Genomic DNA, 55,521 nt, shown 5'->3' on the forward strand with positions numbered 1-55,521 from the left:
GCCCCTCCCCGTCCCTCCCCGCCCCCGGCCCGACCCGGCGCTCACCGCCGCCGCGCCGACCCCCGGAAACCGTTTTGGCGTTCCCGCCCGGCATCCCATATGCTTCTCGACGTCCCCGAACGCCGGATGATCCGGCCGGAAGGGCCGCAAGCCCTCATCGTCTAGTGGCCCAGGACGCCGCCCTTTCAAGGCGGTAGCACGGGTTCGAATCCCGTTGGGGGTACGCAGTACCGTAGTAAGGTCCTGTGCGGAGCGATCCGCATGAGGTCCCGTGGAGCAGTTGGTTAGCTCGCCACCCTGTCAAGGTGGAGGTCGCGGGTTCAAGTCCCGTCGGGATCGCTCGTCTCGCAAGAGGCGGTGCAGTACGGCCAGGTAGCTCAGTTGGTACGAGCGTCCGCCTGAAAAGCGGAAGGTCGCCGGTTCGACCCCGGCCCTGGCCACATAGCCTGAACAGGCACGATGCCCTCGAAGCAGCTCGCTTCGGGGGCATTTTCGTGTCGTTTGACGCCAGCGGCACGGCGGACGGTCACCGCCCTCCCGCCGGAGCGAGTACTTGACGTACTTGACGTACTTGACAGCGGGACGCGATCCTGGTTCTCGGATGAGGAGGCTCCCAATGACAGCGGTCCACTACGAGAGCTACACCGAAGCCCGCGCACACTTGAAGGATCTGCTGGACGCAGCCGGACAGGGCCGGGTCGCGACCGTGCGCCGGGACACCGGGTACGCGGCGGTAGTCGACGCGGGGCGACTACGCCACGCACTCACGCTGCTGTGCCCGTCCAAGGCCGAGGTGGTCGCCGAGGGCGGCGGCTGGTCGGTGTTCTTCCCCGGCCTCCCGATCGCCGCGGACGGCGGCACGTTCGACGAGGCCATCGACGAAATGATCGACGCGCTCCGCGAGTACGCGGAGGACTGGCAGGACCGACTCCTGAGCGCTCCGAACCACCGTGACAACTGGGGCCTGGTCCAGCTGATCGGTCTCAGTGACGACGCGCAGCTCCGCGACTGGCTGCTCGGAGTCGCGAAGTGACCTGGCCTCAGCCGACCCGCGAACGACACGAGCAGTTCTGCAAGGTTGAAGGCTGGGACCGCGTACGTGACGCCCGCGGCCGCACCGGCACCCATCACATCACCTATGAGTTCGGGCTCCCCGATGGGCGGATCCTGCGTACTCGGGTATCGCATCCGGTCGACCGCACCGCGTACGGCGCGAGCATGTGGGCGCATGTCCTCCGCGATCAGCTCGACGTGACGGAGGATGTCTTCTGGCCGTGCGTCCTGGACGGCCAGCTCCCCGATCGAGGCGCGCCTGAGCCACCACGCGAGGCGCTTCCCGTGGATCTGGTCTTCATGCTGATCAACCGCGTCGGGCTCACCGAGGGCCAGGTCGCCGAGCTGGACAAGGCCCAGGCGATCGCGCGACTCCAGCAGTTCTGGACCGAGGGTCGCTGACTCCGGTTGCCGACTCGCCGCCTGGGTCGCTGTGTCTCTCAGTCGGCGAGTGGTACCTGCACTGGCTGGCCCAGGCCACCCGCGAGGCCCGCGGCCGCTGAGCCCCGCCCGCCCCGGGCGAGGCCGGCGGGGCGGGCAGGGCGGACGGGTCAGCCGACGGTGAAGTAGTAGGAGGTCATGCCCGTCCGGGCGCCGTCCTTGGTGACGCCCTGGACGTCCAGGGCGTACCAGCCGCTCGCGGGCGGGGTCCAGTCGATCTGCGCCTCGCCGCGGGGGCCGGCGGGCACGGTGACGGGCTGGCCCCAGTTGACGGAGTAGGTGTAGCTGACCAGGCCCTTGACCGTCGGGGTGAAGGCGAAGGTGCCGGGCACGCCCGCGCTGCCGCCGGTGCCGTTCTCGGGGTAGGTGGCCGAGGTGACGGTCGGGGCGGAGTCGGCGCCGTCGGCGCGCCACCAGTTCTGCTGGCTGACCCAGCCGTCGGCGCTGGTGGAGGTGACGAGCAGGCTGTCGCCGTCCGGGTCGTCCAGTGCGACCTTGAACTCGGCGATGCCGCTCGCGGAGGTCGGGACGACGGTGTCCGTCCAGTTCCGGCCGAGGTGCCGGACGCTGTAGCTGACCACGGGGCTGGCCGCCTGGAGGCCCGGGTCGGGGGTGATCTTGAAGGTCGCCTCCTTGCCGTACTGCGGCGAGTTGGAGACCTCGGTGACCGTCGGCGCGTTCCGCTTGACGGCGATGTAGTAGGTGGTGGGCCGGGAGGCGTTGAACGACCGGTCCAGGCTCTTCACCTGGAGGACCAGGTAGCCGGTGTCCTGCGGCGGGACGAGCTCGACCGTGGTCGGGCCGCCGAGGGAGTCGGCCCGGGCGAAGTAGGACGGGCTGGTGGTGTACGGGTCGTGGTACGTCGGGATGCCGTGGTCGCCGATCGTCGCGCCGCCCGCGATCGGGAACGTGCCCTCCCAGGTAAACGCGTACCCGGCGACGTCGTCCACGCCGTTGGCGCCGAGGGTGAGTTCGATCGGGGCGCCGCCCTGGTTCACCTGCCCGGAGGGGTAGTTGGACGAGCTGACGGTCGGTTCGGCGTCCGGGAAGGTGTCGTCGGTGACCACGTAGCAGGGCGCCGTCCAGTCCGAGGCGGCGCCGCTGTCCGGGTCCACGGTCCTGGCCTGCCAGGCGTAGGTCTCGCCGTCGCGCAGCGGGGCCCCGTAGCCGCCGAGGGTGGCGACCGCCTCGCTGCCCGCGTAGGCGTAGGGGCGCTCGGCGGTGACGAGCGCCGCGGGGTCGGACAGCGGCCAGGCCCGGTACTGCGCGGTGGCCCACATCGCGCCGGGGTCGGTGTTGCCCGGGATGCCCTCGACGGTGAGGCCGGCCCGCCCGGTGACGTACAGGGGCGCGGCCGGGTCGGTCGAGCAGGCCCGGTAGTCGTTGTACAGGTCGGTCGGCACGAGCGGGGCGCCGGTGGCCGCGTGCGCGGGCGCGACGACGGCGAGCAGCGCGAGGCCGGCGGCTGCGACCGGGGCGAAGGCCGCGCGGGCGCGGGCGGCCGTGGTTCTGTTCACGTGGTGTCCTCCCCTGGGGCCCTGCCGGTGGTGTTCGGGCGAGCACCACCCGGAGGGCGCGGGGAATGCTAGTGGACGCGAACGACCGGCCGCTCGGTTTAAATCGCAGCGGTGACGGGTGGTCACCGGACCGACCGGACAAGACCTAGCGGGACGTCTGCTCGATCAGGGCGGCGAGGCCGTCGAGGACCCGGGGGAGGCCGAACTCGTAGGCGTGGTCGGCGTTGTACGCGCCGCCCTGGGCCTGGCCGGCGGCGGCGCCGACGCGGGTGGCGACGGGATAGCGGGCGGGGTCGAGGACGCGGGCGAGGAGGTCGGCGTTGGCCTCCCACCACTGCTCGTCGTTCATGGCGCTGTCCTGCTGGGCGGCGCGTTCGTCGGCGGCCGTCCGGGCGCAGGTCTGGACGAAGCCGAGCAGGTGGGTGAGGGCGGCGTCGAGGCGGACGTCGTCGAGGCCGGTGCCTTCGAGGGCGCGGAGCTCGTACTCGTACTTGGCCATCAGGCCGGGGCCGAGCGGGGGGCGGGTGGTGGGGACGGCGGCGGTCCAGGGGTGGGCCGCGTAGAGGGCGCGGTTGTCGTCGGCGACGGCGGTGGCGCGGGCGCGCCAGCCCTGGTCGGCGGGGGTGCTGCGGGGCATCGCGGCGTAGAGGGTGTCGAGCATCAGGTCAAGGAGTTCGGCCTTGCCGGGGACGTAGGTGTAGAGGGCCATCGGGGAGAGGCCGAGCTCCTGGGCGACGCGGCGCATGGTGACGGCGTCCAGCCCTTCGGCGTCGGCGGTCCGGATCGCGACGGCGGCGATCTCGGCCGGCGAGTGGGCCTTCCGCGGTCCGCGGCGGCCCGCGGTCGGGGCGAGGGGGACGCCCCAGAGCAGGGCGAGGGTGTGCGCGGGGTCTCCGGCGCTGCTCCGGTTGCTGGCCATGCGCGGGATTCTCCCATGCAGAAATCTCCGTACCATGTATACTGTACGCCGTACAGAGATTCTGGTGCGACACGACCCGGGAGGACCCCGCCTTGAAGATCAACCGCTCCGCCGTGTCCCTGACCGTCGAGGACGTCGCGGCCTCCGCCGCCTTCTTCTCCGAGCACCTCGGCTTCCGGGAGGAGATGTCCGCCGACGGCTTCGTCTCGCTCGGCCACCCGGACGCCGGGATGAACGTGGTGCTGCTGCGCCGCGGCCTGGAGGTGCTGCCGGTCGGCTTCCGCGACCAGCACGCGGCCGGGCTGATCCTGGCCTTCACCGTGGACGACGCGGCCGGCACCGAGGCCCGGCTTAAGGAGGCCGGGGTCGAGATCACCATGCCGCTGCTGGACGAGCCGTGGGGCGAGCGGCTGTTCCAGGTCACCGACCCGAACGGGCTGGTGGTGCAGTTCGTCCAGTGGCTGACCCCCGAGGCCTGACGGGCACGGAGGCCTGACGGGCACGGAGGCCTGACGCACGACGCACGGTGCCCCCGGAGCGCGGTCCGCGAGGTCCGCTCCGGGGGCACCGTGGCATCCGCCGCGCGTCAGGCCTCCGCGCCCGTGCCCGCGCCCCCGCCCGCCGGGAGGGAGTCGGCGACCGCCCGCCGGGCGAACTCCACCAGGTGCGCGCGCAGGTCGGGCCGGGGGCCCGCGCCGAGGATCAGCCGGGACATCTGGGGCACCGCGCTGGGCCAGGCGGCCAGCGCGATCAGGCCGAGCAGGCAGGAGGCGACCTCCGGGGAGACCTCGGTGCCGAAGGTCTCGGCGAGCGCGGCGACCTTGCGCTCGTAGTGGGTGGCCCGGCGCTCCTCGTCGGGCAGGGCCTCGTCGCGGTAGTGCAGGCCCTCCCAGAGCGAGAGCCGGACCAGGACGGGGTTGGCCCGGTGGAAGTCGTAGACCCGGCCGACGTACTCGGCGGGGTCGTCGCCGGGGCGCAGCGGGACGGCTTCGGCGAGTTCGTCCAGGGCCTGGGAGACCACCTGGTCGAAGAGCTTCTGCTTGCTGCCGAAGTAGCCGTAGATGCGCTCCTTGTTGACGCCGGCCAGTTCCGCGATGCGGTCCACGCGGGCGCCCGCGATGCCGTGGGCGGCGAACTCCTCCCGGGCGGCGGCGAGGAGCCGCTGCTTGGTGGTGGCGGCGGTGGCGGTGGCGGTGGCGGCGGCCGGGTCCTGGGTCATGCGGCCAGCGTAGGGCGGAACGGGGCAGCTGCCAACCAACTGGATAGTTGACGTCCAACCAACCAGTTGGATACCTTCGAGCGACCGCACCGCACCGCCCTGCACCACACCGCACCCGCCCGCCCGACCGCCCCGACCGAACAGGACGTGCCCCGTGTCGATCGCCGCCCCCGAAGCCACCGCATCCGCCACCACCCCCGCCACCGCGTCCGCCGCCGCGCCGCCCGCCGCCCCCTCCGTGCACGTCCGCGCCCTGCTCACCTGGCTGGCCGTCTACCCGGCGATCACGCTGGCCCAGGTCCTGCTCGGCCCCCCGCTGGCGGGGCTGGCCGTGCCGCTGCGGGTGCTGGTGCTCACGGCGCTGGTCGTCCCGACCGCGGTCTACCTGCTGGTCCCGGGGCTGCTGCGGGCCCGGGCGGCACTGCTGCGTCCGCGCCGCCGGGGGCCGTCGGCGGAGCGGGTGGACGGCCACCCTTCCGGACGCGGGTCGCAGCCCCGCCCGGCCGGGCCCGGCCGGTAGCGTCGCGACCGCCCGAGGACGTCCGCGGGCGCGCCCACGAGCAGGAGGACCCGGTGTTCCGGATGCCCCGAGCCGCTGCCGCGGCCGCCGCGACGGCCCTGGTCGCCACCGTGCTGGGGGCGGCTCCGGCCGCCACCGCCGGTGCCCCGGCCGCCACCGCCGACACCCCGGACGGCGATCGACTGCAACGCCAATTCGCCTCCGCCGCAGCCGAGTTCGGCGTACCGGAGGACCTCCTGCTGGCGCTGGCCTACCAGCAGACCCGGTGGGAGTCGCACGGCGGCGCGCCCAGCACCACCGGCAACTACGGAGTGGCCGGGCTGACCCGGGTCGACCCGGCCGCCGTCCCGGCCGGTGCGGACGGCCCGCAGTTGCACACGCTGGACGCCGCCGCCGCGCTGGTCGGCCGCCCCGCCGGGGAGCTGGCGGCCGACCCGGCGCAGAACCTGCGCGGCGCCGCCGCGCTGCTGGCGCACTACCAGCGGGAGGCCGGCCGGGCGCCGGACGGCGACCCGGGCGCCTGGTACCCGGCGGTGGCCCGGTTCGGCGGGAACGCGCGCAGCCCGTTCGCCGACCGGGTGTTCGCGACCCTGCGCACCGGCGCCGAACGCACCACCGCCGACGGCCGCCACGTCCGCCTCGCCGCCTCCCCCGCCCTGCGCGTCGACCGGCCGGCCGAACCGCCCGCCGACACCACCGACACCGCCGAGCCCCGGGGCGCCGCGGCCGTCGCCGACTGCCCGGCCGGGCTGGACTGCGACTTCCGCCCGGCCGCGTACGCGCTGACCGACCCGAAGGACCCGACCTCGTACGGCAATTACACCGAGGCGAACCGTCCGGCCGACGGCCAGCGGATCCAGTACGTCGTGCTGCACGACACCGAGGGCGGCTACGACGGCTCGCTCGCCACCTTCCGCAACCCGAGCAGCCAGGCCAGCGCGCACTACCTGGTGCGCTCCTCGGACGGGCACGTGACGCAGCTGGTGGACAACGGGGACGTGGCCTGGCACGCCGGGAACAAGACCTTCAACATGCACGGCATCGGGATCGAGCACGAGGGCTACGCCTTCCCGAAGGACCGGCCGACCTGGTACTCGGAGCAGCTGTACCAGTCCTCCGCCGCGCTGGTGCGGCACCTGGCGGCGCGCTACGGCGTCCCGCTGGACCGGGAGCACGTCCTCGGGCACGACGACGTGCCGGGGCCGGTGCAGGCGAACGTCGCCGGGATGCACTGGGACCCGGGCACCTTCTGGGACTGGGCGCACTACCTGGAGCTGCTGGGCGCCCCGCTGCCCGGCCCGAGCGGGCCGCCCGCGGTCGGCGAGACGGTCGTGGTCTCCCCCGCGTTCGACACCAACCGCCCCCCGGTGAACGGAACTTCGGACCGTCCGGAGAACTTCGTCTACCTGCGCACCGGCCCGTCCCCGGACGCCCCGCTGCTGAACGGCGGCACCCGGGACGCCTCCGACTGGCGGGACAAGGCCGTCACCGGCGCCCGGTACGTGGTCGCGGAGGTCGCGGGCGACTGGACGGCGATCTGGTACGACGGGCAGAAGGCCTGGTTCGCGAACCCGGGCGGATCCGCCGCCGTCCGCGACACCCGCCCCGGCCGGACGGTGCTCACCCCGCGGCCCGGCGCGGCCGCGATCCCGGTGTACGGCCGCGCCTACCCGGAGGCCGCCGCGTACCGGGGCCACCCGTCGATCCCGGTGCAGCAGGTGGTGCCACTGTCGGCGACCGTCCCGGCCGGGCAGGCGTACCCGGCCGCGGACGCCGAGCCGGTGCGGGGCGACTTCTACTACGCGCGGAACATCGGCGGCGACGCGCCGGAGGACCGCACCCTGGTGGTCGGCTGCGACGCGTACTACCCGGTCCGCTACAACCACCGGCTGGCGTACCTCAAGTCGACCGACGTGCAGGGCGGTTCGGCGAAGCCGGTCTGCTGACGGGCGGACGGGCGGACGGACGGGCGGACGGACAGGCGGCCCGGTCACTTCCGGCGCAGCGCCTTGCGGGTGTTGCGCACCCGCCGGTGCAGCCGCTGGACGTTCGCCAGGGTGTGCACCCGGCCGGCGACGGTCAGCCGGTACTTGAGGCGCAGGAACGGCGGCAGCGCGTCGATCCGGTCGTCCCCTATCGCGCTGACCAGCCGGGTGACGTGCCGGTGGTAGGCGTAGCGGTAGGCGCGGTCGCCGTCGGGGACGGTCCAGAAGAACATCGGGACCTCCTCGACCAGGGTGTTGTGGTCGTAGGCCCGCAGGTGCTCGCGGAAGACCGGCTCGGGGCGGTCGAGCAGCCAGCCGCGGACGAGTTCGATGGAGCGGATCCGGTCGGCCAGGCCGCGCGGGTCGGTGCGGCGCTGGGTGATCGAGCGGTCGCCGTCCTCGCGGACCCGCCAGTGGTAGACCGGCTCGGACAGCACGTCGACGCTCTTCGCCAGGAAGTGGTGCGGGACGCTGACCGGGGCGTCCTCGTAGAGCATGCCCTCGGGGTAGTCCAGTCCGGCGGCGTCGTAGAAGGAGCGCCGGTAGACCTTGTTCCAGGCGGTGCGGTCGGTGACCAGCGAGGGCAGTTCGCTGACGTGGGTGCGCAGCCGGGTCTCGGCGAACGGGCGCTGGTGCACGTACGAGGGCCCCAGGCCGGTCGAGCGCAGCCGCAGCACGTTGCCGGTGGCGAAGTCGGAGCCGGTGCCGTCCAGGGTGTCGACCATCAGCCGGTAGGCGTGCGGCGGCACGACGTCGTCGCTGTCGACGAAGGCCAGGTACTCGGTGCCCGGGTCGAGGTGGCGCACTCCGGCGTTGCGGGCCGCGCCGAGGCCCTGGTTGCGCTGCCGGACCAGCCGGAACCGCGGGTCGCGCGCGGCGTACTCCTCGGCGACGGCGGCGCTGGCGTCGGTGGAGCCGTCGTCGACCATGACGCACTCCAGGTCGGCGAACGCCTGGGCGGCGATCGAGTCCAGGCAGGCGGCGAGGTAGCGCTCGACGTTGTACACCGGGACGACGACGGAGAGACGGGGTGCCATCGGCTGCGCGGCCTTTCGGGCTGGGCGCCCGGAATGGCTGGCGGAAGTGCCGCCGGGCGGGGACGCGCGCAGCGTATCCGGGCCGAACCACCTTGCGGGGAACGCCGGATGAAGCAGAGGTAGCGGAATTCCGTACTCCGGATCCACGGCGGACGGACGGAGGAGATCCGAGGAAACCCGAGGAGGCCCGCGGCGGGCGGAGTGCGGGCGGAGTGCGGGCGCGGGCGGAGTGCGGGCGCGGGCGCGGGCGCGGGAACAACCGAGCGCCGCTGCCCACCCCCGTGGGGCAACGGCGCCCGAGCATCCGGATGCCGATCCTGCCGACCTGGTCCACGGCGTGTCAACTATCGTGGATTCCCCGCTGCCGCCCGCACCCCGCGAATGACCGATCCCCACGTTTTCCGCACGGTTTCACCAACGATCGTGCAGAAGGGGACGGACGGGGGATACGCCCGGGGGTACGGAGCCTCTATGATCCGGCACATGCCCCAGGACACCCCCCGTGCCGGAGCCCCGGACTTCGCCAGCCGCTTCCGGCGCCTGATAGCGGTGATCTACCCCAAGGACCTCGGCCGTCCCTGGCGGGACAGCGAGATCGCCGAAGGCACCGGGCTGAGCGGCACCTACATCGGCAACCTGCGCAAGGGCACCCAGAAACCGAGCCTGGAGAACGCCGTCCGGATCGCGAAGTTCTTCGGCGTCCCGCTCGACTACTTCTCCGATTCGGAGACCGCCCGCGCGGTGGAGCAGGACCTGCGCAAGATCGAGGCGCTGCGGGACGCCCGGGTCGAGCGGATCGCGATGCGCGCGGCCGGGCTGCCCCCCGAGATGCAGGACGCCGCACTCACTATTGTGGAGCAGTTGCGGCGGGCCGTGGGCCTGACCGACGGGCAGCCGGACGAGGCCGGCCCGGCGACGTGACGGAGCGTCAGCAGGTGCCGCTGGGGAACTGGCGGCTGCCGGAGGAGGTCGACGTGCGCGGTGTGGGCAGCGGACTGGGGCGGACCCGGCGCCGGATGCGGGGAGTCGCGCGCGACCTGCGCCTGCCGCCCCTGAGCACCGTCGAGGAGCTCTGCGACGCGGTCTCCGCCCACCTGGGCCGGACCATCCGGATCGCCCCGCGCCGGATGCGGGTCGGCGAACCCTCCGGCTTCGTCGAACGGCTCCCCGCCGAGGACGTCGTCCACGTCGAGGAGGAGACCTCCGGCCTGCACCGGGCGCACATCGTCTGCCACGAGCTGGCCCACCTGCTCTGCGGCCACCTGCCCGTGCCCGCACCGCACGAACCGGACGCCGCACGGGTCGAACTGCCCACCATCGACCCGGAGATGGTCCGGCTGGTGCTCGGCCGCTCGCACTACGACGACGCCGCCGAGGAGGAGGCCGAGGTGCTCGGCGCCGAACTGATGCGCGTCCTGGTGCTCGCCCCCGGCGCCGGCACCACCTCGCAGCTCGCCCCCGCGCTGGAGCACCGCAAGGGACAGCATGTCTGAACTGCCGTACGACCTGGTCTACCTGGGCATCGGCGGCGCCGCCTGGCTGGTCGCCGCGCTGAAGCTGCGGGCCTGGCGGCGCGACCCGTCCTTCGGGCTGCTGGTGGTCGCCCTGGCGATCGCCTCCCCCGCCACCGCCTTCCTGCTCGCCTCCCCCGTGCTGTACCGGGCGATCGGGCACCTCACCGGCGTCGGCAACCTCGCCACCCTGTTCGTCTACCTCGGCATCGTCGGCTTCTCCGCGGCCGCCGTGGTCCTGGCCCTGGTCTGGACCCCGCCCGAGGAGCGCACCGGCAGCCGGGTCTGGGCCCCGCTGGACGAGCGGCTGCGGCAGCGGGTGCGCCGCCGCACCGCCGTCTTCGCCGCCCTCGTCCCCGTGCTGGCCGCCCTGTTCCTGGTCGGCGGCCCCTACCGGCCCGAGACCCCGCTCACCTTCGACACCACCTTCGCCCCGCGCACCGCCACCGCCCTGTTCCTCGCCCTCTACCAGGGCCTGTTCGCCTACGCGCTGGTCGACATCGGCCGGGTCTGCCTCGGCCACGCCGCCCGCCTCCCGCTCGGCCCGCTGCGCCGCGGCATCCGGCTGATCGCCCTCGGCGCGCTCACCGCCTGCGGCTACGTCCTGTGCAAGATCGCCGCGATCACGCTCGCCCACGCGGGCGTCGACGGCGCCGAGTGGCTCAGCACCGCCCTCGGCCCGGCCTTCGCCGCCCTCGGCGCGATCGGCATCACCTGCGGCTTCGCCGGGCCCGCCGCGGCCGCCTGGGCCGCCCGCCGCCGCGACTTCCGCGCCCTGCGCCCGCTCTGGGACCTCGTCTACCGGGCCGACCGCCGCCTCGCCCTGGAGGGCCCGCCCTCCCCCGCCTGGCGCGAGCGCCTCGCCCTGCGCGACCTCGAGTGGCGCACCACCCGGCGCGGGCTGGAGATCCGCGACGGCCAGCTGACCCTCCGTCCGTTCGTCGACCCCGGCGCCGTCCACGCCGCGCAGCGCCTGGCCGGGCGCGCCTCGCTCGCCCCCACCCACCGCGACGCCCTGGTGGTCGCCGCCGCGATGCGCTCCGCCGTCGCCGCCCTCGCCACCGGGGCCGTCCCCCGGCCGCGCGAGGAGCAGCCCGCCCTGCCCGGCCTGGACACCGCGCCCGACGAGGAGCGCGGCCACCTCGTCCTGGTCGCCGCCTACCTGCGCTCCCCGCTGCTGGACCGCGCGCTGGAACCCCGCACGTGAGCCCTCCGCCGCCGCCCCCGCGGGACGCCTTCGCCGCCCTCGTCCTGCACCGGCGCCCGCAGCGCGCCCGGGTCGGCCTGACGCTCGGCTTCGTCCGCACCTTCGCCGTCCCCGAGATCGCCGAAGTCCTCTCCGGCACCGGCAAGTTGGCGTCCGCGCCGAAGGCCCGGGCGAAAGCCACCGGCGCCATGATGTTCGCCCTGATCGGCCACGGCGTCGACAGCCCCGCCGGACGCGGGATCGTCGCCGAACTCGCCGCGATGCACCGACTCCCGGGCGTGGACGAGGAGTTGATGCGCTACGTGCTGGCCTGCTTCACCGTCTGCCCGGCCGAGCACGCCGCCGCCACCCCCGCCGAACGCGGAGCGGCCGCCGCCTTCGCCGCCGCACTCGCCGCGGCCCTCCGGCTCCCGCCGCTCCCCGGGCCCACCCTGGCCGAGACCGCCGTCTGGATGCGGGAGTTCGAAACCGCCAGGTTCGCCCCCAGCGAGGCCGGGCACCGACTCTGGCGGGCCGTCGCCCCGCTCTTCGCCGCCCGCCTCCCTGGCCCGCTCGCCCGCCACGCCCCCGCCTTCGGCGCCGCCCTCCTCGACCCCCCGTTGCGCACCGCCCTCGCCCTCCCCCGCCCCGCCCTGCCGCTGCGCGCCGCGGCCCGCCTCGCCTTCCACCTCACCCGCTGAAGAGGCCCGTCAGGGGTCGGGGAACGGCGGGTCCGAGCTGCTGGCGGCCGGAGCCCATCGGCGTGTCCGTGCTGCTCCGGGCCGTGTGAACAGAACCCGGAGCAACGGCGCGCAACAGCAGTGAACCGTCAGCAGACCCGGGCCCGCCGTTCCCCGTGCCCGCCGTTCCCCGGGCCCGCCGTTCCCCGGGCCCCTGAACGCGCGCCCTACCGGGCGCCGTGCACCCGGCGGTGGCTCCAGAGCAGCAGCCCGAGCAGGATCAGCCCGGAGAGCACCAGGCTCGCCCCGGTGGGCCAGCCCGCGAACGGCAGGGCGGGGAAGAGCACCGCGACCACGCCCGCACCGATCAGGCCGAGTCCGGCGAGGACGGAGCCCGCGATCCGCCAGCCCGAGGCGACGCTCGCCTCGACGCCCTGCATGGCCTTGGCCCGTACCGGTTCCACGAAGCGGGCGAAGGCCGGCACCGCGCGGGCGACGAGGACCAGGCCCGCCAGCAGGAGGAGCATGCCGGGGCCGGGCAGGATCAGCAGCACCACGCCCAGCGCGATGAGAGCCGTCCCGGCCACGCCGAAGGCCACCCGGGCCACCGGATGGACCGACGTGGGGTCCGCTTTGTACCCGGGACGCTGCTGCTCGCTCATCAGCCCACCCTAACCGGACGGCCCGCGGTTCCCGGCGTACCCGGCCCCACCGCTCCCACCGGCGCCCCCGCCCCCGCCCCCGCCCCCGCCGCGGCCCCGGCCGACGTCCTGGTCATGGTGCACGGCACCGGCTCGGGCGCCGAGGGCGCCTCCGGCCACCTGGTCGAGCACTTCAGCGCCGACCGCAAGGGCGTCCTGCCGGGCTTCGCGGGCTGCGGCGAGTCCGTCGACGACGGCGGCGGGCTGACGCCCGAGCTGACGCCCGAACTGCTCGCGGAGCAGATCGTCGCCGTGATCGAGGCCGAGGGGGGGCGAGCCGGTCGACCTGGTGGGCTCCTCGCCGGGCGCGGTGGTCGCCGCCACCATAGCCGCGCACCGCCCCGACCTGGTGCGCCGACTGGTCCCGACCGCGGGCCGGGCCCGGCCCGACCCCCCGTACCCGACCACCCGCATGACCACCCGCATGACCACCTGGGCCGGGCTCGCCGACGACCTGCGCCCGCTGCTGCCGCGGGTCACCGCCGAGACCCCGGTGACCGGCTGCACCAAGGACGGCACCGTCCGCTTCGCCCTCACCCGCGAGCTCGCCGACGCCGTCCCCGGCGCCCGCTTCGAGGCCCTGGAGAGCGGCCACGTGGTGGTCCACGAGCAGCCCGGGGCCTTCGTGGCGCTGGTCGCCGGGTTCACCGCCTGACCGCGGCCCGGCCGCCGCAACGGCCGGGGCGCTCCCCCGCAACCACCGGGGGAGCGCCCTGACGCTTGTTCACCTACCGGGTCACATGCCGTTCTTGCGGATCGGGGTGTACTCGGCCAGCTTGGACATCGGCACCTCGTGCGAGATGCAGCCCTGGCTTCCGGAGTCCTCCAGGATGATCGCCTTGGTGTGCGCGGCGTCCGCCCAGCCGCCGAACAGCACCACGTGCTGCTCGCTGCGGTTGTCGACCACCAGCGCATCGCCGGGCTGGAGGTCCTTGCGGGCGATGTGGTGGGCGATGCCGGACGCCTCGCTGATCAGCGGCCCGGTGGTGGTGCCGGGGCCGGACAGGCCCCAGGCGGCGGAGACGAAGCCGGAGCAGTCGACCCGGTAGCCGTTGGTGACGGCGCCCTGGCTGTAGCCGAGCTTGCGCTCGACCCGCTCCATCGCCCGCTCCACCATGGCCCGGCGCTCGTCCGACACCCCGTCCAGCTTGGGCCGGGCGAGCACGCCGCGGCCCTCGCCGTTGCGCGGGTGCCGGTGGTCGGACCAGGCGTCCCAGCTGTTGCCGTTGACGATCTTGGTCTTCCAGTCGCCGGTCGAGCGGTCCTTCAGCTTGGGGCCGTCGTGCTTGCCGCCCGGGCCGCTGATGACGCCCGTCCCGTCGTTGCCGCTGGTGTCGGTGCCGCCGGTGTGCGGCGAGGACGGCTGCCCGGCGTGGCCCCCGCCACCGCCGCCACCGCCGCCGGTGCCGCCGCCACCGCCCCTGCCGCCGCCCACGCCGTCGATGCCGGTGCCGGGCGACTTGGGGGAGGCGGGCTTGGCCTGCTCGTCGTGCTTGCGCTTGAGGTCCTCGGCGATCTTCCGCTCGACCGCCTCGTAGTCGGCGATCAGCTTCTTGATCTTCGCCGCGTCCTCGCCCAGCTCCTTGGTGAGCTTCTCCTTGGTCCTGGCCAGCGCCTCGGCCCGGGCGTTGATCTCGTGGACGTCCCGGGTGACCTCGGCGAGGATCTTCCCCGCGCCGAGGACGCCCATGATCCAGCCCGAGAACACGTCGGTCGCCGCCGCCTTGGCGACAGTTGCCTTGATGTGCCCGAGCTTGCCGGACATCTCTTCCATCCGCTGGTTGACCTGCTCGAAGTCCCGCTGGATCTTCAGCAGTTCACCCGGCTGGAAGCCGAACTGGTTCCCCGCCATCGCGGTGTTCCCCCTCTTTCTCGTCACCCCGACCGGGAGGTGCTACAGGACGTTGGCGAGCTGCTTGACGGAGTCGCCGAGCTGCCCGAGCTCGTCCGCGACGCCGTTCAGCTCGCGCACCCGGCCCTGCGCGTGCGCGATGAACGCGTCCGCGGCCGCGCCGTGCCAGGTCAGGCTGCCGAGCAGGCCGTTGACCTCGCGGCCGAGGCCGTCGACCTGCTTGCCGAGCTCGGCCAGCTCCTGGGCGATCTTGTTCAGCTCGGCGTCGGCGTCGCCGAACATCTTGCCGAGCGCCCAGTGCGCGATCTCGGCCGGAGCCATGACGATGTCCTCGGCGACCTTCGCCACGTCACCGACGAGGTGCTTGACGTCTCCGATCAGGTCCACGACCCGTCCCCCTGTTTCCCCGTGCGACTCTTCCCCGAAAGCCTGTTCCCCCCAGGCTAGTCAGTACCCGGCCCGGGCGAAACGGTCGGGTACCCGGTCGATTCCGCGCGGCGGGCCCGGCGGCGGCTGTTCGCGGTCGGCCCGCCGTGCCTGTGACACTGGACGTGCTCGAAAACCGAGGTGCGCCCCGGCCCCCACTTTTTGCAACCTAGAGGGATGCCCGCAGTGAGTTCTCCCGTAGCCCAGCAGCCCGCCCCCACGTTCGCGGAGCTGGCCGCCCGGCTGCCCGGCGTGATGCTGCGCGACGCGCAGCGGCTCGGCCGCCGCCTGGAGGGCACCCGCAAGGTCAGGTCGGCCGAGGGCCGGCAGAAGGTGCTGACCGAGCTGGCGTCCGACTTCGACCGCTCCGAGGCCCGGGTGGCCTCCCGCCGGGCGGCCGTGCCGGTGATCAGGTACCCGCAGGAGCTGCCGGTCGCGCAGAAGAAGGACGAGATCCTGGCCGCCGTCCGCGACCACCAGGTGGTGATCGTGGCGGGCGAGACCGGCTCCGGCAAGACCACCCAGATCCCGAAGATCTGCCTGGAGCTGGGCCGCGGCGTCCAGGGCCTGATCGGCCACACCCAGCCGCGCCGGATCGCCGCCCGCACGGTCGCCGAGCGGGTCGCCGAGGAGCTGGCCACCCCGCTGGGCGAGGCGGTCGGCTGGAAGGTCCGGTTCACCGACCAGGCGGGCCAGGACACCCTGGTGAAGCTGATGACGGACGGCATCCTGCTGGCCGAGATCCAGACCGACCGGGACCTGCGCCAGTACGACACCCTGATCATCGACGAGGCGCACGAGCGCAGCCTGAACATCGACTTCCTGCTCGGCTACCTCAAGCAGCTGCTGCCCCGCCGCCCCGACCTCAAGGTCGTCATCACCTCCGCGACCATCGACCCGGAGCGCTTCGCCGCGCACTTCGACGACGCCCCGATCATCGAGGTCTCCGGCCGCACCTACCCCGTCGAGGTCCGCTACCGCCCGCTCGTCGAGGACGGGGACCCGGAGGAGGACGACAACGACCGGGACCGCGACCGGGACCAGATCCAGGGCATCTGCGACGCCGTCGAGGAGCTCCAGGCCGAAGGGCCGGGCGACATCCTGGTGTTCCTCTCCGGCGAGCGCGAGATCCGCGACACCGCCGACGCGCTGACCAAGCTGAAACTGAGGTCCACCGAGGTCCTGCCGCTGTACGCCCGGCTCTCCTCGGCCGAGCAGCACCGGGTGTTCCAGCGCTCCTCGCAGCGCCGGGTGGTGCTGGCCACCAACGTCGCCGAGACCTCGCTGACCGTCCCCGGCATCAAGTACGTGATCGACCCGGGCACCGCCCGGATCTCCCGCTACAGCCACCGCACCAAGGTGCAGCGCCTGCCGATCGAGGCGGTCAGCCAGGCCAGCGCCAACCAGCGCAAGGGCCGCTGCGGCCGCACCTCGGACGGCATCTGCATCCGGCTGTACTCGGAGGAGGACTTCCTCTCCCGCCCCGAGTTCACCGACGCCGAGATCCTGCGCACCAACCTGGCCTCGGTGATCCTCCAGATGACGGCGGCGGGCCTGGGCGACATCGCCGCCTTCCCGTTCCTCGACCCGCCGGACTCCCGGAACATCAAGGACGGCGTCAACCTGCTGCACGAGCTGGGCGCCCTCGACCCGGACGAGAAGGACCACCGCAAGCGGCTGACCGAGCTGGGCCGCAAGCTCGCCCAGCTCCCGGTCGACCCGCGGATGGCCCGGATGGTGCTGGAGGCCGACCGCCTCGGCTGCGTCCGCGACGTGATGGTGATCGCCGCCGCGCTCTCCATCCAGGACCCGCGCGAGCGCCCCGCCGAGAAGCGCCAGGCCGCCGACGAGCGGCACCGCCGCTTCCAGTCGGAGACCTCCGACTTCCTGTCCTACCTGTCGATCTGGCGCTACGTGCGGGAGCAGCAGAAGGAGCTGTCCTCCTCGGCGTTCCGCCGGATGTGCAAGTCCGAGTTCCTCAACTACCTGCGGATACGGGAGTGGCAGGACGTCTACGTCCAGCTGCGCACCATCGCCAAGCAGCTCGGCGTCACCATCGACGAGCCGAACGACGACGCGGAGCCGGACGCGGACCGGATCCACCAGGCGCTGCTGTCCGGCCTGCTCTCCCACCTGGGCCTGTTCGACGTGGAGAAGCGCGAGTACGCGGGCGCCCGCGGGGCCCGGTTCGCGGTGTTCCCGGGCTCGGGGCTGTTCAAGAAGCCGCCGCGCTGGGTGATGTCGGCCGAGCTGGTGGAGACCTCCCGGCTGTGGGCGCGGATCAACGCGAAGATCGAGCCGGAGTGGGTGGAGCCGCTGGCGGCGCACCTGATCAAGCGCACGTACAGCGAGCCGCACTGGGAGAAGAAGGCCGGCGCGGTGCTGGCGTACGAGCGGGTGACGCTGTACGGGCTGCCGATCGTCGCGCAGCGCAAGGTCAACTACGGCCGGATCGACCCGGAGCTGTGCCGGGAGCTGTTCATCCGCACCGCGCTGGTGGAGGGCGACTGGGAGACCCACCACCGGTTCTTCGCGGAGAACCGCAAGCTGCTCGACGAGGTCGAGGAGCTGGAGAACCGGGCCCGCCGCCGGGACATCCTGGTGGACGACCAGACCCTGTTCGACTTCTACGACGCCCGGCTGCCCGAGGACGTGGTCTCCGGGCGGCACTTCGACGCCTGGTGGAAGAAGGCCCGCCGCGAGCAGCCCGACCTGCTCAACTTCGAGAAGTCGATGCTGATCAACGACTCGGCGGACGGCGTCACCGAGGCCGACTACCCGGACTTCTGGCAGCAGGGCAAGCTGCGCTTCCCGCTGACGTACCAGTTCGAGCCGGGCAGCGACGCGGACGGCGTGACGGTGCACATCCCGCTGGCGGTGCTGAACCAGGTGGTGTCGGAGGGCTTCGACTGGCAGATCCCGGGCCTGCGCGCCGAGTTGGTGACGGCCTGGATCCGCTCGCTGCCGAAGGCGGTGCGCCGCAACTTCGTCCCGGCGCCGGACTACGCCCGGGCGGCGATGCGCGAGCTGACCGACCGGCAGGAGCCCCTGCTGCCGACGCTGGAGCGGGTGCTGCACCGGATGTCGGGCCTGCCGATCCCGCCGGAGGCCTGGGACGAGGAGCGGATCCCGGACCACCTGAAGGTGACCTTCCGGGTGGTGGACGGCAAGCGGAAGCTCGCCGAGTCCAAGGACCTGGAGGAGCTGCGCCTGAAGCTCCAGCCGAAGCTGTCCGCGACGCTGTCCAGCGCCGCGTCCGGCCGCGGCATCGAGCGCACCGGCCTGACCGCCTGGCCGGACGACCTGCCGGTCCTGCAGCGCACCTTCGAGCAGCGCTCCAAGGGGCACTCGCTGCGCGCCTACCCGGCGCTGGTGGACGAGGGCGCGACGGTCGGCATCAAGCTGTTCGACACCCCGGAGGCCCAGCAGCGGGCGATGTGGGCGGGCACCCGCCGCCTGCTGATGCTGCGGGTCAACTCCCCGGCCAAGTCGATCCAGGGCCGGCTGGGCAACCAGGCCAAGCTCGCCCTGTCGTACAACCCGCACGGCTCGGTCCCGGCCCTGTTCGAGGACGTGGTGGCGGCGGCGACCGACCGCCTGATGACGCTGAACGGCGGGGTGGCCTGGGACGCGGAGGCGTTCGGCGCGCTGTACGACAAGGTCCGGGCGGACCTGTACGAGCTGTCGGCGGACACCACGCTGAAGACGGCCTCGGCGCTGATCGCCTTCCACAAGGCGTCGACCCGCCTGAAGTCGGTCTCCAGCCCGGTGCTGCTGTCCGCGGTGAACGACGTGCGGCTGCACCTGGCCTCGCTGGTGCACCCGGGCTTCGTGGCCGACACCGGCTGGTCGCGCCTGGGCGACCTGAAGCGCTACCTGCTGGCGGTGGACCGCCGCCTGGAGGCGCTGCCCAACCACCCGCAGCGCGACCTGCAGAACCTGCTGAAGGTGCAGGCGGTGCAGCAGGCGTACGGGGAGCTGCTGGCGAAGGTCCCGGCGGGCCGGGAGCCGTCGCCGGAGGTGCGGGCGGTGCGCTGGATGATCGAGGAGCTGCGGGTGAGCTTCTTCGCGCAGGGGCTGGGCACGCCGAGCCCGGTGTCGGAGAAGCGGATCCTCAAGGCGATGGAGGCCGCGGCGGCCACCCTCTGACGGCCTGGTCGGACCGGTTCCGGGGTGCTCCGGAGCCGGTTCGACCTGGGGGGTCGCGATGCAGTACAGTCTGTCTTGTCCGCAGGCGAGAGCAGGCGGGCAAGGATCAGAACACTGGTCCCGTGGAGCAGTTGGTTAGCTCGCCACCCTGTCAAGGTGGAGGTCGCGGGTTCAAGTCCCGTCGGGATCGCAGTAGCGTGAGGCCCGGAACCGTATGGTTCCGGGCCTTATCGCGTTTGCGGGGCGCCGCGCAAGATAACGCGGCTGTGATCACCGTCACTGAACGCCTTTTGAGATGCGACTTGGGGAGCATCGCCGCAAAGTACCCTGATTTAATATGTAAAATTGTACCGGCTTTCCCGGCAATCCCCCCCTCCCCGGTCACCCCAAAGGGAATCGCGCGTTCCGTGCCGCACCACCCGTCCGGACGGCCCCCGGGCACGACCGAGGGCCGCCCCCTTCCGACCCGGCGGAGTCGGAAGGGAACGGCCCTCAGGCTGTCGGCGGCACCCCGACCCGGCGGAGTCGGGGGGCTGCCCGGAAGAACGGGGGATCAGACCTCGGTGCGCTGGGCCGGAATACCGGCCAGCAGGGCACGCACCTCCGCCTCGCGGTAGCGGCGGTGGCCGCCGAGGGTCCGGATCGACGTGAGCTTGCCCGCCTTGGCCCAGCGGGTCACGGTCTTCGGGTCCACGCGGAACATGGTGGCGACCTCTGCCGGTGTCAGCAGGGGCTCGGCGTCAGGGGTACGAGCGGTCATGAGCGGCCTCCTCGGGAGAACCGAACCAGGGCGGTTCTATCCTTCAAATTCTGCACCTTGGCCCGCGATGCCCGAAATGGCACGGACGGGCCGAGTCGGTTATAGGACGAACGGCTTGTCCTGGTGTCTACAACTACACCATCCGTCCAGCCCCATCGGCCAAACCGTCAAAATTGACCCCTCACGGGTTCAAGAGCGACGGAAGGCCCCGGACCACCCCATAGCGGACAGTCACGCGGCGGTGACGTCCGGTCACGGTGCGACATGCCCGTACGGGCTTGGGCTGGTTGTCCCATTTTGGCATATAGGTCTGAGTTCGCGTCAACGGTGAGTAGTATCACGTTCCATGGGGATTGACCCGATCCGGGACCATGGTCCCGGAAACCACGGCAATGGTACGGACCATCCTCCCCCGTCGCACTGACATTCGGCCAGTGGCAATTTTCTGACGCCCCGTCGCCCCGCCCGCGCCCCCTCCAGCGCCCCTCCAGCGCCCCTCCCGCGCCCCGCCCCCGGCCGGTTCAGGACGCCTGCCGCAGCGCCAGCACCCGCCGCCAGCGCGCCGTGAGCCCCTCGTAGGCCCGCAGCGCCGCGTCGGTGTCCCCGGCCCGCAAGGAGCCCAGCCCGTCCGCCAGTTCGCCCACCGAGCGCTCCCGGGCCAGCTCCCGCGGGCCCAGCAGCCGGGCCAGGCCGCCGTAGTCCAGCTCCACCAGCGAGCGCGGGTGGAACTCCTCCAGCCACCGCCCGACCTCCTCCGCGCCGTCCCCCAGCACCCCGTCCGGCGCCCGCTCGCGCAGCAGCCGGTACGCCCGGGCCACCCGGCGGCGGGCCTGCACCATCGGCGTCAGGTAGAACAGCGCGGCCGGCTCCGGCCGCTCGCCCTCCCCCGAGGAGCCGTACTCGCCCTCCGGCACGTGCCGCCGGTCCTCCTCGCCGAACGGCAGGAACCAGCGCAGCGGCACCTCCCAGCGGCTGCTGGCGATCCACGGCCGGGCGTCCGGGTGGTCCTGCTGCCACTGCGCCCGGTCCGCCTCCGCGGCCGCCCGCAGGGCCGGCGGCAGCACGGTGTCCACCAGGTGCGCGGGCAGCGTCCGCTGCAGCTCCTGCAGGGCCAGCCAGCCCCGCAGCCGGGTCGTCCACGGGCAGACGTAGACCACCCCGTCCAGCATCCGCACGTACGCCCGCTCGTCCTCCTGCTCCGGCAGCGGACGGGGCGTCAGGGCCGCCAGGCCGGCCAGCGCGGCCCGCTGCTCGGCCAGCGCCGCCGCGGTCACCGGCTGCCCCGGCCCCTCCGCGTCGGGGCCGTGCTCGGCGGCGTACGCCTGCCAGCGGGCGCGGTCGGGCTCGGGGAAGGCGGCCAGCGGCTCGTAGACCCGCAGCTGCGCGGTGTACGGAGGAAGCACGGTCGTGCGCCAAGCGGTCACGCTCCGCATCGTCGCACGCGCCCGCAGGAACCGGCAGGGTGCCGTGCGAACGGCTTCGGTCGCCCAGGTTCCGGGGCCTCCGGGGGGCAGATTCGAAGGCGACCCCGGCACTAGGCTTCTGACCAGACGCCCGCACCACCGCCGCGGGCCATCCCTACTGGAGTCACCACAGTGACCGACGTACACACCACGCACCCCGCACCAGGCGTGCTGGGCCGAGTCTTCGGCACCGACCCGGACGGCGAGGGGCACGAGCAGGTCGTGCTCTGCCACGACCGCTCCTCCGGCCTCAAGGCGATCATCGCCATCCACTCCACCGCCCTCGGCCCGGCCCTGGGCGGCACCCGCTTCTTCCCGTACGCGACCGAGGAGGAGGCGCTGCAGGACGCGCTGAACCTCTCCCGCGGGATGAGCTACAAGAACGCCCTCGCCGGGCTCGACCTCGGCGGCGGCAAGGCCGTCATCATCGGCGACCCGGGCCGGGACAAGAGCGAGGCGCTGCTGCGCGCCTACGGGCGCTTCGTGCAGTCCCTGCGCGGCCGCTACGTCACCGCCTGCGACGTGGGCACCTACGTCCAGGACATGGACGTGGTGGCCCGGGAGACCGAGTTCGTCACCGGCCGCTCGCCCGAGCACGGCGGCGCCGGGGACTCCTCCGTCCTCACCGCCTTCGGCGTCTTCCAGGGCATGCGCGCCTCCGCCCGGGCCCGCTGGGGCCAGCCGACCCTGCGCGGGAAGCGGGTCGGCGTGGCCGGGGTCGGCAAGGTCGGCCACTACCTGGTCGGCCACCTGCTGGAGGACGGCGCGGCCGTGGTCGTCACGGACGTCTCCGAGGCCGCCGTGAACCGGGTCAGGGCCGCCCACCCGGAGGTCGAGGTGGTGGCCGACACCGCCGCCCTGCTGAACGCCTCGCTGGACGTCTACGCCCCGTGCGCGCTCGGCGGCGCGCTCACCGACGACACCGTCGCGGCGCTCGGCGCGGCCGGCACCGCGGTCGTCTGCGGAGCGGCCAACAACCAGCTCGCCCACCCCGGCGTCGAGAAGGACCTCGCCGACCGCGGCATCCTCTACGCCCCCGACTACCTGGTGAACTCCGGCGGCGTGATCCAGGTCGCCGACGAGATCGAGGGCTTCAACTTCGACCGGGCGAAGAACAAGGCGACGCGGATCTTCGACACCGCGCTGGAGATCTTCACCCGCGCCGCCGCCGACGGCGTGCCCCCGGCGGTGGCCGCCGACCGGCTCGCCGAGAAGCGGATGCGGGAGATCGGCGCGCTCCGCTCGGTGCTGCTCCCGGCGGCCCGCCGGAGCTGATCCGCGACCGCCCGTGCGCGCGGGGCCGGCACCGCCCGGCCCCGCGCATCACGATGTGGAACCGGATTCTCAGTCCGTCCCCCGATCGGGCGATGCCGCGCCCCCTTCGGGGGATAATCTCCGTAGGAACGACGGGTCCGGTCACGTGCCGGACAGCCTGCGAAAGCCCCGTAATTCCCCTCTGACCAGGGCGGACCTGACTCGGGGGGGTTCGGGTGCGCGCCACGTCACACGGGCGACGTACCGTCCGGCGGCGGAAACAGGTACCGTTAATGCTCCAAGGGACGGTTTCCCACTTCGGGCAGGCCGGACCTGATCATCAACACGTGTCAGACTCGGGGCCGTGAGCCCCACCGTTGAGGGGGTCGACCCATGGGGCGCGGCCGGGCCAAGGCCAAGCAGACGAAGGTCGCCCGCGAGCTGAAGTACAACAGCGGCGGGTTCGACGCTAACCGTCTGTCTCACGAGCTGGGTGTATCTCCGTCCACCGCGATCGAGCCTGAGCCGATCGAGGACGACGACGAGGACGACCCCTACGCGGCGTACGCGGACAGGTACAACGACGACGACGATGACGACGAGGACACCCCTCCGGCTCGTCGCCGCGCCTGACGTTCTCCGACCGGGCCGGTCCGAGCGCTCCCCGTGAGCGCCGGGCCGGTTTTCGGCGTCCCCGCGCGGGGCACCGACCGACCGGAGGCCGGACGACGAGGGGCCCCGCCGCGGTGCGACGGGGCCCCTCGTCGTGCCTCGCTCGGGGCCTAGAAGGCCTCGTAGGCGTTGTACAGCGCGGCGCCGCCCTCGTGCTCGTCGGTGCGCTCGACCACGTCGCCGAGCAGCCAGGCCTCCACGTCGCGGTCCTCCAGGACGGCGAGGACGGTGTCGACCGACTCCGGCGGGACGACGGCGACCATGCCGACGCCCATGTTCAGGGTCTTCTCGATCTCCAGGGTCTGCATCGCGCCGACCTCGGCGACCGTCCGGAAGACCGGCAGCGGCGACCAGGTGCCGCGGTCCAGGCGGGCGTGCAGGCCGTCCGGGATGACCCGGGCCAGGTTGGCGGCCAGGCCGCCGCCGGTGACGTGCGAGAAGGCGTGGACCTCGGTGGCGCGGGCCAGTGCCAGGCAGTCCAGCGAGTAGATCCTGGTCGGCTCCAGCAGCTCCTCGCCGAGGGTGCGGCCGAACTCCTCGACCCGGCGGTCCAGCGACCAGCCGGCCTGGTTCAGCAGCACGTGCCGGACCAGCGAGTAGCCGTTGGAGTGCAGGCCGGAGGCGGCCATCGCGATCACCACGTCGCCCGCCCGGACGCGGTCCGGGCCGAGCAGCTCGTCGGCCTCGACCACGCCGGTGCCCGCGCCCGCGACGTCGTAGTCGTCCGGCCCGAGCAGGCCCGGGTGCTCGGCGGTCTCGCCGCCGACCAGCGCGCAGCCGGCCAGCGTGCAGCCCTCGGCGATGCCCTTGACGATCGCGGCGACCCGCTCCGGGACGACCTTGCCGACGCAGATGTAGTCGGTCATGAACAGCGGCTCGGCGCCGCACACCACCAGGTCGTCGACGACCATGGCGACCAGGTCGTGGCCGATGGTGTCGTGCTTGTCCATGGCCTGGGCGATGGCCACCTTGGTGCCGACGCCGTCGGTGGCGGTGGCCAGCAGCGGGCGCTCGTAGCGCTTGAAGGCGGAGGCGTCGAACAGTCCGGCGAAGCCGCCGAGCCCGCCGACCACCTCGGGCCGGTTGCTCTTCTTCACCCACTGCTTCATCAGCTCGACGGCACGGTCGCCGGCCTCGATGTCGACACCCGCGGCGGCGTAGGTCGCCCCGGTCTCGTTGCTGGTCACTTGATGTGGCCCTTTCGAAGTGGTGGTACCGCCGCCCCCGGCGCCCGGGCCGGGGGCGGTGCGCACGGTTACGGGCGGCGCAGCGCGTCCGCCGCGCCGGCGCCACCCAGCAGCGACTGCACGCCGTCGAGGTCGCTGGTCTGCTTGCTCCCGCGGACGGGCTGCTTGGCCTGGCCGCCCGCGATCTCGGCCTCGAGCAGCAGCTTGCCGAGCAGCGCCGGGTCGGGCAGCTCCATCGGGTACTCGCCGTCGAAGCAGGCCCGGCAGAGCTGGTCCTTGGGCTGCTTGGTGGCCTCGATCATCCCGTCGATGGAGATGTAGGCCAGCGAGTCGGCGCCCAGCGAGCGGCCGATCTCGTCGACCGACAGGCCGTTGGCGATCAGCTCGGCGCGGGTGGCGAAGTCGATGCCGAAGAAGCACGGCCACTTCACCGGCGGCGAGGAGATCCGGATGTGGACCTCGGCCGCCCCGGCCTCGCGGAGCATCCGGACCAGCGCGCGCTGGGTGTTGCCGCGGACGATCGAGTCGTCCACGACCACCAGGCGCTTGCCCCGGATGACCTCCTTGAGCGGGTTCAGCTTGAGCCGGATGCCGAGCTGGCGGATGGTCTGGTTCGGCTGGATGAAGGTGCGGCCCACGTAGGCGTTCTTCACCAGGCCGGAGCCGAACGGGATGCCGCTGGCCTCGGCGTAGCCGATCGCGGCGGGGGTGCCGGACTCCGGGGTCGCTATCACCAGGTCGGCCTCGACCGGGGCCTCGGCGGCCAGCCTGCGGCCCATCTCCACCCGGGAGAGGTGCACGTTGCGGCCGGAGATGGTGGTGTCCGGGCGGGCCAGGTAGACGTACTCGAAGACGCAGCCCTTGGGCTTGGCCTCGGCGAAGCGCGAGGTGCGCATGCCGTTCTCGTCGATGGCGATCAGCTCGCCGGGCTCCACCTCGCGGATGAAGCTGGCGCCGACGATGTCGAGGGCAGAGGTCTCGGAGGCCACCACCCAGCCGCGCTCGATCCGGCCGAGCACCAGCGGGCGGATGCCCTGCGGGTCGCGGGCGGCGTAGAGCGTGTGCTCGTCCATGAAGACCAGCGAGAAGGCGCCCTTGACGTCCGGCAGGACCTTGCGGGCCGTCTCCTCTATGGTCAGGTCCGGGTGGCCGGCCAGCAGGGCGGTCAGCAGGTCGGTGTCGTTGGTGGCCGCGGTCCGGCCGGAGCGGGAGACGTGCTCCTCGCCCGGCAGTTCGGCGACCTTCGCCGCGAGTTCGGCGGTGTTGACCAGGTTTCCGTTGTGGCCGAGGGCCAGCGAGCCGTGGACGGTCGCGCGGAAGGTCGGCTGGGCGTTCTCCCAGACCGAGGACCCGGTGGTCGAGTAGCGGGCATGTCCGACGGCGATATGCCCGTGCAGCGACCCCAGGGAGGTCTCGTCGAAGACCTGGGAGACGAGTCCCATGTCCTTGAAGACGAGAATCTGGGAGCCGTTGCTCACTGCGATGCCCGCGGATTCCTGTCCGCGGTGCTGCAGGGCATAGAGGCCGAAGTACGTGAGCTTCGCGACCTCTTCGCCGGGAGCCCAGACACCGAAGACGCCGCAAGCGTCCTGGGGGCCCTTCTCGCCGGGGAGGAGGTCGTGGTTGAGTCGTCCGTCACCACGTGGCACGTCTCCGAGTCTAGGGCAGCCGGGGCGAACGGCCTGATGGCAGCCTCCTGGTACGCGCGTAGATACCGCCTCTTACCAGCTTTCCGCACCTCGGGGGGCCGCCTTCACGCCCTTGTCATCAGGCCTTCGCGCGCCGGACGGGCGGGCGAACGTGAGCCTGCTCACCCTGGGTGACCGGGGGCCCGGGGCGACCGCTCAGGCGGCGGGCAGCAGCAGCCGCCAGGACGCCGGGCGGACCGTCCAGGTGCGGTGCCGGACCGGGCCGACCGGGCAGCCGTCGGCCTCGTAGCCGAAGTCGCGCCCGACGACGGTGAGCAGGACGGCCCGGTGGCGCTGCGGGCGGCCGTCGAGGTCCAGGGCGAGCTCCATCGCGCCGTCGACCATCGCCACCCGCAGGTGGCGGACCCGCTGGTGGACGTCGACCAGCAGGCGGCCGTCGGCCTCGATCCGCAGTTCCTCCGGGTCGGTGGGGCTCGCCTGCTCGGCCGCAGCCAGTTTCGCCCATAGCGAACGCCAACCACCTGTCCGGCCCTGGCGCGGCCCGGTGAAGCGCACTTCGGCCAGCACCACGCCGCCGCCGTCGTCCAGCAGCAGGTCCAGCCGCCGGGCCGCGCCGCCCAGCACCGCCCGGGCCGCCGCGACCGGCTCGGCGGGCACCCCGAGCAGCCGGGCGGTGGCGGTGGCCACCGGACCGCCGACCGGGACGAGGCCCACCGGGCCGGCGTCCAGCTCGCGCTGCCGGTGCAGGGCCTGCAGCACCCGCTGCAACGCCTGGTCGGAGCCGATCACCACGGCCCGCCGCCGCCCCCGGTGGGCGAGCACCCGGTCCAGCTCGGACGGACTCTCCGGCAGGGCGACCTTCACGTCGGCGCCGCCGCACAGCACGTCCTTGGCGATCCGCACCGACTCGCCGTCGGCCTCCCGGGCCGACGGGTCGAGCAGCACCAGCAGCGGCTCGGGACCCCCGGTGTCGTCCGGGGGGCGGGATACGGGCGTGGACAGCGACGACACGACCGGTCCTTCCTCAGGTAATCTCTCGGTGCAAGAGCCCCTTGCGCCGTTGCGCCAGGGGCTTCGTCCATCTCGGGCCAGACTGCGGTCTACGCAGGATGCCCCAACCGGAAGGGGTGTACGCCTGTGCCGGCACTCGTGCTCGTTGGCGCCCAGTGGGGAGACGAGGGCAAGGGGAAGGCCACCGACCTCCTCGGCGGCTCCGTCGACTACGTCGTCCGCTACCAGGGCGGCAACAACGCCGGTCACACGGTGGTCATCGGCGACCAGAAGTACGCCCTGCACCTGCTGCCCTCCGGCATCCTCAGCCCCAACGTCGTGCCGGTGATCGGCAACGGCGTCGTGATCGACCCGGGCGTGCTGCTCTCCGAGCTCAAGGGCCTGGACGAGCGCGGCATCGACACCTCGAAGCTGCTGATCTCCGGCAACGCGCACCTGATCACCCCGTACCACCGGACGCTGGACAAGGTCACCGAGCGCTTCCTCGGCAAGCGCCGGATCGGCACCACCGGCCGCGGCATCGGCCCCGCCTACGCCGACAAGATCAACCGCGTCGGCATCCGGGTCCAGGACCTGTTCGACGAGTCGATCCTGCGCCAGAAGATCGAAGCCGCGCTGCACGACAAGAACCAGCTGCTGGTGAAGCTCTACAACCGGCGCGCGATCCCGGCCGAGCTGGTGCTCGAGGAGTACCTGGGCTACGCCGACAAGATCAAGCCGTACCTGGCCGACACCACCCTCGTCCTGGACGAGGCGCTGAAGGCGAACAAGGTCGTCCTGCTGGAGGGCGGCCAGGGCACCCTGCTGGACGTCGACCACGGCACGTACCCGTTCGTCACCTCGTCGAACCCGACCTCGGGCGGCGCCTGCACCGGCTCCGGCATCGGTCCGACCAAGATCGACCGGGTCATCGGCATCCTCAAGGCGTACACCACCCGCGTCGGCTCGGGCCCGTTCCCGACCGAGCTGCTGGACGCCGACGGCGACGCGCTGCGCCGGATCGGCGGCGAGCGCGGCGTCACCACCGGCCGCGACCGGCGCTGCGGCTGGTTCGACGCGGTGATCGCCCGCTACGCGACCCGGGTCAACGGCCTGACCGACTTCTTCCTCACCAAGCTGGACGTGCTGACCGGCTGGGAGCAGATCCCGGTCTGCGTCGCGTACGAGGTCGACGGGCAGCGGGTCGAGGAACTCCCGTACAACCAGTCGGACTTCCACCACGCGAAGCCGATCTACGAGAACCTGCCCGGCTGGAGCGAGGACATCTCGAAGGCGAAGACCTTCGCCGACCTGCCGAAGAACGCGCAGGCGTACGTGAAGGCGCTGGAGGAGATGTCCGGCGCCCCGATCTCGGCGATCGGCGTCGGCCCCGGCCGGACCGAGACCATCGAGATCAACTCCTTCCTGTAAGGCGCCCGCGAAAGGCCCGGCCCCCTCCCGAGGGGTGGCCGGGCCTTTCGCACACCCGGGACGGTTTGCACTAGTGCGAACCGGCCTTGCTACTGGTGCAATGCGGCCCTACGGTGGGGCGCATGACCGCGAAGCTGCCCGCACCCGTCGTCCTCACCGGCCGCCACGTCCGCCTGGAACCGCTGACCCGCGCCCACGTCCCCGACCTGTTCGCGGCCGGCGGCGGGGACGAGGAGGTGTGGCGGTGGATCCCCGTGCACACGCCGCGCACCGAGGCGGACATGGCGCAGGTCGTCGACGCCCGGCTCGCCGACCGGGCCTGCACGCCGTTCGCGGTGGTCGCCGCGGAGAGCGGGCGGGCGGTCGGGGTGAGCTGCTACTTCGACGCCAGCGCCGCGGAGGAGCAGCTGGAGATCGGCGGCACCTGGTACGGCCGCGCGGTGTGGCGGACGGCGGTCAACACCGAGGCCAAGCTGCTGCTGCTCGCGCACGCCTTCGAGGACCTCGGCATGGGCCGGGTCTGCTGGAAGACCGACCACCTCAACGAGCGCTCGCAGAACGCGATCCGGCGGCTCGGCGCCTCCTACGAGGGCACCTTCCGGCGCGCCAAGCGGCGGCCGGACGGCAGCTGGCGCGACAGCGTGTACTTCTCGATGCTGGCCGACGAGTGGCCCGCGGCCAGGGCCCGGCTCACCGAGCGGCTGGCGGCGGGCTGAACTCCCGCGCGGGGCGGGTCAGTAGATGGCGGCGGAGACGATCGCCGCCACGGCCAGGTTGGTGGAGGCGGTCACCCAGACCGCCGGGTGCGGCTCGGGGTCGACCAGCAGTTCGCCCAGCTTGCCCGGGGTGACCAGGTCCAGCACCCAGAACGACACGGCCATCAGCAGCAGGCCGAACAGGCCGAACACGGCGGCCGCGACCAGGCCCTTCACGAACTCCTGGTAGGTCGACATCACCGCGGTGAACACGATCGCGCCGATCGCCAGCAGCGCCGAGCTGAGCACCGCGGCCGCGTTGCGGTTGCGCTCGACCCAGATCTGGTGCCCCAGCCGGCCGGGCGTCAGCGCGTCCACCAGCAGCACCCCGAGCAGCAGCAGCACCAGGCCGACCGCTCCGTACGCCGCCGCGTACCCCAGCTGGTGAAGGATGTCGTCCATCCGCTCCGCCCCTCCTGCCCGTCCGCTCGCCGGCCCCGTGCCGAGGACCGGCACAACATAGCGCACGGGGCGGGCGCGGGCGGGGGCCGTGCCTCAGTCGTTGTGCTCGACCAGGCGGTCCAGGCAGACCGCGATCGCGATCATCAGCGGGACGTCGACGCCGTCCTCGACCTCCACGCCGTAGGTGTCGCGGATCCGGAACCACTTGCGGGAGATCTCGGCGAGGCGGCGGCCGTCGCCCTTGACGGTGTACTCCTTGTCGATCAGGTCGCCGTGCACCTCGTACTCGCCGCCCGCCTCCAGCTCCACGTGGTACTTGTCGTGGAACGGGGTGAACAGCTTCTTGCGGACGGTCGCGACCACGTCCCCGTCCGCGTTCTCGATCTTCATCGCGTCGCGGACGGTCAGCACCTTCTCCCGGACGGTGGCGACCGTGTTGCCCCCGGTGTCCTGCAGCTCGAAGGTGTCGCGGACGCGCAGCACCTTGCCGTCCACCAGGAACGCCTTCTCGCCGTGCTCGTCCTCGACCCAGTAGTCGTCGCCGACCGCGAAGAGGCGCTCCTTGACCACGAACTTCCGACCCATGTCCCCGACTCCCTCGCATCCCTGTCCGGCCCGCTGCCGGGCGGCACCCGACATGGTGCCACCGGCCGCTACGTCAAGTCCCACAACAGGCGGTAGTAGGCGAGGCGTTCGGCGTCCGGTTCGACGCCGTACGCCTCCAGCAGGGGGCGCTCCCAGCCCGGGCCGTAGTTCCACACCGTGCTCCAGGTCGCCACCGCCAGGTCCGCCCAGCGGTCGGCCGTCCCGATCGCGCCCAGGTCCACGTGCCCGGACGGGCGGCCGTCGTCGCCCACCAGGGTGTTGGGCGCGCAGGCGTCCCCGTGGCAGACCACCTCGACGTCGACCGGCGGCGGGTCGGCGAGCACCGCCAGCGCCCGCTCCACGGTGCCGTGGTGGCGCACGTCCTCGTGCCAGTCCGCCGGGTCGCGGCGCAGCGCGACCGCCCGGGCGACCCGGCCCGGCGCCGACCAGTCGTACGGGCACCGCGCCACCGGCAGCGCCTCGTGGAAGGCCCGCAGGCCCGCGCCGACCGCCCGCACCGCCGTCGCCGGATCCCGCTTCCACACCTCGTCCACGGCCGAACGCCCCGGCAGCCCGGCCGTCAGCAGCCAGCGGCCCGCCCCGTCGCCGCCCAGCGCCAGCACCTCCGGGACGGTGGTGAACCGGCCCGCCCAGCCCAGCCGCTCGGCCTCCGCCGCCAGGTCCGCCGGGCTGCCGGCCGGCGCCCACTTCACGAACCGCCGCCCCGGCCCGTCCCCGAGCCGGAACGTCACCCCGTGCAACTCGTTGCGCCACACCGCGGTGACCGGCTCGCCCGCGGCCAACTCGACGACGGCGGGCGGGACTTCGACGTCACCCTCCGGTACGTACGCGATCATCCGCCCATTGTCGCCCGGCCGGCGGCCGGGCGTCACCCGGGTTTCCGGCGCCGCCCGGGTTTCCGGCGCCGCCCGGGGTTCCGGCGGGAACCCGGGGTTCCGGCGGGAACCGGTCCGGGCCCCGGGACGTACTACCGGCTACCAGCACGGAGAACGGGGGAGCACGTGCCCGAAGGCGCCCGCCACCTACCGCCGGAACCGGACGGACCGCCCGGCGAGCTGATCGGCACCGGCCGCACCGCCGACGTCTACGCACTGCCCGACGGCCGGGTGCTGCGCCGCTACCGCACCGGGGCCGACGCCCGCGGCGAGGCCGCGCTGATGGCGCACCTCGCCGGGCACGGCTACCCCGTGCCCGCGGCGCGGCCCGGCGAACGGCCCACCGACCTGCTGATGGAACGGCTGGACGGCCCGACCGTCGCGCAGGCCGTCACCACCGGCGCGCTCGCGCCCGACGCCGCCGGACGGCTGCTCGCCGACCTGCTCCGCCGCCTGCACGCCGTCCCGCCGCGCACCGCCGCCCGGCCCGGCGACCGGCTGCTCCACCTCGACCTGCACCCCGAGAACGTCCTGCTCACCGCCCGCGGACCGGTCGTCATCGACTGGGCCACCGCCACCGAGGGCGACCCCGGGCTGGACGGCGCGATGAGCGCCCTCGTCCTCGCCCAGGCCCTGCTCGGCATGCCGCCCGAGTACGCCGGGGCCGCCCCCGCCATCCTGGTCCCCCTGCTGCGCGGCCTCCCCCCGCTCGGCACCCACCACCTCGCCGCCGCCCGCACCCGCCGCGCCGCCGACCCGGTGCTCGACGCCGCGGACCACGGGCGGCTGGACGCGGCCCTCGCCCTGGTCCGCGCCTGCGCGGCGGAGGCGGCGGCTCTGGCGGCGGCTCTGGCGGCGGAGGCGGAGGCGGAGGCGGGGGCGGCGGGGTAGCGGGCGGGGTGGTCAGGCGCTCGCCGGTCCGGACGCGGCTACGGTTCCGGCTTCGGCGGCGGGTTCGGCTTCGGGTTCGGGTTCGACGGCAGGTTCGGGTTCGGCTTCGGCGAGCAGGTCGGTCAGGAACTCCAGCCGGGCGCTCGCCGGTCCGGTCCTGCGGGCCGCCGCCAGCGCGGTGCGGGCCTCCTCGGGGCGGCCCGCGCGGTGCAGGGCCAGGGCCAGGGTCGCGTACGCCATGCTGCGGCGCAGCGGAGGGCTGGCGACGGCGGAGGCCGAGCGGGCCTCGTCGATGGCCAGTCCGTTCCGGCCCAGGGCGAGTTCCTGCAGGGCGGTCAGGTCGCTGCCGGCGCGGAGTTCGCGCGGCAGGCGGCGGCCCGTGGCGTACGCGGGGCGGAAGGCCGCGCGGTCGGCGTCGGTGGCGGCGCCGGTCTCGTCCAGGTAGGCCAGCGCCCGGGCGTGCACCAGGGCCTCGGCAGGGAACCCGGATTCGACGGACTCCGCGGTCAGGTCGGCGAGTTCGCGGTAGCGGCCCTCGGCGAGCAGCACACTCAGCGTGGCCTCCCGGGTGCCGGGTCCCTCCGGGAGGGCGTCCAGCAGGCGGCGGGCCCCGGCGACGTCGCGCTGCAGCACCTCCGTCACCTCCTGCACCTCGGGGGCGACCGCGGAGGCCGCGGGCGTCGTGCGGTAGACGACCATCAGCACCGCCGGTCCCACCGATCCCGCCAGGCAGAGCACTGCGGCCGCCCGGCCGAACTCCCCGCCCACCAGAGCGAGCAGCCCGGCGCCCAGGGCGGAGAGCGTCAGGTACGCCAGCAGGCCGGGCAGCAGTCCGCCCCTGGACGGCACGGTGCCCAACGCGATCGGCCGCACCACCGGCAGCGGGACGCGGCGCAGCTGCCACCCGCTGTGCAGCCGCCGCGAGGTGAGCCAGGGGGCGCCCCTGCCGAACGACCAGCCGTCCGCCCGCAGCCCGAACCACCGTCCGGGCCCGGCCAGGTAGGCGGCCCACAGCAGGGCCGAGGCGTACGTCCCCGCCAGCACCCCCCACTCGGCCTCCCAGAGCGTGCCCGACGCGTTCCGTAGGTGCCAGCCGAGCAGCACCAGCAGCGCCGCCAGCAGGGCCGCCACCTGCGCCCGGGTGACCTGCTTCTCCCGCCGCCTCAATTCCTCGCTCACGACGGAGGATCGTGCCAGAACCGTGCCCGTCCCGACAGCCGTTTCCGGGATCGTGCCCGGCCCCGACCTCAGACTTCCGCCGGGGCGGCGAGCAGGTCGGTCAGGAACTCCAGCCGGGCGCTCGCCGGTCCGGTCCTGCGGGCCGCCGCCAGCGCGGTGCGGGCCTCCTCGGGATGGCCCGCGCGGTGCAGGGCCAGGGCGAGGGTCGCGTACGCCATGCTGCGGCGCAGCGGAGGGCTGGCGACGGCGGCGGCCTTGCGGGCCGCGACGGCGGCCAGGACGGCGCGGCCCAGGACGAGTTCCTGCAGGGCGTCCAGGTCGGTGCCGGTGCGGAGTTCGCGCGGCAGGCGGCGGGCCGCGGCGTACTGGGCGTGGAAGGCGGCGCGGTCGGCGTCGGTGGCGGCGCCGGTCTCGTCCAGGTAGGCCAGCGCCCGGGCGTGCACCAGGGCGGTGTGCTCGTCCTCGGGTGCGGTGAACTCCGCTGCCAGTTCGACGAGTTCGCGGTAGCGGCCCTCGGCGAGCAGCACGCTCAGCGTGGCCTGCCGGGTGTCGGGGCCGTCCGGGAGGGCGTCCAGCAGGCGGCGGGCCCCGGGCACGTCGTGCTGGAGCGTCGCCAGCACCTCCGACAGGCCCGCGGGGAGGCTCCCGGCGGTGGGGACCGAGCTGACCGCGGCGGTCAGCAGCACCGGCCGCACCGCCCCGAGCAGGCACAGCACCGCGGCGACCCGGCCGAAGCCGCCGCCCGCCAGGGCCAGCAGCCCCGCGAGCAGCACGGCGGCGCCGAGGAACGGCAGCAGGACGGACAGCAGCCGTCCCGGCCGCAGCGGCGCCCCGCTCCGGGTGCCGAGGCCGGCGGGGGCCAGCACCGGCAGCGGGATCCGCCGCCGGTAGCGCGGCCCGCCCCGCCCCAGCGTGGTGCGCACCACCGCCCCGACGCCGAACGACCAGCCGCCCGCCCGCAGCCCGAACCACCGCCCCGGCCCGGCCAGGTAGCCCGCCCACAGCCACCGCAGGGCGTACGTCCCGGTGATCGCCCCGGCGGCGGGCGGCAGCACCGTCGCGCCATCGCTCATGTACGGCAGGCACACGGCCACGCAGCCGACCGCCAGGAGCACCCGGTACACCTTGTCCACCAGCGTCCAGCGCCGGAGCAGTTCGTTCCTCACGGCGGGTGATCGTGCCAGAGCCCCGGCGGCGGGCCCGCACCGGGTGGGCGGTGCTCGTGCCCGGAACCGGCCGCGGACCCGAACCGTCCTGCAAGGGTGGCGGGTTGGGCACGAAGCACCCGCAGCCCGTGCACGACACCGCGAACAGCCAGGGGGCCGACGATGCGATTCCTGCGAGTGCCCGACCGCCACCGGCGCCGGACGGGCGTGCTGCTCGCCGTCGCCTCCCCGCTCGCCCTGGCCGGCCTGGACCTGCTGAGCACCCGCGCCGACACCTGGGACGCCTGCACCACGGCGGGCCTCGCCGTGCTGGCCGTCTCCCTGCTCGGGCTGGCCGCCCTGCGGGTGGGCTGGGCGCGGACCACGGCGGCCGGGCTGGGCGGGTTCGCGCTGCTGCTGCTGCCGGGCTGGCTGCTCACCGACCAGCTGCGGTACCACCGGGGCGTGGTCGTCGAGGTCACGGTGACGGGGGCGCACCGCACCGACGGCCTGCTGTCCGGCCCGGCCTGGGTCTGCGGCCTCCGGCGCACCGACGGACGGCCGCTGGCGCACCCGGTCGCCCGCAACTGCGGCCCGTCCGACATCGGTGACACGGTGGGCCTGCTGGTGGACCGGGGCGGCTGGCTGCCCCCCACCTCCACCGAACGCAGCAACTGGGACGGCCCCGCCCCCTCCCCCACCCCCGACCTCGTCCTGATCGCCCTCGCCCTCACCACCTGGGCCTGGACCGCCCTGGACACCACCGCCCCCCGCCCCGCCCGCCTGCCGCTGCCCGCCGCTACGCCTCCTACTCCGCCCGCTCCTCCCGCTCCTCGCGCCGCGGCAGCGCGGGGTCGCGCAGCTCGTCCGGCGACGCGGCGAGGGCCGGGTCCGCGGCCGTGACCCCGGGGTAGCGGCGGTGCAGCCCGCCCAACCAGTAATCGGCCCGCTCGACGCCCGCCCGCTCGACCTCGGTGCCCGTCGGCAGGAGCGCGTGCACGGCCTCGCGCACCCGCCGCACCCCGAACGCGTTCATCGCCGCGTCGAGGTAGTAGCGGTTGTAGCTCGGGTCCCGCTCGTAGACCGCCGCCCGCGCCAGGGCGTCGAGCGCCTCCGCGGGCAGCACCATGCCCTCCCGGCACCCCTCGAACACCTTGACCAGCACCCGGTGGTCCTTCAGCAGGTCGTACCGCGGCCCCAGCCCGACCCGCAGCCCGAGCGCCCGCACCACGTCCGCCAGCGCCAGCGCGTACAGCCGCCGCCGCTCCTGCTCCTGCCCCGCCCGGCCCTCTCCGTCCACCCCCGGCTCCCTCCCCGCGATCTCCCGCGCGGAATCCTGCACGGCGCGATGAGGTTGACTGTGGTCATGACTTCTCGTGCACGCGTCCGCGCCCCCGAACTGGTGGGCAAGGGCGGATGGCTGAACACCGGGGGCAAGGACCTGTCCCTGGTGGACTTCCGCGGCAAGATCGTGATCGCGGACTTCTGGACCTTCTGCTGCTGAGGCCCTGGCCCGGTACCGCACCACCTGTGCCGACCGGAGTGCGCGGTCAGGAGGATCACCCCTCGGGGTGACACCGGGGCGACCGGGCGGAGTCCCCACTCGGAGTTGATAAGTTCAATTAGCCATCGTCGGCGTGTATCAACTCTTGGGGAGGAAGTTCGTGGCAGGCAGGGGCAGGCCCAGTCGCAGCACGGTGTACCAGCGGCTGAGCGGGGCCCTGGCCGAGCTGAACGAGCGTTTCGGCGGGCTGCCCAGCCCTCGGGAGGCCCAGGAGATCTGGGACGACATCTGGCACCAGGAAGCGCACCACTCGACTGCGCTCGAAGGCAACACCCTCGTCCTTCGCGAGGTCGAGGCGCTACTCGACCAGGGTCGAGCCGTCGGCGCCAAGCCGCTGAAGGAGTACAACGAGGTCCAGGGCTACGCGGATGCCGCCCGTTGGGTCTACGGGCAGGCCCTCGATCCGGACGCGTGGCATGACGGGCGGCTGATCACGCTCGGCGAGGTCCGCCACATCCATTACGTCACCATGTCGCCGGTCTGGAACGTCGCACCTCATCCGGACGCCGCCGACAGGGAGGGCCCCGGTAGTTTCCGGGAGCACGACATCCACCCCTTCGCGGAGGGCATGACGCCCCCGAAGTGGCCGCTCGTTCCCGCTCACGTCGAGCAGTGGGTCGGCGAGGTCTGCGCCTTCGGCAAGCAGATCGAGAGCGGTGAGGAACTGGGCCGACCGCTCCCGGAGGTACTGGCCGGGATCCACAACCGGTTCGAACGCATTCATCCGTTCCTCGACGGCAACGGGCGAACAGGGCGTCTGGTGATGAACCTCGTCCTCGTCCGCCTGGGCTATCCGCCGATCATCATCCTCAAGAGGCAGCGGGAGGCTTACCTGGCCGCCTTGCGTCGCGCGGACGCGGGTGACCACGGAGCCCTCGGCGAGCTGATCGCCCGGGCCATGGAGGACAACCTCAACCGCTTCATCGTGCCGAACGTGGCCGGCCCCGCACGACTGGTTCCGCTTGCCGCGCTCGTGGACGCAGAGCTCTCCCTGGCCGCACTGCGGCAGGCGGCCCAACGGGGTCGGCTCAACGCCGTGCAGGGGCCGGACGGGGTGTGGCGCTCGTCCCGGAAGTCCGTGGCCGCCTACAAGGCCGGCAAGCACCAGCGCAGGCCCAAGTCCGACCGCGTCTGAGCGCAGGAGCGGACTGCTCCCCGGTTCGATGGGGTTGGATGCAGGTATGGCTTCTCGTGCACGTGTCCGCGCCCCCGAACTGGTCGGCGCCGGCGGATGGCTCAACACAGGCGGCAAGGAACTCAAGCTGGCCGACCTGCGAGGTAAGTGTGTCGTACTGGACTTCTGGACCTTCTGCTGCATCAACTGCCTCCACGTCCTGGACGAGCTCCGGGAGTTGGAGGAGAAGCACCGGGACACCGTGGTGATCGTCGGCGTGCACTCGCCGAAGTTCGTCCACGAGGCCGACCACCGGGCGGTGGTCGACGCGGTGGCCCGGTACGAGGTGCACCACCCCGTGCTGGACGATCCCGAGCTGGTGACGTGGAAGCAGTACGCGGTGCGGGCCTGGCCGACGCTGGTGGTGATCGACCCGGAGGGGTACGTGGTCGCGCAGCACGCCGGGGAGGGGCACGCGCACGCGATCGCGAAGCTGGTGGAGGAGCTGGAGGCCGAGCACGCGGCGAAGGGGACGCTGCGGCGCGGCGACGGGCCGTACGTGGCGCCCGAGCCGCAGGCGGGTGACCTGCGCTTCCCGGGGAAGGCGGTGCGGCTGCCGGACGGGCACTACCTGGTCGCGGACTCGGGGCACCACGCGCTGGTGGAGCTGGACGCGGACGGCGAGCGGGTGGTGCGGCGGATCGGCGACGGGGTGCGCGGGCTGGTGGACGGCGCCGAGCCGCGGTTCAGCGAGCCGCAGGGCCTGGCGCTGGTGCCGGAGGGGCTCGGCCTGGACTACGACGTGGTGGTGGCCGACACCGTCAACCACGCGCTGCGCGGCGTCCGGCTCGCGGACGGCTCGGTGACCACGCTGGCGGGCACCGGCAGGCAGTGGTGGCAGGGTTCGCCGACCTCGGGCCCGGCCCGCGAGGTCGACCTCTCCTCGCCGTGGGACGTCGCGTTCTTCGACGGCCGGGTGTGGGTCGCGATGGCGGGCGTGCACCAGCTGTGGTCCTTCGACCCGGTGGCGGGGACGGTGGAGGTCGCGGCGGGCACCACCAACGAGGGCCTGGTGGACGGCCCGGCCGGCGAGGCCTGGTTCGCCCAGCCCTCCGGCCTGGCGGTGTCCGCGGACGGCGAGCGGCTGTGGGTGGCCGACTCGGAGACCTCCGCGCTGCGCTGGGTTTCACGTGGAACCCACGAGGTGCGCACCGCCGTCGGCACCGGCCTGTTCGACTTCGGCCACCGCGACGGCGCCGCCGGGCAGGCGCTGTTGCAGCACCCGCTGGGCGTGACCGTGCTGCCGGACGGCTCGGTGGCGGTCAGCGACACCTACAACCACGCGCTGCGCCGCTACGACCCGGCGTCCGGCGAGGTCAGCACGCTGGCCACCGACCTGCGCGAGCCGTCGGGCGCGGTGGTGGTGGACGGCGACATCGTGGTGGTGGAGTCCGCCCGGCACCGGCTGACCAGGCTGCGGCTGCCCGAGGAGGCCGTCCGGGTGGAGGCGGTCGCGCACCGCACCCGGCGGGCCGCGACCGAGGTCGCCCCGGGCGCGCTGCGGCTGGACGTGGTGTTCTCCGCGCCGACCGGCCAGAAGCTGGACGAGCGCTACGGCCCGTCGACCCGGCTGCTGGTCAGCTCGACCCCGCCCGAGCTGCTGGTCTCCGGCGCGGGCGCGGACAGCGCGCTCAGCCGCGAGCTGGTGCTCTCCGACGAGGTCGCGGAGGGCGTGCTGCACGTCTCGGCGATGGCGGCGTCCTGCGACGACGACCCGGAGATCGAGTACCCGGCCTGCCACGTGCACCAGCAGGACTGGGGCGTGCCGGTGAAGCTGGTGGCGGGCGGCGCGAGCCGGCTGCCGCTGGTGCTGGCCGGGATGGACTGACCGTGCGCGGGGTGCGGGCCGCGGGCCCGCACCCCACCGGGCCTCAGCCCTCCAGGAAGGCCTTGATCGCGCTCGCCAGGTAGTGCGGGTCCTCCGCGCCGCACAGCTCGCGGGCGGAGTGCATGGACAGCGCGGCGATGCCGCAGTCCACGGTGGTGATGCCGAGCCGGGCCGCGGTGATCGGGCCGATCGTGGTGCCGCAGGGCATCGCGTTGTTGGAGACGAAGGACTGCCACGGCACGCCGGCCTTCTCGCAGGCGGCGGCGAACACCGCCCGGCCGACCCCGTCGGTGGCGTACCGGTTGTTGACGTTGACCTTGAGGATCGGGCCGCCGTTGGGCATCGGGTGGTGGCCGGGCTCGTGCCGCTCGCTGTAGTTCGGGTGCACGGCGTGGCCCATGTCGGAGGACAGGCAGACGGTGCCGGCCAGCGCGCGGGCGCGGTCCTCGAAGCTGCCGCCGCGGGCGTGGCAGGAGCGCTCCAGCACGTTGCCCAGCAGCGGGCTCTGCGCGCCGGTGTCGGACTCGCTGCCGGTCTCCTCGTGGTCGAACGCGGCCAGCACCGGGACGTACGGCAGCTCGCCGCCCGCCTCGGCGACGGCGGCCAGCGCGGCGGTGGCGGCGTGCACGGACAGCTGGTTGTCCAGCCGCGGCCCGGCCAGCAGCTCGCGGTCGCGGCCGAGGTAGGCGGGCGGCTGGATGTCGTGCGCCATCAAGTCCCACCCGGCGACGTCGGCGACGGCCAGCCCGGCCTTCCCGGCGACGTACTCCAGCAGGGCGCCCTCGCTGGTGCCGCCGATTCCCCAGATCGGCGTCAGGTGGCGCTGGCGGTCGAGCTTGAGGCCGTCGTTGACCCCGCGGTCGAGGTGGATGGCCAGCTGCGGGACGCGCAGCAGCGGCTCGTCCAGGTGCACCAGCCGGGTGGAGCCGTCGCGCAGCGCGAGCCGGCCGGACAGCCCGAGGTCCCGGTCGAGCCAGGTGTTGAGCGGGACGCCGCCGTAGATCTCCACGGCGACCTGCCGCCAGCCGGCCGAGCTGGTGTCGGGCACCGGCTTGACCCGCAGGTTCGGCGAGTCGGTGTGCGTGCCGACCACGCGGTACGGGGTCGCCGCGGTCGCGTTCTCCGGCACGTACCAGGCGATCATGGCGCCGCCGCGCACCAGGTAGCGGCCCCCGCTGCCGCCGTCCCAGGCGTCCGTCTCGCTGACCCGGCGGAAGCCGACCCGCTCCAGCCGCTCGGCCGCGCTCGCCACCGCGTGGTACGGGGAGGGGGAGGCGGCGAGGAAGGCGATCAGGTCGTCCGTGTGCTTCCGGTCGAAGTGGGCCGTTCGGGCGGCGGTCGACATTTTGCTCCTGGGTAGAGGGCGGGGCGGGCCTGGTGGGGTTGCGGGTCCGCCCCATGAGCATATGCCCGTACACGGACAGGGCCGCGGGAAGTCTGCAACGGTGACACAACAGTGAACGCAGCGCGACCCGACGCGCTCCCGGGCCGTGCGGCGCCCGGCGGGGACGACGCCGCGGGGCCCGGTGCAGTACCGGGCCCCGCGGGGTGAGGGTGGGTCAGGCGGTCCTGTGGCGGGCGCGCCGGATCGGCCGGATCAGAACGCCTCCTCGGCCAGCTCCATCAGCTCGTTGTCGACGCTCTCGGCGATCTGGCGCTGCGCGGCGGTGGTCGGCAGCACGGTGCGGGCGAAGTGCTTGGCGGCGGCGACCTTGCCCCGGTAGAACGCGACGTCCTTCCCGGTGGCGCCCGCCTCCAGCTTGGCGAGCGCGACGGCGGCCTGGCGCAGCAGCAGCCAGCCGACCACCACGTCGCCGGAGACCAGCAGCAGGCGGGTGGTGTTCTGGCCCACCTTGTACATGTTCCGGGCGTCCTGCTCGACCGCGGTCAGGTCGGCGATCAGGGTGCCGACGATGGCCTCCAGGTCGCCCGCGGCCTTGGCCAGCAGGTCGCGCTCGGCGGCCAGCTCGGCGCCGCCCTCGCCGGTGGCGAGGAACTTGGTGATCTGCTCGTTGACGGCGGTCAGCGCCTGGCCGCCGTCCTTGACGATCTTGCGGAAGAAGAAGTCCTGGCCCTGGATGGCGGTGGTGCCCTCGTACAGGGTGTCGATCTTGGCGTCCCGGATGTACTGCTCGATCGGGTACTCCTGCAGGTAGCCGGAGCCGCCGAAGGTCTGCAGCGACTGGGCGAGCTGCTCGTAGGACTTCTCCGAGCCGTAGCCCTTCACGATCGGCAGCAGCAGGTCGTTCAGGCGCTCGGCGGCGGCGTCGTGCTCGCCGCGCAGGCGGGCGGCCAGCATGTCGTCCTGCACCGAGGCGGTGTAGAGCACCAGGGCGCGCATGCCCTCGGCGTACGCCTTCTGGGTCAGCAGCGAGCGGCGCACGTCGGGGTGGTGGGTGATGGTGACGCGCGGCGCGGTCTTGTCCATGAACTGCGCGAGGTCGGCGCCCTGCACGCGCTCCTTGGCGTACTCCAGCGCGTTCAGGTAGCCGGTGGAGAGGGTGGCGATGGCCTTCGTGCCGACCATCATCCGGGCGAACTCGATGATCTTGAACATCTGGCGGATGCCGTCGACGGTCTCGCCGAGCAGCCAGCCCTTGGCCGGGTGCTTGGCGCCGAAGGTCATCTCGCAGGTGTTGGACGCCTTGAGGCCCATCTTGTGCTCGACGTTGGTGGCGTAGACGCCGTTGCGCTCGCCGAGCTCGCCGGTCTCCCAGTCGAAGTCGAACTTCGGCACGATGTACAGGCCCAGGCCCTTGGTGCCCGGCTTGCCGCCCTCGGGGCGGGCCAGCACCAGGTGGACGATGTTCTCGGACATGTCGTGCTCGCCCGAGGTGATGAAGCGCTTGACGCCCTCGATGTGCCAGGAGCCGTCCTCCTGCTTGACCGCCTTGGTGCGGCCGGCGCCGACGTCGGAGCCCGCGTCCGGCTCGGTCAGCACCATGGTGGCGCCCCAGAGCCGCTCGACCATGCGCTGGGCGACCTTCTGCTGCTCCTCGGTGCCCTCGTCGTGGACGACGCCCGCGAAGGCCGGGCCGGAGGAGTACATCCAGATCGCCGGGTTCGAGCCGAGCACCTGCTCCGCGTACGCCCACACCAGGGAGTTCGGGGTGACCTGGCCGCCGATGCCCTCCGGGATGCCCAGGCGCCACCACTCGGCGTCCATGAAGGTCTGGTAGCTCTTCTTGAAGGTCTCCGGGATCGGAGCGGTGTTGGTCTCCGGGTCGAACACCGGCGGGTTGCGGTCGGCGTCGACGAACGAGGCGGCGAGGTCGTTCTCGGCCAGCCGGGCGATCTCGGCGAGGATGTTCTTCGCGGTGTCGACGTCCATCTCGGCGAACGGACCGGTGCCGTACACCTGGTCGCGGCCGAACACCTCGAAGAGGTTGAACTCCACGTCCCGCAGGTTGGACTTGTAGTGACCCATGACCGTTTCTCCGGTTCGTCTGCTCCACGGGCGGCCGCTTCCGGCGCACCGCTTACCCACCAGTACGCCCCATGATGCTACCCGTTGGTAACTTGTTCAAGCCCCCTGACGTGACCGGGGTATGAACGTGGTCACGTCCCACAATGGCGCCCCGCCCGGGATTGTGCGGATCACCGACCCCCAAGCGGGGCGCGGCCCGATAGCCTTGTCCCCGTGTACGGCTACGAGCAGAGCGCCTACCAGGACCCCTACCAGCAGCAGATGCAGCAGGGGATGTCCGGCATGCCCGGCCCCGGGTACGGCGACCCGCAGGCCGCCCAGCAGTCGCTCTACCCCGAGCCCTCGCCGCCCTCCCTGGCCGACGCGGTGCGCGCCTTCACCACCGGCGCCATGCCGGTCGAGGACTTCCAGGCCATCTTCATCACCTCCAAGGTGTACTGCCCGCGCGGCGACCGCCCCGGCTTCCTGGCCCTGCACAACACCCCGACCCCGGTGATCCCGATGTTCAGCTCGCTCAAGGAGCTGAAGCGGTACGCGGGCAAGGAGTCCAAGCACTTCTCGGTGACCGGCGCCGAGATCCTCGACCTGCTGCCCACCGGGTACGGCTTCGCCCTCGACATGGAGGGCGAGCACCGGATGGTCTTCGACGCCCGCGCGGTCGAGCAGATGGTGGACTTCACCATGCGCCGCATGTACGGCTGACGCCCTCCCCCCTCTCCCCCGCCCCCTTTCCTTCCCCGGTGGAATACGCCCACATAGTTCAACGTTCAACCTTGCGAGTGGTTGAGAGTTGAACTACTGTGGTGGACGTAGGCCACAGACCCGCCGAAGGAGGCCGACATGCCCGCCGTGACCGTCGAGAACCCGCTGATCCTGCCGCGCATCGCGGCCCCCGCCGAGGGTGCCGCCGCCCGCCCCGTGCTGACCGTCGCCACCGCCCCGGAGGGCTTCGAGGGCGAGGGCTTCCCGGTCCGCCGCGCCTTCGCCAAGATCAACCAGAAGTTCCTGGACCCGTTCATCATGATGGACCAGATGGGCGAGGTCGACTACGCCGCCGGAGAGCCCAAGGGCACCCCCTGGCACCCGCACCGCGGCTTCGAGACCGTCACCTACATCATCGACGGCACCTTCATCCACCGTGACTCGCACGGCGGCGGCGGCACCATCACCGACGGCGACACCCAGTGGATGACGGCCGGCTCCGGCCTGCTGCACATCGAGACCCCGCCCGAGTCGCTGGTCACGTCCGGCGGCATCTTCCACGGCCTCCAGCTCTGGGTGAACCTGCCCGCCTCGGACAAGATGATCACGCCGAAGTACCAGGACATCCGCGGCGGCAGCGTCAAGCTGCTCGCCTCGGCCGACGGTGGCCTCGTCCGGATCATCGCGGGCGACCTCGACGGCCACCGGGGCCCCGGCGCCACCCACACCCCCATCACGATGATCCACGTCTCCGTGAACCCCGGCGCCCAGGTCACCCTGCCCTGGCGCCCCGACTTCAACGCCCTCGCCTACGGCCTCGCCGGCAGCGGCTCCGCGGGCGAGGAACGGCGCCCCTTCCGGATGGGCCAGGCCGTGGTCTTCGGCGACGGCGACAGCCTCACCATCCGCGCCGACGAGAAGCAGGACTCCCGCTCCGCCAACTTCGAGGTCGTCCTGCTCGGCGGCCTCCCGATCCGCGAACCCCTCGCCTGGTACGGCCCGTTCGTGATGAACAGCCACCGCGAACTCCAGCAGGCCATGGAGGACTTCCAGGCCGGCCGCCTCGGCACCGTCCCGGCCGACGCCAACTGACCCGCTGACGACGGCACGAAGCCCGCGCCCGACCCCTGCCCCCGGGGGGGGACGGCGCGGGCTTCGACGCGCTCGGAGACGACTCCGTTTCGGTGAGGCAGCGCGGCCAGGACAGCGCGGCCAGAACAGCGCGCGCCCGGCGCCGCGGGTACGGATGCGGACCCACTACGCCGCCGAGCCGTGCAGGGGATTACCGGTGAACCCGTACGAAGCATCGCCCGAGCCGGAGAAGGGGCCGGAGAAGAGGAGTGCAGGGCGCCCGCGGCGGCGGATCGCGCTACTGGTCTTCCTGCCGCCGGTCGCTCTGGTGCTGGTGCGGCGCTCGCACCGGCTGCGGCGGGCCTACCCGGTGAACGTGGCGGGCAGGCTCAGCGGCAGCGCTCCCTTCGCGGCGCGCAGGGCGTCCCGGACGCGGGCGGCTCCTGCGCGGGACGCGGCCGCTCCCGTACCGGCCCTGGGCGTCCGGGGTGCGAGGCCCGCGCAGGAGAGGCAGATGCCGGGACGGGGGACGGGGTCGTGGCAGGTGGCGCACTCGGCGTAGCGGGCCGCAGCCCGAGGCGCGGGGACGGCGGGCATCTTGCGTTGCAGCCGGTTGCGGAGCACGGCGGCCGGGGAGTGCAGCGGGACAGGCAGACCCGGCAGCAGGGCGGTCGCGAGGTCGGCGGGGGTCGCACCGCGCTCCTGCCACCGGACGACCAGGGGCGCGAGCTCCTCCGCCTCCGCCTGCCCGAGCCGCAGGCGGGGTTCGGACCGGATCACCCGCAGCAGGAGGGCGGCCGCCTCGCGGACCCGCTCGTCCAGCACCGGCGGCTCGGGGTCCGCGGGGAGGGAGGGTTCTTGGTACCGGTCCTTTGGAGGGGCGCCAGCGGCGGGGGCGGCCGGTGCACCGGGTCCCGGGAAAGTGCCACCCGGCAGGAACGGGAGCTGCGGGGTGTCGAAGACGTGGTTCTCGCTGATGATCGTGCCGTCGTCCAGCTTGATCTTCTCGACCCGGTAGTACCCGGCCCTCACCAGCTCCTTCAGCGCCTTGTAGATCGCCCTGCGCCCCTGCGGGCTGGTGTCCGCCATGTGCCGACCGTCCTCCCGCCAGCCGTCCGGCCGGGAGAGCAGGTCCGCGAGCAGACCGCGGGCGGTGTAGGAGAGGCTGCGGTCCTGCAACATCGCGTTGGGCAGCACGGTGAAATTGCGCGCGTGAGCGCTACGATGAACGTGCATGGGGAGGTGCTACTCCTGATGCCGGGCCCCGGGGTGTTCCACCACCGCCGGGGTCAACTATTTTCGTTTGCGGTGGGGAACGTAGCACACGTACCAGCTGAAAACCGACATGATCGGCAGGCGATCGATCCTGCCCCGTCCTGTCCCTGACTGATCGTCAAGCACCGTGTCAGTGGCGTCGATTGACGCTCTTGTTCCCCGTTCCCACTGAGGGCGGGGGCGTGCTGCGGATGGTTTGCTTCCGTTTGGTCACGACTCGGAGGAACACGGGCGCCGGGGCGCGGTGAGGCGTTCGACGCGGCTGCACCAGGGTGTGCGGGTGCTGCTGCTGGCGTGGTGTGCGGTGATGTCGGTGTTCTGGCTCGCGGCGGTCCTCGGGCCGGACGAGAAGGACGCTGCGGACACGCCCGCCCCCGCGGTCACCACCGAGCAGGCGGCGGCGTACTACAAGAACTGCACGGAGGCGAAGGCCGCCGGTGCCGCGCCGCTGCACGCGGGGGATCCCGGGTACCGGTCGGCGCTGGACCGGGACGGTGACGGGGTGGCCTGCGAGAAGTAGGGCCCCGAGCTCCGGGGAGCCCGCAGCTGACCGCCGTGGAGCGGTGGTTGCGGGCTTTTTCGCGGTTCGGGCTCAACCTTCCCGGGGCCCGGCGCATTGAGAACGGTTGACAGGGGCGGGTGGCCGGAGGGGCGGGGGAACGGATGCGCGGACAGGGCGAGTTGAGCTTCGAGGAGTACGCGGCGGTGCACGGGCGCCGGCTGTACCGGACGGCGTACCTGCTGTGCGGGGACACCCACCGGGCCGAGGACCTGGCCCAGACGACGCTGGCCAAACTGTTCGCGCACTGGCGGCGGGCGTCGCGGATGGAACACCTCGACGCCTACACCAGGACGGTGCTGACCCGGACGTTCCTGGGCGAGCAGCGCAGGCGGGCGGTGGCCCGGCGGCTCGGACTGCTGGCGTCGCGGCCCGAGAGCTCACCCGGGGAGGACACCGACCTGCGGGTGACGCTGATGAACGCACTGGCCGAACTGCCGGTCCGGGCAAGGGCGATGGTGGTCCTGCGGTACTGGGAGGACCTGAGCGTGGAGACCGTCGCCGACCTGCTCGACTGCAGCACCGGCACCGTCAAGAGCCAGTGCTCGCGCGCACTGGCCAGGCTCCGCGAGCAGTTGGGCGAGTCCTACCCGTACGCGGCCGCCTGAGCCCGCCCCTACGCGCAACTCCCGTACGCACGCACTCGGGTGCGCGGCGGACACGAGACCCGGGATCCGGGATCAGGGATCAGGGATCCGAGCGACAAGACACCGTGAAGGAGCTTCGACATGCAGGAGAAGGAGCAGGCCCCCGGGGCGCTGTTCGTCAGAGGGGCGATGAGCCGGGTCACCGACGAGTTGGCCGAGCCGGTCGGGCTGACGGCCAAGGCGGTGCGGCAGGGGCGTCGGCGGCGGTTGCGGTCGCGGCTGGCGGTCGGCGGGGCGGCGGTGTGCACGGCGGCGCTGGCCGCGACGGGGCTGGCCCTCCTCCCCGAGCCCTCGGGCGGGGGCGCGGGGTCGGCGCCGTTGCAGGTGGCCGCGGCGCCGACCGCGAGTCCGCGGGTGTTCCCCACCACGACGGTCGCCCCGACCGCGTCCCCCGACCCCTCGCAGTCCGCCCCGGTGGTCCCGGAGGCCGAACGGCTGCGGATCGAGGACTTCCGGCAGCGGAGCGCCGCCGTGCTGCAGGACCTGCTGCCGCCGGAGATCGGCGCGGTCAGCCTGCTCAGCGACCACGTCTCCGACTACCTGGGGACGTCCGCGCAGGGCGACCTCCTGCTGCGGTTCTCGGTGCGCCCCCACAGTGACGCGGGCCCGCCGAGCACGCTCTGCGCGGACACCCCGATCGGGCAGGAGGTGCAGGTGAAGGGCTCGACCTGCAAGCGGGTGCAGCTGACCGACGGCATCACGGGCATCACCTGGGCGGGGCTGGACAGCGACGGGCGGACCTCGGCCAGCGTGGTCTTCCGGCTCGGCGGCAGCGACGTGGGCCTGAGCGTCGGCCCGTACGCGCGCACGGGCAGCACGCCGGTCTCGTCCCCGCTGACGGTGGACCAGGTCGTCGCCTTCGCCCAGCAGCCCCGGGTCATGGCGCTGCTCGAAGAGGGCGACCTGCACCCGGTGGAGGAGGCCCAGACCTACTCCCCCGCGTACGAGGAGTGAGGAGCGGGGCTCCGTACGCACCACCCCGACCGCCCGGACGCCTCGACCGCCCGACCGCCCGACCGCCTCGACCGCCCGGACGGTCGAGCCGGAGCGGGTGCCGACCCCCGATCTCGGCGCCCGCTCCCGGGCGCTGCCATGTCATGCGCATGACTTGATGGACGGGTCCGCATCCGCCGGAACCCGACGAAGGAGAGAGCGATGAAGCACCGCACCACCGCGACCACCCTGCTGCTGGCCGCCGCCCTGCTGGCCGCGGCCGCCCCCGCCGACGCGCAGTCCGTGCCGCCGCCGGGCACGCAAGTCCAGGTCCAGGCCTCGGACGCCCGGGCCCGGGCCTGGCGGGCGGACGCCTTCCCCGCCGGGGAGGCCACCGTCCGCAGCGCGGCCCGGGTCGGCGGCCGCACCACCTGGGCGCTCGGTGCCCGGGTGGTCGGGAAGGGCGGGAAGCGGCCCCTGGTGGAAGTGGCCTACGCCCGGGACGGCGCCGACGGCCCCTGGCGGGAACTCGCCCTCCCGGAGGGCGTGAGCGGAACGACCGTCACCCCGGACGGCTCCGGCGGCACCTGGGTGACCGGCAGCGGACAGGGCGGCACCGTCTCCGTCAGCCGGTACCGCGCCGGGCAGTGGCAGACGCAGGAGGCGCCGCTGCCCGCGCACCCCATGGGCGGCGGGCTCAACGGGTTCGCGACGGCGGGTGACCCGGACGACGTGTGGGCGGTCGGCTACTACCAGCCCGACGACTTCCTGACCTTCTACGGCGTGATCGACCACTGGGACGGCAAGGCCTGGCAACAGGTGCCGACCCCCGACCTCGGCACCGACTACTGGACGCTCTCCGCCGTGGTCGCCAACAGCCCCTCCGACGTCTGGGCCTCCGGCGACGTCGGCAACGAGGACGGCTGGGCCCGCCCGCTGCTGCTGCACTACGACGGCCACGCCTGGAGCAAGGTCGCCACCCCCGCCCTGGACACCCGCCCCGGCGAGCTCACCGACCTGGTCGTGGCCGGTCCGAACGACATCTGGGCGGCGGGCGCCGAGATCGGCCCGTCCCACCGGGCCAAGCCGACCGTCGCCCACTACGACGGCCGCAGCTGGACGTACCAGGAGATCGGCATCGACGCGGGACGGCTCTACGGCCTCGTCCGCACCCCGAACGGGGTGGCCGTCGTCGGGGCGTCCCTCACCGACGGCGTCTACCGGCCGACCGGCGCCCAACTGACCGGCCGCGGCTGGGAGCCGCTGGACATCCCGCAGAGCACCACCCCCGGCGGGCGCCGCCCCGCCGACATCGTGAGCGTCGCGGGCCGGCTGACCGTCGTCGGCACCGACTACGCCGGCACGGCCGACGAGCGCGTGGAGCTGCCCTTCTCCCTGACCCGGTGAGGCCCCGCGCCACCGGGCCGGTGCGTGGGGGTGGGCCGGTGCGCGGTCGAGGTGGTCCGGGCCGCTGGCATACGCGCGTTCGGGTACGCGGGCAGGCTGGCCCCAGGGCGGTGGTCTTCACCGACGCGTCCGAGCCGTCCGAGCTGATCTCCCGTGCGGTGCATGGGAGTTGACGGTTCGGGCGGTCAGTCCAGGGGTGGACGCTGGGCGTGCAGCTGTTCGAGCTCGGCGAGGACGGCGGCGCCCACCTCGGCCTTGCTCCGCCCGCCGCCGACCTCGGGGCCGGGCTCGGAGTCCGACTCGGGTTCGGGGTCGGTGGCGCGCAGGCGGCGGAGGGCCTCGGTGAGGCGGTCGGTGGCGCCGCGGAGCTGGGCGGCGCGTTCGGCGTGCATCCCGGTCATCGGGTCGTCGACGACGGTGACCGGGATGCCGCGCTCCCGGGCGGCGGCGAGGACGGCCTCGCCCGCCTCCGGGATCAGGGTGAGCGCGGAGGCCGCGAACAGGCCTCCGGCCAGGTTCTTCGGGCGGCCGAACAGGTTCTTCGCGACGATCTCGCAGGGCAGCGAGCGCTCCTGGCGCTCGGCGGCGGCGGTCGCCGCGAGGGCGACCGTGAGCAGCGCCTCGGCGGCCTTGGTGACCAGCCACTTGCGGCCGGGGACGGGCGGCAGGAACTCGCGGATCCGGTCGACCTCGCGCTCGACCACCACGTCCGGCAGCAGGTCGACGGTGCTGTGGCAGCGGATCTCCAGCACCTTGCCCCAGGCGACCGACTCCCCGTCGAAGCCGACCTCCTCCGGCCCGACCACGACCTGGCCGAGCCCGTCCAGCAGGTGCAGCAGCCGCACCGCCGGGCCCGGGACGTGCGGGAGGCGGCCGATCAGCCCGGCGAGCGAGACCTCCCACTCCTCCTCCAGCGGCACCCCCGGCTTCGGGTGCGTCTCCAGGGCCCGCCGCGCCCAGTCCGACCCGGCCTTGGCCCGGGCCGAGGCGACCGCCCCCGAGACCGCACCCGTCACGGCCCCCGACACCGACCCCAGCGCCGCCCCGGCCCGCCGCCCGGCCCCCTCGCCGACCTGCCTGATCCCCACGTCCGCCCCTCCCCCTGCTCCGTCCCCGCCCACCGTTCCGGCCCACCGTTCCGACCCACCGTTCCGGCCCACCACGCTACCGGCCGCCACCCGGCCCGGGGGCTCGGTCCGGCGAGCGGGCCTGCTGCCGACGGGCACCTTCTAGGCTGGGGCGGCAGGACGGGAACACCGAACCGAGAGGGCGTCATGGCGACGATCCACCACGTCACGCTGGAGCCGGGCAAGTTGGAGCTGCTGGCCGGATGGCTGCCGCGGCAGGAGTGGTTCCGGCCGGGAGGCGGGGAGCTGGTGCGGGCCGGGGGGTTCCGGTTGGACGATCCGGCCGGGGAGGTGGGGATCGAGTTGATGGTGGTGGCGGACGGGCGGGACGCCTACCTGGTGCCGATGGCCTACCGCGGTGCGCCGCTGGCGGGGGCCCCGGAGGGGGCGCTGATCGGGACGTCGGAGCACGCGGTGCTGGGGACGCGCTGGTTCTACGACGGGGTGCAGGACCCGGTGGTGCGCGAGCAGTTGGCGCGGCTGCTGCGGGGCGAGGCGGTGCCGCAGATGCAGAGCGAGAGCGACACGGCGGACGACAGCGTGGCGGTGGCCCCGGCGGCGGGCGTGGCGGCGGGTGCGGTCGAGCCGGTGGTGCGCCGGGTGCTGGTGCCCGGCGGGGAGCCCGTGGCGGGCGAGGTGGTGGCCGGGTACACCGCGCCGGACGGGTCGGCGCGGCGGGCGGTGTTCGTGGCGGACGGCCGCGCGGGCGCGGCGGGGTGACGACGGGGACGGGGACGGGTCAGAGGCTGGCGTAGAGCGCGGCGGCGTCGTCGTGGGCCTTGCCGCGGGGCCAGCGCAGGCAGGCGGCGTCGGAACGTTCGGCCGCCCGGACCTGGGCGATCAGCTCGGCCGGGCCCGCCTCCGCGAGCAGCCGCATCGCGTCGGCCCAACTGCCCAGCTCCAGGCGGTCGGTGTAGCGGGCGGCGCCGTCGGAGAGGGCGGCCACGCCGTGCAGGGCGGCCCGGGCGACGGTGCCGGTCTCGGCGTGCTCGGCGGCGTGCGGGGCGGCGGCGGCGATCCACGGGCCGCGGCCGCTGTTGCGGGCGGACCGGACGGCGACCGCGTACCGCATGTAGAGCGCGGCGCGTTCGGCGGTGCCCGGGACGGTCGACCAGATCTGGCGGCGCAGCGCCTCACCGCCCGGGAAGCGCTGGTTGTCGCCGATCACCCGCGGCGGCCCGTCCTTGAGGTGCAGCACCAGCAGGGAGTCGCCGAGCACCAGGTACTCCAGGGTGTCCTCGCGCAGCCGGCCGGCGACCACCATGGCGGCGGGGGTGGCCGGGTTCGCCAGGTCGCAGGCGCCGCCGTGCAGGGCCGCGGTCTCGGCGATCGCGTCGGCCAGGCAGTGGGCGACCGGGCGGTCGACCCGGTCGGTGAGCCTGGCCAGCAGGTGGACGCCGAGGCGGCGCACGTACCAGGCGATGCCGTGGGTGCAGCCGGACGGCAGGGCGTCCGGGGCACTGGAGCCGTCCAGGAGGACGAACGCCTCCGGAGTGGCGACTGCGAAGTCCTCGTTGGCCCGGTCGGGGCGGCGCGCGTCGACTGCCAGCTCTACCCGCATGCCCCCAGTCTGCGGCCGCGGCCCGGTCCCGAACAGGGGTCCGACCGTGATCCCTCCCGGGAGCGGCCGGGTGTGGCCGGGAGCAACCGGGTGTGGCCGGGAACTGCCCAGGGGCCCCCGGGAACGCCCGGGAACGCCCGCGAGCACCCGGGAACGCTTGGGCGCGGATCGGACATAATGGTGCAAAGCCGGTCAATCGACCTCGGCTCTCCCGACGTCCCGCGACAGGAGCGACCCCATGGTCTGGCAGTTCTTCGTACTGGTGATCGCCTCGATCGGCTTCCCGACGCTCACCCTGCTTTTCATGATCGGCGGCCTGCAGTACCGCGAGGACCGGGAGCACCCGCAGGCCGCCGCCCACCGCGCGGCGTAGCGACCGCACGGCGCGCCGGGGCGCTCGGACGCCGATATCGGCTGACAGCAACCCCGGTCGACATGGCAGGGTGTGCTGCAGCACACCCGCTCCCCGTCCAGGAGGTCCCCATGAGCAGCGACACCGCCCCGGCCGCCGAGCCCGCGCCGGACGCCACCGCCGACGCCGAGACCGGCACCGGAACCGGCGCCGAGACCGTCGCCCCGGACGACCAGAAGGCCAAGTTCCTGGCCGCACTGCAGCGCAAGGGCGGCGAGAACCGGAACACGAACGGCGGCCCCGGCAGCGACTCGAAGATCCACGGCACCCACGGCGCGGCCGGCGGCAAGCGCACCTTCCGCCGCAAGAGCGGCGGCTGAGCGCCACCGATCACCCGCCGAACACCCGGACGGCCGGTCCCGCGCCACGTGCGCCCGGACCGGCCGTCCGGCGTTCCGGCCCGCGGCCGGGCGCTCCGACCCGCCGTCAGGCGGCGGGCGCCACGGGCTCCGGCGACACCGACGACCCCACCGGCTCAACCGCTGCCACGTCCGGCAGCGACGCGGGAGCGACCGGCAGCGGTTCGGCCAGGAAGGCCAGCACGTTGTCGACCACCGTCGGCTCGGACAGCACCCGGCGGTGGCCCAGGCCCCGGGTGGTGATCAGGCGCAGCTGCTCCTCGTCGTACGCCGCGCGCAGCAACTGGGACTGGCGGTACGGGACGACGTCGTCGCCCTCGTCGTGCACCGCCAGGATCGGCGCGGTGACCAGCTCCGGGCGGCGGGTGGCGTCGAAGCGCTGCCAGATGTTCCCGGCGCCGGGCAGCAGGACCTGCTCGATCCGGCGGACCAAGTCCCGCTCCAGGCGCTCGTTCAGGCCCGTGATGGCGGTGAACGCCTCGACCAGGTAGCCGAATTCGGCGAGCCCGGCGATCGAGACGAGCCGTCCGACCGGCACGCCCTCGGCCATCGCGAGGAACGTGCAGCAGGCCCCGAAGGAGTGCGCCACGGCGGCCTCGAACGGCCCGTGCCGCTCGGCGAGCCGGACGATCAGCTCGCGGTACTCCAGGATCGTGACGGTCCGGCCCCCCGAGTCGCCGTGCGCGGGCGCGTCGAAGGCGACCGGGCTCATCCCGAGGTCCAGCAGCCCCTGCACGTACGGGGTGAACCGGGACGCCCGGGAACGCCACCCGTGCACCATCAGCACCGGCCGCCGCCCGTCGCCCCAGCGGTAGACCCGCACCCGCTTGCCGTTCACCGAGAGCTCCTCGGTGACCGCGCGGTCGTGCAGCTCGCGCTCGGCGGGACGGACCCGGCTGCGGCGGATCGGGTGCCGGAAGAGCTCGAAGGCCACCCGGCCCGGCGGGGCGGTGGCGACACGGGAGGTGGCGTTCAGCGCGGTGCGGACGAGAGCGGTAGCTGTCATGGGCGAGATATTAGCACGACCGTTCGTGCAATTTCTGGGAGTGGAAACCGCCCGGAACCGCCCGGGACCACTCGCGGTCGGAACCGCCGGTCAGACCGGGTACCGGGTGGGGCGTCAGGCCGGGGGGAAGCCCAGCAGGCGGCGGACCGCCCGCATCGTCCGGTCGTAGCGGGACGGGTCGTCGTGCAGCACCGCGAGGCTGTTGGCGCTGTCCATCAGGCCGGTCAGCAGCATCGCCAGTTCCTCCGGGTCGGGCCCCGGCGGCAGTTCGCCGGCCGCCTCGGCCGCCCGGGCCAGGTCGACCACCAGGCCCTCCCACTCCAGCGCCGACTGGGCCAGCGCGTCCCGCACCGGACCGGGCTGGGCGTCGAACTCGGCCGTCACCGAGTAGAAGAAGCAGCCGCCGTCGAAGACCCGGCCCCGCGAGTAGTCGAGCCAGCGCTCGCACAGCGCCAGCAACCGGGACGCCCCCGTCGGCCGCTCCAGCGCCGGGGTCACCACCCGGTCGTAGAAGATCCGCCGCGCCGCCCGGACGGTCGCCAGCTGCAGTTCCTCCTTCGAACCGAAGCCCGCGAACACGCCGCTCTTGCTCAGCCCCAGGTCCGTCGCCAACCGCCCGATCGACAGCGCGCCCAACCCCTCGACCGAGGCGATCTGCACCGCCCGACCGAGCACCGCCCGCCGGGTCTCGTTGCCACGCTGGACCCGGCCGTCGGTGGCGGAATCGATGACCACGGAAACACCTCCGGCAGAACGGGTCGGAACACCCGCCAGGGTACGCCGGGACCGCCCGCGGGCGGCCGTCGGACGTCGGCTGTCGGTCCTCGTCCGTCGGCTGTCGGCCGCCGGTCGTCGGTCGTCAGCCGGTCTGTTCGTCGTGCTCGTCCGGGAGGTACGGGGTCTCGCGTAGGAAGAGCGCCCCGCAGGTGTGGCAGTTGTGGTCGGGGTCGACCGTCCAGCGGGTGGCGTCCTGGAGGGGCGCGGCGGCCTCCAGCTCCCTGCCGCACAGCGCGGTGAGATCCGCGTTGCGGACGATGTGCCAGCTGACCACGGAGTCCGTGGCACCGGTCGGGTCGGTCTCGGCGCGCATCTGGTGCATCATGATCACCATGGTCCGCCGCCCGGACCGGCCCGGCAATTCGCGCAGGGGCGGTGCCGCGACCTCCACGCCTTGTCATCGGTGCCGCGACATCAGCCCTGCGCCGGGGGCTCCGACATCAGCTCGCGCACCTCGATCGGCATGTTCATCGGCTTCCCGTCGTGCCCGGGCGCAGCGGAGACCCGGGCCGCGATCTCGACCGCCCGGTCCTCGTCCGCGCAGTCGACCAGCCACCAACCGAACAGGAACTCCTTGCCGGTCGGGAACGGTCCGCCGGTGACGAGGGGCGCCCCGTCGGTGGCCCGGACGATGCGGGCGGTGTCGGGCATGGCGAGGCCGCGGACCTCGACCAGTTCGCCGCTGGCGGTCAGGTCGGCCGCCGTCCGGCGCATGTGCGCGACGTGGACGGCCACGGCCTCGGGAGCCCAGGTGGGGATCGGCGGGACGGTGGTGTCGTCCTGGCTGAAGTGCAGCTGCAGCATGTACGTCACGGCGGGGCTCCTCGCGGTGCGGTGCGGATCGTCGTCTTCCGTACCAGGGTCGGAGCCGGGACGCCGTTCTCGACGTCCCGGTGCCGTGCCGCGCCGCGCGGGTCGGTGGGGGCCGCCGGTGCGGGCCGGTGCGGGTCGGGGCGGGTCAGGTGTTCGGGTGCAGTGCCCGCCAGGCTGCCAAGGTGGCGAGGAGGAGGGCGGTGCCGGAGAGGGAGAAGCCGAGTCGGGCGTCGACGTGCTGGGAGACGGCGGTGACGGCCAGGCCGCTGAAGGGGAGGGTGCCGGTCATCGCGCTGCCCCACAGGGACATCACGCGGCCGCGCATCGCGGGGGCGGAGCGCAGTTGGGCCAGGGTGTTGGCGGTGGCGATGAACCAGATCGAGGTGAGGCCGACGGCGGCCATGCCGGGTACGGCGACGTGGAC

At 73.5% G+C, this 55,521-nt stretch carries 57 protein-coding genes and 4 tRNA genes (1 of these 61 only partly in view); 33 read left to right on the top strand and 28 right to left on the bottom strand.

Annotated features, from left to right (window positions below; all coding sequences use genetic code 11):
* Positions 1-150 precede the first annotated feature (150 nt).
* The 5 genes from OO57_RS09660 to OO57_RS09680 all read left to right on the top strand — a co-directional run bounded on the left by OO57_RS09660 (position 151) and on the right by OO57_RS09680 (position 1,455).
* A tRNA-Glu gene (locus OO57_RS09660) sits at positions 151-223 on the top strand.
* Positions 224-265: 42 nt separating this feature from the next.
* Positions 266-339, top strand: a tRNA-Asp gene (locus OO57_RS09665).
* A 27-nt stretch (positions 340-366) separates the two neighbouring features.
* Positions 367-440: transfer RNA gene (locus OO57_RS09670), tRNA-Phe, on the top strand.
* Between the two features lie 176 nt (positions 441-616).
* Positions 617-1,033, top strand: coding sequence for a prevent-host-death protein (locus OO57_RS09675; RefSeq protein WP_033251938.1), 417 nt, complete (start codon positions 617-619; stop codon positions 1,031-1,033).
* The gene (locus OO57_RS09680; protein ID WP_033251939.1) at positions 1,030-1,455 is read left to right on the top strand and encodes a hypothetical protein; all 426 of its coding nucleotides are present in this window, start codon (positions 1,030-1,032) and stop codon (positions 1,453-1,455) included. The genes OO57_RS09675 and OO57_RS09680 overlap by 4 nt, the downstream gene beginning before the upstream one ends.
* A gap of 149 nt (positions 1,456-1,604) precedes the next feature.
* Here the strand turns inward: OO57_RS09680 and OO57_RS09685 are convergent, their stop codons facing one another.
* Both OO57_RS09685 and OO57_RS09690 read right to left on the bottom strand, forming a co-directional pair.
* A complete protein-coding gene (locus tag OO57_RS09685) occupies positions 1,605-3,011 on the bottom strand; it encodes a hypothetical protein (RefSeq protein WP_033251940.1) in 1,407 nt (468 codons plus the stop codon).
* A gap of 145 nt (positions 3,012-3,156) precedes the next feature.
* The gene (locus OO57_RS09690; protein WP_033251941.1) at positions 3,157-3,930 is read right to left on the bottom strand and encodes a TetR/AcrR family transcriptional regulator; all 774 of its coding nucleotides are present in this window, start codon (positions 3,928-3,930) and stop codon (positions 3,157-3,159) included.
* A gap of 92 nt (positions 3,931-4,022) precedes the next feature.
* On the opposite strand from OO57_RS09690, the gene OO57_RS09695 reads away from it, so the two are divergent.
* Positions 4,023-4,409, top strand: coding sequence for a VOC family protein (locus tag OO57_RS09695; protein ID WP_033251942.1), 387 nt, complete (start codon positions 4,023-4,025; stop codon positions 4,407-4,409).
* A 107-nt stretch (positions 4,410-4,516) separates the two neighbouring features.
* Here OO57_RS09695 and OO57_RS09700 read toward each other — a convergent pair whose 3' ends face one another.
* Positions 4,517-5,149: a TetR family transcriptional regulator gene (locus OO57_RS09700; protein WP_051777042.1), complete on the bottom strand. Its 633-nt coding sequence runs from the start codon at positions 5,147-5,149 to the stop codon at positions 4,517-4,519.
* A 154-nt stretch (positions 5,150-5,303) separates the two neighbouring features.
* Here OO57_RS09700 and OO57_RS09705 point away from each other — a divergent pair, with 154 nt between their 5' ends.
* On the top strand, positions 5,304-5,669 hold the full coding sequence (locus OO57_RS09705) for a hypothetical protein (protein WP_234337287.1): 366 nt from the start codon (positions 5,304-5,306) through the stop codon (positions 5,667-5,669).
* Between the two features lie 62 nt (positions 5,670-5,731).
* Positions 5,732-7,615, top strand: a complete 1,884-nt coding sequence (locus tag OO57_RS09710) for an N-acetylmuramoyl-L-alanine amidase (protein ID WP_158715070.1) — start codon at positions 5,732-5,734, stop codon at positions 7,613-7,615.
* Positions 7,616-7,659: 44 nt separating this feature from the next.
* Here the strand turns inward: OO57_RS09710 and OO57_RS09715 are convergent, their stop codons facing one another.
* Positions 7,660-8,691, bottom strand: a complete 1,032-nt coding sequence (locus tag OO57_RS09715; protein ID WP_033251943.1) for a glycosyltransferase family 2 protein — start codon at positions 8,689-8,691, stop codon at positions 7,660-7,662.
* Positions 8,692-9,174: 483 nt separating this feature from the next.
* On the opposite strand from OO57_RS09715, the gene OO57_RS09720 reads away from it, so the two are divergent.
* Genes OO57_RS09720 through OO57_RS09735 form a run of 4 tightly spaced genes read left to right on the top strand, consistent with a single transcriptional unit; the run spans position 9,175 to position 12,089 of the window.
* Positions 9,175-9,612 (top strand): helix-turn-helix domain-containing protein, encoded by a 438-nt coding sequence (locus tag OO57_RS09720; RefSeq protein ID WP_063737528.1) that lies wholly within the window; start codon positions 9,175-9,177, stop codon positions 9,610-9,612.
* Positions 9,609-10,184, top strand: a complete 576-nt coding sequence (locus tag OO57_RS39260; RefSeq protein WP_158715071.1) for a hypothetical protein — start codon at positions 9,609-9,611, stop codon at positions 10,182-10,184. Before OO57_RS09720 ends, OO57_RS39260 begins: the two co-directional genes overlap by 4 nt.
* Positions 10,177-11,409, top strand: a complete 1,233-nt coding sequence (locus tag OO57_RS09730) for an MAB_1171c family putative transporter (RefSeq protein ID WP_033251944.1) — start codon at positions 10,177-10,179, stop codon at positions 11,407-11,409. Before OO57_RS39260 ends, OO57_RS09730 begins: the two co-directional genes overlap by 8 nt.
* Complete coding sequence (locus OO57_RS09735) at positions 11,406-12,089, top strand: hypothetical protein (protein WP_051777050.1); 684 nt, start codon at positions 11,406-11,408, stop codon at positions 12,087-12,089. Before OO57_RS09730 ends, OO57_RS09735 begins: the two co-directional genes overlap by 4 nt.
* 206 nt (positions 12,090-12,295) lie before the next feature.
* Here the strand turns inward: OO57_RS09735 and OO57_RS09740 are convergent, their stop codons facing one another.
* The gene (locus OO57_RS09740; protein WP_051777053.1) at positions 12,296-12,730 is read right to left on the bottom strand and encodes a PGPGW domain-containing protein; all 435 of its coding nucleotides are present in this window, start codon (positions 12,728-12,730) and stop codon (positions 12,296-12,298) included.
* 328 nt (positions 12,731-13,058) lie between these two features.
* On the opposite strand from OO57_RS09740, the gene OO57_RS42365 reads away from it, so the two are divergent.
* Positions 13,059-13,424 (top strand): alpha/beta fold hydrolase, encoded by a 366-nt coding sequence (locus OO57_RS42365; RefSeq protein ID WP_033251947.1) that lies wholly within the window; start codon positions 13,059-13,061, stop codon positions 13,422-13,424.
* An 81-nt stretch (positions 13,425-13,505) separates the two neighbouring features.
* On the opposite strand, the gene OO57_RS43710 is transcribed toward OO57_RS42365, so the two are convergent.
* Both OO57_RS43710 and OO57_RS09760 read right to left on the bottom strand, forming a co-directional pair.
* Positions 13,506-14,621, bottom strand: a complete 1,116-nt coding sequence (locus OO57_RS43710) for a hypothetical protein (protein WP_051777056.1) — start codon at positions 14,619-14,621, stop codon at positions 13,506-13,508.
* Positions 14,622-14,663: 42 nt separating this feature from the next.
* On the bottom strand, positions 14,664-15,008 hold the full coding sequence (locus OO57_RS09760; RefSeq protein ID WP_051777058.1) for a hypothetical protein: 345 nt from the start codon (positions 15,006-15,008) through the stop codon (positions 14,664-14,666).
* 216 nt (positions 15,009-15,224) lie between these two features.
* Between OO57_RS09760 and hrpA the strand changes: the two genes are divergently transcribed.
* Together hrpA and OO57_RS09770 are read left to right on the top strand one after the other, a co-directional pair.
* A complete protein-coding gene (gene hrpA, locus OO57_RS09765) occupies positions 15,225-19,196 on the top strand; it encodes an ATP-dependent RNA helicase HrpA (RefSeq protein WP_033251948.1) in 3,972 nt (1,323 codons plus the stop codon).
* 116 nt (positions 19,197-19,312) lie between these two features.
* Positions 19,313-19,386, top strand: a tRNA-Asp gene (locus tag OO57_RS09770).
* A gap of 363 nt (positions 19,387-19,749) precedes the next feature.
* Here OO57_RS09770 and bldC read toward each other — a convergent pair.
* A complete protein-coding gene (gene bldC, locus OO57_RS09775; RefSeq protein ID WP_030459248.1) occupies positions 19,750-19,956 on the bottom strand; it encodes a developmental transcriptional regulator BldC in 207 nt (68 codons plus the stop codon).
* 521 nt (positions 19,957-20,477) lie between these two features.
* The gene (locus OO57_RS09780; RefSeq protein ID WP_033251949.1) at positions 20,478-21,389 is read right to left on the bottom strand and encodes a hypothetical protein; all 912 of its coding nucleotides are present in this window, start codon (positions 21,387-21,389) and stop codon (positions 20,478-20,480) included.
* Positions 21,390-21,587: 198 nt separating this feature from the next.
* Here OO57_RS09780 and OO57_RS09785 point away from each other — a divergent pair, with 198 nt between their 5' ends.
* Both OO57_RS09785 and OO57_RS09790 read left to right on the top strand, forming a co-directional pair.
* Positions 21,588-22,694, top strand: coding sequence for a Glu/Leu/Phe/Val dehydrogenase dimerization domain-containing protein (locus OO57_RS09785; RefSeq protein ID WP_199811234.1), 1,107 nt, complete (start codon positions 21,588-21,590; stop codon positions 22,692-22,694).
* A 372-nt stretch (positions 22,695-23,066) separates the two neighbouring features.
* Positions 23,067-23,306 carry a DUF3073 domain-containing protein gene (locus tag OO57_RS09790; protein ID WP_033217334.1) on the top strand — a complete coding sequence of 80 codons (240 nt, stop codon included), beginning with the start codon at positions 23,067-23,069 and terminating at the stop codon, positions 23,304-23,306.
* Positions 23,307-23,455: 149 nt separating this feature from the next.
* Here the strand turns inward: OO57_RS09790 and purM are convergent, their stop codons facing one another.
* The 3 genes from purM to OO57_RS09805 form a co-directional block, all read right to left on the bottom strand.
* A complete protein-coding gene (gene purM / locus OO57_RS09795; RefSeq protein ID WP_033251951.1) occupies positions 23,456-24,532 on the bottom strand; it encodes a phosphoribosylformylglycinamidine cyclo-ligase in 1,077 nt (358 codons plus the stop codon).
* A 68-nt stretch (positions 24,533-24,600) separates the two neighbouring features.
* A complete protein-coding gene (purF, locus tag OO57_RS09800; protein ID WP_033251952.1) occupies positions 24,601-26,181 on the bottom strand; it encodes an amidophosphoribosyltransferase in 1,581 nt (526 codons plus the stop codon).
* Between the two features lie 195 nt (positions 26,182-26,376).
* Entirely contained in the window at positions 26,377-27,192 is an 816-nt protein-coding gene (locus tag OO57_RS09805) for a diacylglycerol kinase (protein WP_234337288.1), read from the bottom strand.
* A gap of 126 nt (positions 27,193-27,318) precedes the next feature.
* On the opposite strand from OO57_RS09805, the gene OO57_RS09810 reads away from it, so the two are divergent.
* Together OO57_RS09810 and OO57_RS09815 are read left to right on the top strand one after the other, a co-directional pair.
* Positions 27,319-28,602: an adenylosuccinate synthase gene (locus tag OO57_RS09810; protein ID WP_033251953.1), complete on the top strand. Its 1,284-nt coding sequence runs from the start codon at positions 27,319-27,321 to the stop codon at positions 28,600-28,602.
* A gap of 122 nt (positions 28,603-28,724) precedes the next feature.
* Positions 28,725-29,318: a GNAT family N-acetyltransferase gene (locus tag OO57_RS09815; protein ID WP_033251954.1), complete on the top strand. Its 594-nt coding sequence runs from the start codon at positions 28,725-28,727 to the stop codon at positions 29,316-29,318.
* Between the two features lie 18 nt (positions 29,319-29,336).
* Here the strand turns inward: OO57_RS09815 and OO57_RS09820 are convergent, their stop codons facing one another.
* From OO57_RS09820 to OO57_RS09830, 3 genes are all read right to left on the bottom strand, one after another.
* Positions 29,337-29,759 (bottom strand): DUF350 domain-containing protein, encoded by a 423-nt coding sequence (locus OO57_RS09820; protein WP_033251955.1) that lies wholly within the window; start codon positions 29,757-29,759, stop codon positions 29,337-29,339.
* Positions 29,760-29,852: 93 nt separating this feature from the next.
* Positions 29,853-30,344, bottom strand: a complete 492-nt coding sequence (locus OO57_RS09825) for an LURP-one-related/scramblase family protein (RefSeq protein WP_033251956.1) — start codon at positions 30,342-30,344, stop codon at positions 29,853-29,855.
* A gap of 68 nt (positions 30,345-30,412) precedes the next feature.
* Complete coding sequence (locus OO57_RS09830) at positions 30,413-31,201, bottom strand: aminoglycoside 3'-phosphotransferase (RefSeq protein WP_033251957.1); 789 nt, start codon at positions 31,199-31,201, stop codon at positions 30,413-30,415.
* Positions 31,202-31,366: 165 nt separating this feature from the next.
* Here OO57_RS09830 and OO57_RS09835 point away from each other — a divergent pair, with 165 nt between their 5' ends.
* The gene (locus OO57_RS09835; protein ID WP_063737527.1) at positions 31,367-32,131 is read left to right on the top strand and encodes a phosphotransferase; all 765 of its coding nucleotides are present in this window, start codon (positions 31,367-31,369) and stop codon (positions 32,129-32,131) included.
* Positions 32,132-32,143: 12 nt separating this feature from the next.
* Here the strand turns inward: OO57_RS09835 and OO57_RS09840 are convergent, their stop codons facing one another.
* Positions 32,144-33,310, bottom strand: coding sequence for a hypothetical protein (locus OO57_RS09840; RefSeq protein WP_158715072.1), 1,167 nt, complete (start codon positions 33,308-33,310; stop codon positions 32,144-32,146).
* A 68-nt stretch (positions 33,311-33,378) separates the two neighbouring features.
* The gene (locus OO57_RS09845; protein ID WP_033251959.1) at positions 33,379-34,476 is read right to left on the bottom strand and encodes a hypothetical protein; all 1,098 of its coding nucleotides are present in this window, start codon (positions 34,474-34,476) and stop codon (positions 33,379-33,381) included.
* 162 nt (positions 34,477-34,638) lie between these two features.
* Here OO57_RS09845 and OO57_RS09850 point away from each other — a divergent pair, with 162 nt between their 5' ends.
* Entirely contained in the window at positions 34,639-35,358 is a 720-nt protein-coding gene (locus OO57_RS09850; RefSeq protein ID WP_158715073.1) for a hypothetical protein, read from the top strand.
* Here the strand turns inward: OO57_RS09850 and OO57_RS09855 are convergent.
* Positions 35,264-35,755 carry a hypothetical protein gene (locus OO57_RS09855; RefSeq protein ID WP_051777059.1) on the bottom strand — a complete coding sequence of 164 codons (492 nt, stop codon included), beginning with the start codon at positions 35,753-35,755 and terminating at the stop codon, positions 35,264-35,266. The two genes, OO57_RS09850 and OO57_RS09855, sit on opposite strands and share 95 nt — an antisense overlap.
* 66 nt (positions 35,756-35,821) lie before the next feature.
* Here OO57_RS09855 and OO57_RS43715 point away from each other — a divergent pair, with 66 nt between their 5' ends.
* The 3 genes from OO57_RS43715 to OO57_RS09865 all read left to right on the top strand — a co-directional run bounded on the left by OO57_RS43715 (position 35,822) and on the right by OO57_RS09865 (position 39,021).
* A complete protein-coding gene (locus OO57_RS43715) occupies positions 35,822-35,959 on the top strand; it encodes a hypothetical protein (protein ID WP_158715074.1) in 138 nt (45 codons plus the stop codon).
* A gap of 193 nt (positions 35,960-36,152) precedes the next feature.
* Positions 36,153-37,154, top strand: coding sequence for a Fic family protein (locus OO57_RS09860; RefSeq protein ID WP_199811233.1), 1,002 nt, complete (start codon positions 36,153-36,155; stop codon positions 37,152-37,154).
* A gap of 46 nt (positions 37,155-37,200) precedes the next feature.
* Positions 37,201-39,021 carry an NHL domain-containing thioredoxin family protein gene (locus tag OO57_RS09865; protein WP_033251961.1) on the top strand — a complete coding sequence of 607 codons (1,821 nt, stop codon included), beginning with the start codon at positions 37,201-37,203 and terminating at the stop codon, positions 39,019-39,021.
* 43 nt (positions 39,022-39,064) lie between these two features.
* Here the strand turns inward: OO57_RS09865 and OO57_RS09870 are convergent, their stop codons facing one another.
* Together OO57_RS09870 and OO57_RS09875 are read right to left on the bottom strand one after the other, a co-directional pair.
* Positions 39,065-40,366, bottom strand: a complete 1,302-nt coding sequence (locus OO57_RS09870) for a M18 family aminopeptidase (RefSeq protein ID WP_033251962.1) — start codon at positions 40,364-40,366, stop codon at positions 39,065-39,067.
* Positions 40,367-40,618: 252 nt separating this feature from the next.
* Complete coding sequence (locus OO57_RS09875) at positions 40,619-42,448, bottom strand: acyl-CoA dehydrogenase (protein WP_033251963.1); 1,830 nt, start codon at positions 42,446-42,448, stop codon at positions 40,619-40,621.
* Positions 42,449-42,661: 213 nt separating this feature from the next.
* Between OO57_RS09875 and OO57_RS09880 the strand changes: the two genes are divergently transcribed.
* Together OO57_RS09880 and OO57_RS09885 are read left to right on the top strand one after the other, a co-directional pair.
* Positions 42,662-43,150: an SseB family protein gene (locus OO57_RS09880; RefSeq protein WP_033251964.1), complete on the top strand. Its 489-nt coding sequence runs from the start codon at positions 42,662-42,664 to the stop codon at positions 43,148-43,150.
* Positions 43,151-43,288: 138 nt separating this feature from the next.
* A complete protein-coding gene (locus OO57_RS09885) occupies positions 43,289-44,242 on the top strand; it encodes a pirin family protein (RefSeq protein WP_033251965.1) in 954 nt (317 codons plus the stop codon).
* Between the two features lie 342 nt (positions 44,243-44,584).
* Here the strand turns inward: OO57_RS09885 and OO57_RS39270 are convergent, their stop codons facing one another.
* Entirely contained in the window at positions 44,585-45,418 is an 834-nt protein-coding gene (locus tag OO57_RS39270; RefSeq protein WP_051777060.1) for a hypothetical protein, read from the bottom strand.
* 322 nt (positions 45,419-45,740) lie between these two features.
* Here OO57_RS39270 and OO57_RS44640 point away from each other — a divergent pair, with 322 nt between their 5' ends.
* The 4 genes from OO57_RS44640 (at position 45,741) to OO57_RS09910 (ending at position 49,042) form a co-directional block, all read left to right on the top strand.
* A complete protein-coding gene (locus OO57_RS44640) occupies positions 45,741-46,016 on the top strand; it encodes an excalibur calcium-binding domain-containing protein (protein WP_081973576.1) in 276 nt (91 codons plus the stop codon).
* Positions 46,017-46,159: 143 nt separating this feature from the next.
* Positions 46,160-46,663, top strand: coding sequence for a SigE family RNA polymerase sigma factor (locus OO57_RS09900; RefSeq protein ID WP_033251967.1), 504 nt, complete (start codon positions 46,160-46,162; stop codon positions 46,661-46,663).
* A 120-nt stretch (positions 46,664-46,783) separates the two neighbouring features.
* A complete protein-coding gene (locus OO57_RS09905; protein ID WP_033251968.1) occupies positions 46,784-47,656 on the top strand; it encodes a hypothetical protein in 873 nt (290 codons plus the stop codon).
* A 201-nt stretch (positions 47,657-47,857) separates the two neighbouring features.
* Complete coding sequence (locus OO57_RS09910) at positions 47,858-49,042, top strand: hypothetical protein (protein ID WP_033251969.1); 1,185 nt, start codon at positions 47,858-47,860, stop codon at positions 49,040-49,042.
* A gap of 185 nt (positions 49,043-49,227) precedes the next feature.
* Here the strand turns inward: OO57_RS09910 and OO57_RS09915 are convergent, their stop codons facing one another.
* Entirely contained in the window at positions 49,228-50,130 is a 903-nt protein-coding gene (locus OO57_RS09915; RefSeq protein WP_033251970.1) for a hypothetical protein, read from the bottom strand.
* 186 nt (positions 50,131-50,316) lie between these two features.
* Between OO57_RS09915 and OO57_RS09920 the strand changes: the two genes are divergently transcribed.
* Positions 50,317-50,889 carry a maltokinase N-terminal cap-like domain-containing protein gene (locus OO57_RS09920; RefSeq protein WP_033251971.1) on the top strand — a complete coding sequence of 191 codons (573 nt, stop codon included), beginning with the start codon at positions 50,317-50,319 and terminating at the stop codon, positions 50,887-50,889.
* Between the two features lie 19 nt (positions 50,890-50,908).
* Here the strand turns inward: OO57_RS09920 and OO57_RS09925 are convergent, their stop codons facing one another.
* Positions 50,909-51,730, bottom strand: a complete 822-nt coding sequence (locus OO57_RS09925) for a hypothetical protein (RefSeq protein WP_033251972.1) — start codon at positions 51,728-51,730, stop codon at positions 50,909-50,911.
* Positions 51,731-51,968: 238 nt separating this feature from the next.
* Here OO57_RS09925 and OO57_RS46715 point away from each other — a divergent pair, with 238 nt between their 5' ends.
* Positions 51,969-52,103 (top strand): hypothetical protein, encoded by a 135-nt coding sequence (locus OO57_RS46715; RefSeq protein ID WP_267884956.1) that lies wholly within the window; start codon positions 51,969-51,971, stop codon positions 52,101-52,103.
* A gap of 110 nt (positions 52,104-52,213) precedes the next feature.
* Positions 52,214-52,462, top strand: a complete 249-nt coding sequence (locus OO57_RS09930; RefSeq protein ID WP_033251973.1) for a DUF5302 domain-containing protein — start codon at positions 52,214-52,216, stop codon at positions 52,460-52,462.
* A gap of 106 nt (positions 52,463-52,568) precedes the next feature.
* Here the strand turns inward: OO57_RS09930 and OO57_RS09935 are convergent, their stop codons facing one another.
* From OO57_RS09935 to OO57_RS09955, 5 genes are all read right to left on the bottom strand, one after another.
* Complete coding sequence (locus OO57_RS09935) at positions 52,569-53,507, bottom strand: alpha/beta hydrolase (RefSeq protein ID WP_081973578.1); 939 nt, start codon at positions 53,505-53,507, stop codon at positions 52,569-52,571.
* A gap of 114 nt (positions 53,508-53,621) precedes the next feature.
* Entirely contained in the window at positions 53,622-54,242 is a 621-nt protein-coding gene (locus OO57_RS09940; protein WP_051777063.1) for a TetR/AcrR family transcriptional regulator, read from the bottom strand.
* A gap of 124 nt (positions 54,243-54,366) precedes the next feature.
* Positions 54,367-54,609, bottom strand: coding sequence for a hypothetical protein (locus OO57_RS09945; RefSeq protein WP_063737529.1), 243 nt, complete (start codon positions 54,607-54,609; stop codon positions 54,367-54,369).
* Between the two features lie 89 nt (positions 54,610-54,698).
* Positions 54,699-55,088 (bottom strand): YciI family protein, encoded by a 390-nt coding sequence (locus tag OO57_RS09950; RefSeq protein ID WP_033252013.1) that lies wholly within the window; start codon positions 55,086-55,088, stop codon positions 54,699-54,701.
* A 154-nt stretch (positions 55,089-55,242) separates the two neighbouring features.
* Positions 55,243-55,521, bottom strand: the end of a protein-coding gene (locus OO57_RS09955; RefSeq protein WP_033251974.1) for an MFS transporter. It continues 960 nt past the right edge of the window; the window shows 279 of its 1,239 coding nt (coding positions 961-1,239); the start codon falls outside the window, past its right edge; it ends in the stop codon at positions 55,243-55,245.

This window comes from Kitasatospora phosalacinea, assembly GCF_000717185.1.
Taxonomy (GTDB): Bacteria; Actinomycetota; Actinomycetes; order Streptomycetales; family Streptomycetaceae; genus Kitasatospora; species Kitasatospora phosalacinea_A.

Coding starts and splice junctions, on each gene's coding strand:
- OO57_RS09675 (WP_033251938.1), top strand. CDS start 617: ATGACAGCGGTCCACTACGAGAGCTACACCGAAGCCCGCGCACACTTG.
- OO57_RS09690 (WP_033251941.1), bottom strand. CDS start 3,930: ATGGCCAGCAACCGGAGCAGCGCCGGAGACCCCGCGCACACCCTCGCC.
- OO57_RS09700 (WP_051777042.1), bottom strand. CDS start 5,149: ATGACCCAGGACCCGGCCGCCGCCACCGCCACCGCCACCGCCGCCACC.
- OO57_RS09710 (WP_158715070.1), top strand. CDS start 5,732: ATGCCCCGAGCCGCTGCCGCGGCCGCCGCGACGGCCCTGGTCGCCACC.
- OO57_RS09715 (WP_033251943.1), bottom strand. CDS start 8,691: ATGGCACCCCGTCTCTCCGTCGTCGTCCCGGTGTACAACGTCGAGCGC.
- OO57_RS09720 (WP_063737528.1), top strand. CDS start 9,175: ATGCCCCAGGACACCCCCCGTGCCGGAGCCCCGGACTTCGCCAGCCGC.
- OO57_RS09730 (WP_033251944.1), top strand. CDS start 10,177: ATGTCTGAACTGCCGTACGACCTGGTCTACCTGGGCATCGGCGGCGCC.
- OO57_RS09740 (WP_051777053.1), bottom strand. CDS start 12,730: ATGAGCGAGCAGCAGCGTCCCGGGTACAAAGCGGACCCCACGTCGGTC.
- OO57_RS43710 (WP_051777056.1), bottom strand. CDS start 14,621: ATGGCGGGGAACCAGTTCGGCTTCCAGCCGGGTGAACTGCTGAAGATC.
- hrpA (WP_033251948.1), top strand. CDS start 15,225: ATGCCCGCAGTGAGTTCTCCCGTAGCCCAGCAGCCCGCCCCCACGTTC.
- bldC (WP_030459248.1), bottom strand. CDS start 19,956: ATGACCGCTCGTACCCCTGACGCCGAGCCCCTGCTGACACCGGCAGAG.
- OO57_RS09780 (WP_033251949.1), bottom strand. CDS start 21,389: ATGCGGAGCGTGACCGCTTGGCGCACGACCGTGCTTCCTCCGTACACC.
- OO57_RS09790 (WP_033217334.1), top strand. CDS start 23,067: ATGGGGCGCGGCCGGGCCAAGGCCAAGCAGACGAAGGTCGCCCGCGAG.
- OO57_RS09815 (WP_033251954.1), top strand. CDS start 28,725: ATGACCGCGAAGCTGCCCGCACCCGTCGTCCTCACCGGCCGCCACGTC.
- OO57_RS09820 (WP_033251955.1), bottom strand. CDS start 29,759: ATGGACGACATCCTTCACCAGCTGGGGTACGCGGCGGCGTACGGAGCG.
- OO57_RS09825 (WP_033251956.1), bottom strand. CDS start 30,344: ATGGGTCGGAAGTTCGTGGTCAAGGAGCGCCTCTTCGCGGTCGGCGAC.
- OO57_RS09830 (WP_033251957.1), bottom strand. CDS start 31,201: ATGATCGCGTACGTACCGGAGGGTGACGTCGAAGTCCCGCCCGCCGTC.
- OO57_RS09850 (WP_158715073.1), top strand. CDS start 34,639: ATGCGATTCCTGCGAGTGCCCGACCGCCACCGGCGCCGGACGGGCGTG.
- OO57_RS43715 (WP_158715074.1), top strand. CDS start 35,822: ATGACTTCTCGTGCACGCGTCCGCGCCCCCGAACTGGTGGGCAAGGGC.
- OO57_RS09865 (WP_033251961.1), top strand. CDS start 37,201: ATGGCTTCTCGTGCACGTGTCCGCGCCCCCGAACTGGTCGGCGCCGGC.
- OO57_RS09870 (WP_033251962.1), bottom strand. CDS start 40,366: ATGTCGACCGCCGCCCGAACGGCCCACTTCGACCGGAAGCACACGGAC.
- OO57_RS09875 (WP_033251963.1), bottom strand. CDS start 42,448: ATGGGTCACTACAAGTCCAACCTGCGGGACGTGGAGTTCAACCTCTTC.
- OO57_RS09885 (WP_033251965.1), top strand. CDS start 43,289: ATGCCCGCCGTGACCGTCGAGAACCCGCTGATCCTGCCGCGCATCGCG.
- OO57_RS09900 (WP_033251967.1), top strand. CDS start 46,160: ATGCGCGGACAGGGCGAGTTGAGCTTCGAGGAGTACGCGGCGGTGCAC.
- OO57_RS09905 (WP_033251968.1), top strand. CDS start 46,784: ATGCAGGAGAAGGAGCAGGCCCCCGGGGCGCTGTTCGTCAGAGGGGCG.
- OO57_RS09910 (WP_033251969.1), top strand. CDS start 47,858: ATGAAGCACCGCACCACCGCGACCACCCTGCTGCTGGCCGCCGCCCTG.
- OO57_RS09920 (WP_033251971.1), top strand. CDS start 50,317: ATGGCGACGATCCACCACGTCACGCTGGAGCCGGGCAAGTTGGAGCTG.
- OO57_RS09925 (WP_033251972.1), bottom strand. CDS start 51,730: ATGCGGGTAGAGCTGGCAGTCGACGCGCGCCGCCCCGACCGGGCCAAC.
- OO57_RS46715 (WP_267884956.1), top strand. CDS start 51,969: ATGGTCTGGCAGTTCTTCGTACTGGTGATCGCCTCGATCGGCTTCCCG.
- OO57_RS09930 (WP_033251973.1), top strand. CDS start 52,214: ATGAGCAGCGACACCGCCCCGGCCGCCGAGCCCGCGCCGGACGCCACC.
- OO57_RS09935 (WP_081973578.1), bottom strand. CDS start 53,507: ATGACAGCTACCGCTCTCGTCCGCACCGCGCTGAACGCCACCTCCCGT.
- OO57_RS09945 (WP_063737529.1), bottom strand. CDS start 54,609: ATGATGCACCAGATGCGCGCCGAGACCGACCCGACCGGTGCCACGGAC.
- OO57_RS09950 (WP_033252013.1), bottom strand. CDS start 55,088: ATGCTGCAGCTGCACTTCAGCCAGGACGACACCACCGTCCCGCCGATC.